The sequence below is a fragment of the Aliivibrio sifiae genome (genome assembly GCF_002954715.1).
In the GTDB taxonomy this organism is placed as follows: domain Bacteria; phylum Pseudomonadota; class Gammaproteobacteria; order Enterobacterales; family Vibrionaceae; genus Aliivibrio; species Aliivibrio sifiae.
This window is the reverse complement of sequence record NZ_MSCP01000001.1, coordinates 1,890,015-1,941,415: the sequence shown is the minus strand read 5'-3', so window position 1 is coordinate 1,941,415 and position 51,401 is coordinate 1,890,015. Positions and strand designations below refer to the sequence as shown.

Sequence of the window (51,401 nt, the reverse complement as noted above, 5' to 3'; positions counted from 1 at the left end):
AAGGATCCCAGGATGGGCTGCAGGGTTTAGTGTGTTTGCTACCACACTGAGTTCGATTACGTTTATGTCTATTCCAGCAAAAGCGTACACCAGTGACTGGACTTTCTTGATTGGTCAATATGTTGCTATTGCTATTCTTCCTATCGTTTTTTGGTTCTATATTCCTTTTTTTAGAAAGCTAAACCTTACTTCTGTATATGAATACTTAGAAAGACGATTTGACGTGAGAATGCGTTTATTTGGCAGTATTTCTTTTATGCTTTTTCATATTGGGCGTATCGCAATCGTTACTTATTTAACCGCATTAGCGCTAATGCCATTTATTGATATTAGTCCTTTGATGATTGTATTCTTAATTGGTGTTCTTTGTATTATTTATACTTTCCTTGGCGGTATTGAAGGGGTCATTTGGACCGATGTAATTCAAGGCATTATGCTATCAGTTGCTGCCATTCTTATCTTTGTTGTTATCTGTTTTAATGTTGACGGCGGTATCGTTGAAGTGTTCAGCATGTCGAATCAAGCGAATAAATATTTCCCTGCTGAGCAGTTTAGTTGGAGTTGGACCGACAGTACTATCCCTGTATTAATGATTGGTTTCTTCTTTGCCTCTCTACAACAATTCACAGCAAGCCAAGATGTGGTTCAACGTTATATCGTTACCGATAATATTGATGAGACTAAAAAAGCACTGATCACGAATGCTAAATTAGTCGCTTGTGTTCCTGTGTTCTTCTTTGCGGTTGGCTCTGCACTATTTGCTTACTACACTCAAAATCCTGCGCTGCTTCCTGCTGATTTCAATACTGGCGGTATCTTGCCTTTCTATGTGATATCTCAAATGCCAGTGGGTGTTGCTGGACTGATCATTGCTGCAATTTTTGCTGCATCACAATCAAGTATTTCAAGTAGCCTGAACAGTATTGCTGCATGTTTTACTTCTGATATCTATGAAAAACTTAGCAATAATCCAACATCTGAGCAAAAACTAAGAGTAGGCCGAACTCTAACGGTTGTCGCGGGTATCTTAGGTGTTATTACCTCTACGTATCTGATTATGTCGAATGAGAGTGAGATCTGGGATGCTTTTAATAGCTTACTTGGCTTGATGGGTGGGCCAATGACAGGACTATTTATGCTTGGCATCTTCTTCCGTCGAGCGAATGCGAACAGTGCTTTGCTAGGTGTAGTTGCGAGTATTGCTACCGTATTGTGGGTTCGTTCTGCTACAGACTTAAATTTCTTCTTCTACGGTGTTATCGGTACTTTGGTGGTGGTTATTGTAGGTTATCTAACTGCGCCTATGTTTAAAAATAATTTAAATTCGAGTGAAATTGATGAGTTAAGTGCAATTAAAGATAAGCACTCAAAAACAGAAGCAAAAGTATAATTTACTATTTATAAAGCCTTTATATTAAAACTAAAGGCTTCTTTAAGGACAATTTATGATTTACGGTCATATTGAACATCAAAAAACAAACCAGTATTTACCAAGTGTGATTCAACAATGTTTAGCCTATTTAAATGAGACAGATTTAGAAGCTCTGCCAACAGGAAAGCACATCATTGATGGTGAGCGTATTTTTGCTAATGTGATGGAATTTGAAACGGGTGAAGCAAGCAGTAAGCAAGCTGAAGTGCATAAAGAATACATTGATGTGCAATGCTTAATTCGTGGCGAAGAGCGTATTCAATATTCATTGGAAGATGAGATAAACCCAATTTCCCAATCTTATGATGAAGAAAATGATTTTTACTTAGTTGAAAGTATGAATCAGTGTAATGAAGTGATTATGCATCCTAAAATGTTTGCTGTATTCTTACCTGAAGAGCCACATAAACCGGGGTGTCTAATATCTCAATCTGGATTGATTAAAAAGATAGTGATTAAAGTTCATCGAAGTTTATTAGCATAATTGATTGAAAATAAAAGCCCTGATAGGTACTTAGTTATGGCATAAGTATTATCAGGGCTTTGTCTTATCTAGAAAGGATTTTATTGATGCTTGTTTATCGTAATTTGCTTAGCGTAATTATTTTACGTCTAGCATGCCGCGATCAACGATGAATTCGATAATTTTTTCTAGGCCAACGCCTTTTTTCAGATTGGCAAATACGTATGGGCGAGTAGGGCGCATACGAGCGGTATCTGATTCCATTACTTCAAGAGAAGCACCAACGTATGGCGCTAAGTCGATTTTGTTGATGATCAATAGATCAGACTTAGTAATACCTGGGCCACCTTTACGTGGGATCTTTTCGCCTTCGGCAACGTCAATCACATAGATAGTTAAGTCAGCTAACTCTGGGCTGAAGGTCGCACTTAGGTTATCGCCGCCGCTTTCAATAAATACCACATCTAGATTTTTATGACGTTGTGCTAGCTCTTCAACCGCAGCCAAGTTCATTGATGCATCTTCACGAATCGCAGTGTGAGGACAGCCACCCGTTTCAACACCAATGATACGATCAGCAGCAAGAGCTTCTGCTTGAGTTAAGATCTTTGCGTCTTCTTGAGTGTAAATGTCATTTGTTACTACGGCGATTTGGTAGGTATCGCGCAGTGTTTTACACAGAACTTCTAATAGTGCTGTTTTACCTGAACCAACAGGGCCGCCAACACCAATACGTAAAGGTTGTTTGTAATCTTGCATTTGCTTCTTCTTATGATCTAAATAGTCGAGTGTATTGGCTCTCGTGTCGAGAACTTGCCAATACTTGCGCTGGGGTGAAACTACCGATGAGGTGTTCAGGCCAGTGCTGTGATTTATCTACCGCTTCTAGAATAACGTCTGCCATTTCTAATAGCAGTTGTTGCCCTGCGCTTTGCCCGAGAGGTACAAGCTTTATGCCAACAATGGTGGCATTTTCAAGCCAACCCCAGGCATACGCTACGGCTAACTTTCTTTTTGATAGTTGCCAATGGTTAGCAGCAAGTGCGAAAGCTGCAATTTGAGTCTGCTTTACCATTGGTAGGGTGGTTTGATTGAGTTCAATCCCTAATTTTGGTAATAACATAGAGAAGGCTAATCCTCTCTGTCTCTCTTCAAGACGTAGTTCTTTAGTCTCTCGATTGGCGATAACAAAATCGCTCCATTCTTGAGCTTCTTGCCATTGTTCATTTTTTATTAATTGCGTCATTTTAGCCAAAATAGGCAGCTCTAATGTGGCAATGCTGTCCATTAATTGGTTGCTTAGCCAATGTTTTAACTCTGTAACATTGCTAACCCAGCCTTTTTCTATTGCCCATTCTAACCCTTGAGAATAGGTAAATGAGCCAACAGGTAGTGATGGGCTAATTAGTTGGTAGAGCCTTAAATCCTCTAACACAATGGCCTCGCTTAATGGTGGTGACCATCGTGTGAGCCAGCACTTGAGCTGCCATAAGCGCCCGGTTCTGGTTGGTATTTAGCTTGTTCTACTCTTACGTTTAATCCTAAACGTTGCACCATGTCATCCAATACATGATCGTGTAGATAACGGCACCAACCTGCTTCAACTTGTAGAGGAACGTGACGGTTACCTAGGTGATAGCATGCTTTTGCTAGTAATAGTAAATCATCGCTGTAAACCGTTGATACCGTCTCTTCGGCTGCGGTGATTATCGCTTGAATACCATCATCGCTTTCTACAATGTCGTGTTCTTTTAATACGGTACCGCGAGGTAAAAATAGACCTGCATCAGAGCCATCACTTAAAGTGACTTTTAAACGACTTTTTGTACGCTCTAGCATCGTTAGGCAAAGCGTAAGTTCTGTTGTGTCATGTGAATGCACTTCACCGTGATGATTATCGTCATGGTGGTGATGTGCAAGGTGAGTAAATTTAATCATGATTATTCACTGTAAAAGGTGCTCCACCAGAACTAGGAAAACTGGCAGAGCAAGGTTGCTTGGTTAGTTATTTAAAATAAGAAATAACGCTGCGCCATTGGTAACTCAGTTGCAGGTTCGCAAATAAGAGGGATGCCATCGGCTTTAACAATATAGGTCTGACTATCTAATTCGATGTTTGGCGTGTAACTGTTATGTATCATCGATTTTTTTGAGATATTACGGCACCCTTTCACTTCACCAATTTGGCTTTGTAAATTTAATTGTTCAGGAACGCCAGCTGCAATACCTGCTTGTGACATAAAGATCATCGATGTTTTATGCATAGCTTTGCCATAACATGCGAACATTGGACGATAATGCACGGGTTGAGGCGTTGGAATCGCGGCATTGATATCGCCCATTGGTGCATAAGCAACTAAGCCACTTTTAATAACAAGGGCAGGTTTTACACCAAAGAAAGCAGGGCTCCATACCACTAAATCGGCTAATTTCCCGACTTCAACTGAACCTACCTCATGTGAAATACCATGGGCAATAGCTGGGTTTATAGTGTATTTAGCGACGTAACGTTTAATACGCTCATTGTCGCTATGTTCGTTATCACCTTCTAAAATGCCACGTTGAAGTTTCATTTTATTCGCACACTGCCAAGTACGAATGATCACTTCACCAACACGGCCCATCGCTTGTGAGTCTGATGACATCACAGAGATTGCGCCCATGTCATGAAGAATATCTTCAGCGGCAATGGTTTCACGACGAATACGAGATTCAGCAAAGGCAACGTCTTCAGGGATCGATGGATCTAAGTGGTGGCATACCATCAACATATCCAAGTGCTCATCAATGGTATTAATCGTATAAGGCATAGTTGGGTTTGTTGATGCAGGTAAAATGTTAGGTTCACCGACAGATTTAATTACATCAGGTGCGTGACCGCCGCCTGCGCCTTCGGTGTGAAATACGTGAATAACGCGATCACCAATGGCTTTAACGGTCTCTTCGTAAAAACCACCTTCATTTAAGGTGTCTGAGTGGATAGCGATTTGAATATCCATCTCATCTGCCACATTAAGGCAGTTATGAATTGCGGCAGGGGTAGCGCCCCAATCTTCGTGGATTTTTAAGCCAATAGCGCCCGCTTCAATTTGTTCACGTAGTGCTTCTGGTTTACTTACGCAGCCTTTACCAAATAGGCCAACGTTGATCGGTAAATCGTCCACCGCTTCTAGCATACGGTGCATATTCCAAATGCCCGGAGTTACGGTTGTTGCATTTGTACCTGCAACTGGGCCTGTACCACCACCGATAAAGGTTGTTACGCCAGAGGTTAAGCCTTCTTCTGCTTGTTGAGGACAAATGAAGTGAATATGAGTATCAACACCGCCAGCGGTAATAATTTTACCTTCACCAGCAATGACTTCAGTGCCAGGGCCAATAACGACATCAACATTAGGCTGTACATCTGGATTACCGGCTTTACCTATACCAAAGATACGACCATCTTTAATACCAATATCAGCTTTTACAATGCCCCAGTGATCGACAATTAATGCGTTGGTAATCACAGCATCAACACATTCACTGTTAACGACTTGGCTTTGACCCATACCATCACGGATCACTTTACCGCCGCCGAATTTTACTTCTTCGCCATACGTAGTGAAGTCTTTTTCTACTTCTAAAAATAGCTCAGTATCAGCCAAACGTAGGCGATCACCAGTGGTTGGGCCAAACATGTTGGCATAAGCAGTACGAGAAATACGAGCCATTATTTCGCCTCTTTGTCGTCAGTTAATGTTGTGGTGTTTATCATGTCATCGACATTGCCCATCACCGCGCCTTGAAAACCGTAAATTTCGCGTTTACCTGAAAATTCAACCAGTGCAATAGTTCGACGTTGACCCGGCTCAAAACGGATCGCCATACCCGCGGGGATATTTAAACGAAAGCCTTTGGTTGGTTCACGATCAAACTTCAGAGCTTCATTTACTTCATAAAAATGGTAATGAGAGCCGACTTGAATAGGGCGATCACCATAATTAGCGACCGATAATTGGTGTGTTTTACGGCCTACGTTTAATTCGATTTGGCCAAGTTCGTCATTAACTCTTAATTCACCAGGGATCATCATTAGTTCCTTAAACGATAGGATCGTGAATCGACACTAATTTGGTGCCGTCAGGGAAGGTACATTCAACCTGAACATCTGGGATCATTTCAGGAATTCCTTCCATTACATCGTCCGCCGTTAAAATAGTGCGACCGTAATTCATTAAATCAGCCACTGTGCGTCCATCACGAGCACCTTCCATTATTTCAAAACAGATTAAGGCGATGGCTTCTGGATAATTGAGTTTTAATCCGCGAGCTTTACGTCTTTCCGCGATCATGCCCGCAGATGCAAGCAGCAGTTTGTCTTTTTCTCTTGGTGTTAATTCCATTGCGATTCCAACTTATTATGTAGCCCAGATGCGTGGGACTTCGGGTAATGTTCCTAACCAGTGTTGGCGAGTGTGTTGCCATAAAGTGCTGAAACACGCCATCATGGGTTCTGTTTGGTAACCTAAATAGCGGATAACCAATAAGCCATCAATTTGAGTAATTCCACAAATAGGATCGCTATTGCCAAATAACCCAGTTTGTTCATGGAAATGTTCATCTATCAGTATTCTTAACTTGTCTTCTAATCCCTCAGAAGCGGGGTAAATAAAGAGATTGCCAAGCATTGGGTAATCTCGCATTCCTGCGGCATGTTTTGTTTCATCGAGGGAATCGATATACATGGATTCTGACAGAATTAATTTGTCATCAATTTTAATATTAGTACGGCCTGTCACCATACCATTTTCAAAAATCTCATTGAGAACTGGGCGACCAAAACAGTTCATTTCCCAGCCAATAAAGTGAGCGTTTTTATGCAGGGTTATTTGTGTATTCAAGTGCGCTTGGCCATTAGGAAAAAAGATATTTTCTTGGGGAAGCCATTCTAAGAAGCCAGTATCATCGACATTTAAACGCTGTGTTTGAGTTGATGTTGCACCTGAGCTTCGATAAAACTTAGTCGCACCGGGTGTGGTAATTAATGAATGTGCTTCTGGGGCGACATGAATATTAATATTGAGTTGGTCTCCACCGACTACGCCACCAGGAGGGTGAAGTAGATAAGTATGAGCTATCCCAACTTCTGGATAAAAAGGGCGCTGCACCATTAATGGGCCAACTTGTTCACGATGAACTAGTTTGGTATTTGAGCCTCTTTTTTCATAGAAAAGGGATATATCTGCTAACCAACCAGAGGGTGATGTATTTATTTCAGACATAATTGGTCCTGCCGATATGGCATATTTTCTTAAAAAGAAATAATGAAAACAAATAGCAAAATACTCCAGTTTAAAAACTAGAGAAATAAGTATTCTAAATAAATTGTAATAGCCTAAGTCTAGGCAGTGTTGAGCTGGTTACTCATATTTACAATAACGATAATTTATTTTGCGTGTACATGAATATGTAAAAATAAATTAACATTAGATAAGATTTTTGGAATTCTTTATACGATGGATATTAATCTTATATTTTAAACTTGGCAATAAAAAAATAACGAAAAATAGGACTTTTCTGCCTGTTTTATTTGACTAAAAAATAGGCGAAATGTTGTTCTGTTTTTTGTTGACTATTAATGAATAAAATTTCTTATTCTAAAGTGGTTATTTTTTCACAAATTGAGGCTAACAGTGTTCTTTCGTGAGAAATCACTAAGAGAGCAATGTTTCTTTCTTTGCTGAATTTAAGTAATTGCATCCAAATAGATTGCTGAGTTATCGGGTCGAGTTGAGCGGTTATCTCATCACATAACAAATATTGAGTAGTTGGCAATAATGCTCGTAGCAGTGCGATGCGTTGAAGTTGACCACCAGACAGCTCTTTTGGGTAGCGAGAGAGCCATTCCTTTTCAATACAAAGACTCTTTAAATGAGAGTTAAAATCAATTTGGCGAAAGCTTTCTTTTAGTGATCTTAATAATGTCCATTTTGGATTAAATGAAAGCTCTGGATGTTGTCCTACCCATTGTACTGGGTTCGCTTTATTTTTATCGTAAGATGGGGTAGAAACCGTGCCCGAAGTAGGGAGTAGAAAACCAGAAAGCAACATTGCAACGGTTGATTTACCTGAACCACTGACTCCATTTAAACCAAGAATATCCCCTTGAGCTAAACGGATATTTGGTAAAGACAGCAATTTTGTTTGATAACGAACGGTCGCGTTAGCTAAAGAAATCATACTAATTCCAGTTTTTAGGTAATGCTTGCCACAAGGCCTGGCTGTATGAGCCACTATTTCCTTGAGTGATTTTTTTAGGTGTTGTGTATTCAATAGAAGATAAACTTTCTTGATTAACTACTCCCTGCAATATCAATATATGGTCAGCTATATCAAGTACATATTTGATGTCGTGACTGACAATAATGACGGTCTTTTTCTTTTTATGAGCCAATTGTTTGTAGTGTTGAAATAATGCTTCTGCGAATTCATCATTAACACCACAGCTTGGTTCATCAGCAATAATAATGTCAGGGTTTTGAATGAGAGCGAGAGCTGATAGGGCTCGTTTAGCCATACCTCCTGATAATTGATGAGGATATAAATTAGCAACAGAAACAGGAAGTTGAGCTAAAGTCAGAGCATTATTAACAAGGTTTTTGTCAGCGCGTTGATACCATTTTTTTCTAGGGCTGAATTGAATTAATTGAGAACCGATTTTTGCTGTTGGGTTTAACGCATTAATACTTTGTGGAACCAATGAAATACGAGTGTTCGGAGGCATTAAAATATTCCCCTTTAGCGTAAAATCAGCAGAAAGTGAGTTCATAATGGCATTAATTAATGCGCTTTTTCCGCTGCCGCTGGTCCCGATAATAGCTAACACTTCGCCTTCATTAATTGATAATGAAAGATCTGTGATGAGAGATTTAGCGTGGTTGTTTTGCTTGATATCCAATGCTGTAATATCGATCATCGTTGTCTTTTTATTTTTCATAACTTTTACTGATAGACATGAGTAGTAATAAGCTAATAATTAAAATTATGCCTGGGAACAGAGCAAGCCACCACTGACCACTGAGCAAATATTGACTGGATTCGGAGAGCATTCCGCCCATCGAAGGCGTAGATGGTTTAATCCCAAAGCCTAAAAATGTTAACCCTGCACCATGCACTAAAGCTTGAGGATATAGAACAAGGATCCCTGTTAGCATTTGAGGCAGTACATGAGGTGTTAAGTGCGCTTGATAAGCATGCAGTTTTGAATGCCCAAAAGCTAATGAGTGCAATACATAAGGCTTTTGCCGTAATTGCTCAATTTCAATTTTTAGTAAACGGGTTAACTTTGGCCAATGGCTGAAAGTAATTGCAATAACAAGCCCTTCAAATCCACCGCCAACTAATACAGATAAAACAATCATAACTAATAGGTGTGGCAAAGCACTCCAAACGTCGGTCAAAGTATCAATGACATAACTGAGCGTGGCATTAATGTTTCCTATTAGCGCTAAACAGAGCGACAGTAATGCACAACTTAAAGATGCAAGTCCTCCCATCGCAAGACTAAATAACAATGCTTTAAGGGTTCGACTGAAAACATCTCTGCCTAACCAATCTGTACCAAACCAATAATTAAAATTTGGCGCGAGATTCTTATTAAATAAATCAATCGCTTCTCCGTTATTTTGCCAAGTAATCGAAGTCATTAATAAAAGGCAAAACAAAGTTAAAGAAAGATGCTTATTAAGCATTATATATGGCCTTTAAAATTAAAATGACGAAGATAAAGAGAGTCGCTTACTCAGTAGTGAAGCGGAAGCATTACCAATAAATACAAAAATAGCACAGCAGAAAGTGATCCCTAAAAGTAGAGGCGTATCGCCACTTAACCCAGACTTTACTAAGGTTTGCCCAATACCAGGGAAGTTAAATACCGTCTCAATAATGACTGAACCGCTGAGTAACTCAGAGAAGCCAGCCAATTGAATAACAAGTGCAGGAACCATTGTGTTTCTTAGTAAATGATATCGAACGATTGAGAGTGTTGACTGACCATGCAGGCGAGCATAGTGAACATGCTGACTACTATTTACTTCCATCACTTTTTCTTTTGTATGTAAAATGATTGGAGCGATTAAACTGAAACATAGAGTGATTAAAGGCAATACGAAATAAGGTGCTTTTTCATTAAAGGATAAGGTTTCAGGGGCTACTCCAAGAGGAGAAATACCTCCGATTGGAAACCACATTAACTTAATCGCAAAAATGGCAATCAGTATTAACCCAATCCAAAAGCTAGGGAGCGCGTTCATTATTAATGCCAGTTGAGTAATGAATGTGCTCACTTTTCTGGTTGGAAATAGGCCAAGCAGCAACCCAATCCCATAACCCAGAACAAGTGATGTTACGCTCGCTCCACACATTAGGATTAAGGAATATTCACTGCGTTGCCAAATGATGTTACTGACGGGTTCCTGATAATGGTTGGAATAACCTAAATCACCAGATAATAGAGCTTGGACAAAGAGGATTATGCGCTCTATCGCACTTTGGTTTAATCCTAACTGCTCCGTCAGTAGATCTTTTCTATCCCCAAAAACCGCTAATGCATTACCATCAAAATAGGCACTGATCGGATCAATCGGTGATAACGTCAATAACAGCGTTATTAAGATTAAAGCCAAACAGAGTTGCACGATAAGACGTGCAAGAGTAATGCATAATTTATTTGAGTAACTTGCGGTTACTGACATTGCCAGCGCCACTCTTCAATGTTTGCGGTTAATGGCCAACCATGATCATGAGGCTCTGTAATTGGCGTGCCAAGGTTTAAGCAGGCATTTGCCATATAAAGATGTTTAATATTCACTAACCATGTCCATGGACGATCGTGCTGTATTTGTTGTTGAGCTTCTTGCCAAAAAGGGATGGATGCTTGCCAAGAAGAGGCTTTGAGTGCGTTATCTATCGCAGTGTCTACTTTTGTATTTTTATAGCCACCAGAGTTATAAAAATCAGTGTGTGCGTAGCGTGAATGATAGACATAGGTGACCTCACTCGCTGAGTGGCTACCAAAGCCCATTAATACAGGCGTGGTGGTCATTTGCAGTGCGATTGCATTCCACTCAAGACCTTTAATATCAACATTGATCCCAACTTGTGCAGCCATTGAGCGAATAGCAAGGGCAAGTTGTTCTCTTACACTATCTCCCGATTTATAGAGCAACGTAAAAGAAGCTTCATGGCCTTGTTTATCAATAACACCATTTCTATTACTGTCTACCCATCCGGCTTTTTTTAGCAATGCGTTCGCATGTGTAAGGCTGGTTTTTTTCACGGTGATATTTTGAGTATCTAACCCCCAAGGCATATTGTCTGCAATTGAATATGCCGGTGTCGCATAACCATCAAGTAACTTATCGACGATCAATTGTTTGTCTATTAGGTAATCAAATACTTCTCGTATTACAGGATCTGCACTTACATATGTGGCGTTTTTATCTTGCTGGTAAGTCATCGGCCAGACAATACCACGGTTATCTAAGGTCGGAACTGACCATAACTTATAGCCTGCAATAGACTGATTAGCATAGCGTTGTGGTATGACACTTAAATTGAGTTGGTGCATTTTTAATTGAATAAAACGAGACTCTTCACTACCAAAGACGGCGATTAATTTTGGGAATGCGGGTTTCTTACCATAATAAAATGGATTTAAACTCATGCTGACGTATTGGTTTTTAACCCATTGATTTAATACATAAGGGCCAGAGCCAATAGGTTTTTCACCATAAGCGTGTTTATTCTTACTCGTTTTCTGATACAAATGTTTAGGTACAATACCGATGGACGATAAACGATCTAAGAAAGTGATATCGCAATCAATAAGATGGAAGGCAACAGAGTTAGGCGTTAATGGTTCTGCCATCTTTAGTATGCTTAAATCGTGTGAACTGCCTTGCTGTAAAATTTGATTGTAGGTAAATGCGACATCTTCCGCTGTCAATGGTGTGCCATCACTAAATTTTACATCGCCTCTTAAGTTGATAATCCAAGTCAGTTTATTATTAGTTAAGCGCCATTTTGTAGCTAGATCACCAACAAAATTTAATTCTTTATCTCTTTTTAATAAGGTTGATTGGAAAAGAGGATTGCCATATTTACCCCAACCTTTGATCGGATCAAATCCGGTGGTTGGTTCACTTCCAAGAGCGACTTTTAGTATGTTTGGTTTTTCATTTAGATGTGCAGATGCTTGTGAAATGAAAGAGCTCACAATGAATAGAGACAATGTAAATAAGAAACGAAAAGATATTAATGGTAATTTGTTTCTATTTAAGATTTTAAATAATGTATTCACAACTTGTTTCCAATATAGAGGAAGTGAGCACTGGTAAATAAGAAGACGATAGTATTTTATTTTACGCAGCATTAAACACCTCAATGATGAGGCAAAAAATACGAAACAAAATGTATAGACTTAACGGGTAAGCTAAATTAAATCGGATCTGATGAACTTAAAAATAGATAGATAAAGCACATCGAGGTAGAACTACAAGATATATAAAATCACAAAGCCGTAGAATAACGGTAATAAAAGGGAGCGATTTTATTAAGGCGGATTCTATCAGTAGTCGAAAAGTTAGCAAGCAATAAATAAGTGAAAATTATATTTTTATAGATATAAAAAAAGCCAAGTCAGTGACTTGGCTTATTATTTATTGATGGTGACTGAAATTAGCTAAGTTGTGCTTTAATGTGCTCAACGATGTTTGCAATTTCTACCACTTCTTTTGTGTTTGCACGACGGTTCTTATATTCAAAGTTACCTTCGTCCATGCTACGGTCGCCAATAACAACGGTATGTGGAATACCGATAAGCTCGATGTCTTTGAACATAACACCTGGGCGCTCTTTACGATCATCAAATAGAACGTCGATGCCCATCGCTGTTAATTCTGCATACAGTTTCTCTGCAGCTTCTTTAACGCGATCTGATTTGTACATGTTCATAGGAACGATAGCAACCGTAAATGGTGCAAGCGCTTCTGGCCATACAATGCCGTATTCGTCATTGTTTTGTTCGATAGCTGATGCAACAACACGTGAAACACCGATACCGTAACAACCCATCTCAAGGATAGAGTTTTTACCGTTAGCATCAAGCACGCCACAGTTCATTGCTTCTGAGTAGGCTGTGCCTAATTGGAAGATGTGACCAACTTCGATACCGCGTTTCAGTTGTAGAGTACCTTGACCACATGGGCTTAGGTCGCCTTCTACAACGTTACGTAGATCTTCAACTTGACCAAGCTGAACATCACGATCCCAGTTCACACCAAAGAAGTGTTTACCATCGATGTTTGCGCCTGTACCAAAGTCACTCATTACTGCAACAGAGCGGTCAACGATGAATGGCAGTTCTAGGCCAACAGGGCCAAGAGAACCAGCACCAGCACCGATTAGATCACGAAGTTGTGCTTCGTCAGCCATCTCTAATGGAGAAGCAACTTCTTTTAGGTTTTCAGCTTTAACTTCGTTAAGTTCGTGATCACCACGGATGATAAGTGCGATGATCTCAGCGTCAACTTCATCAGATGCTTTAACAAATAATGTTTTCACTGTTTTTTCAATTGCGATGCCGTGTTGCTCAACCAATTCTGCAATTGTTTTTGCGTTTGGTGTATCAACCGTTGTCATCTCTTGAGTAGGAGCAGCACGTTCAGTTGTTGGTGCTAGAGCTTCTGCTTTTTCGATGTTAGCTGCGTAATCAGATTCTGTTGAGAATGCGATTAAATCTTCGCCGCTTTCTGCAAGTACGTGGAACTCTTGAGAACCGCTGCCGCCGATAGCGCCTGAGTCAGCCAATACTGGACGGTACTCAAGACCCATACGGTCGAATGCTTTACAGTAAGCATCGTGCATTGCATCGTAAGACTTTTGTAGGCCTTCTTTATCGATATCAAAGCTGTACGCATCCATCATGCAGAATTCACGTGCACGCATTACGCCAAAGCGTGGACGACGTTCATCACGGAATTTAGTTTGGATTTGGTACAAGTTTAGTGGAAGCTGCTTGTAAGAGTTAACTTCGTTACGAACAAGGCTCGTGATAACTTCTTCAGCAGTTGGACTAAGTACAAACGGACGAACATGACGGTCAGTAAAGCGAAGAAGTTCAGGACCCATCTTTTCAGAACGGCCAGTCTCTTCCCAAAGCTCAAACGGTTGAACTACGGGCATCAAAGTTTCGATTGCACCTGCATTGTCGATCTCTTGACGAACGATGTTTTCGACTTTACGCAATACACGTAGACCAGTCGGTAGCCAAGTATATAAACCTGAAGCTAGACGACGGATCATACCTGCACGTAGCATTAGCTGGTGGCTAATTACTTCTGCGTCGTTTGGAGTCTCCTTCAGTGTTGAAAGAAGGTATTTGCTAGTGCGCATGTTTTCATCCATTTGTTAGTTATGAATATTGGAATAACTCGATTTAAACAGTTAAATCGAGAGTTTAATCTTAGCTTGAGAATGCTCTTTGAAGAAATAGCTCAAATCTAAAATTAAGCCCTCTATGATATCAGCCTAAAAGCGATCTCAAAAGCGATCAATTGCAGTTACCGTGACGGAATTGCTATCAACGATGAATTTTACGTTCAAATCAAACAAATTGACCGCATATTCTTTAGCATCTGCTTTCCCTTTTTTGTAAGCCGGGCGTGGATCTTGCCCAAGCACCTCTTTTATGACCGCTTCTATCTGTGTTTTCTGTGGATGTGAAGCAAGGGATTTTTGTGCCTCTATTGATAAATACACATTAAGAACATCAGGTTCTTTCTCTGCAAAACCACCGAGTGCATCAGGAATAGAATCGGAATAGGGGATATAAGGTTTGATGTCTATGATTGGCGTGTTATCCACCAAATCAACGCTGCCCAATTCTAAATAGGTTTGATTACCTTCTTGAACCACGCCTTTTAATTCGACGGCTGACATGCCAATACCATTGGGACGAAAGGTCGCTCGTGAAGCAAAAACACCAATACGCTCGTTACCCCCCAAACGTGGTGGACGAACCGTGGGTCTCCATCCTGCCTCTAAGTTTTGGTCAAATAGGAATAACAACCATAGATGAGAGAATTGCTCAATTCCACGTACCGCTTCTGGTGAATTCGCTTCTCCTACTAATTTTAGGCGAGATGTGGCGCTAGGGGCTAAGCGAGGTTGACGGGGAACCGCAAATTTTTCTTTATAAGGCGATTGGATAAAACCAATAGGGTCGATGTGATGAGTCATTAAAGAATTCTTTATGCATAATAATCTTTAGACATTAAAAAAGGTTGACGCTCTCACGTCAACCTTTTGTAGGGTTACTTGTTAAAAGAAGAGATTACCAACCTTTAACTACGCCACCTTTAAATGTTTTAAGTGCTGCTTGGTAAACTTCTTCTGATTGGTACGCTTTAACAAATGTTTTTACGTTTTCAGTGTTTACGTTGTCAGTACGACCAACAATTAGGTTTACATACGGAGAGTCTTTATCTTCAACAAAGATGCCATCTTTCTCAGGTGTAAGGTTTAGGCTACTTGCGTAAGTTGTGTTGATTACAGACAGTGCTACATCATCAAGAGAGCGAGGAAGCTGTGCAGCATCCAACTCAACAATAGTGATGTTTTTAGGGTTAGCCGTAATATCACGAACCGTTGCAGCAAGACCAGAACCATCACGTAATGTGATTAGCCCTTGTTCTTGAAGAAGAAGTAAAGAACGACCAAGATTCGTTGGATCGTTTGGTACCGCAATACGCGCACCATCTTCAATTTGGTCAACCGAAGTTACTTGTTTAGAGTAACCTGCAATTGGGTAAACAAATGAATTACCAGCGATTTCAATTTTGTAACCGCGATCAGTCACTTGTTGATCTAGGTATGGTTTGTGTTGGAATGCATTTAGGTCAATTGAACCATCATCCAATGCGGCGTTTGGTGTTACGTAATCGGTAAATGTCACTAGCTCAACATCAAGTCCGTATTGTTCTTTTGCAACTTTAGCTGCAACTTCAGCAACTTGTGCTTCAGCTCCCGCCATTACACCCACTTTAATTAAGTTTGTGTTTGCTTCTTCTTGGCCACACCCCGTAAGGATAAGTGTTGACGCTAGACCAGCAACTGCTGCCAGTTTTTTTAGATTCAATTTCATTATTTACTCCTTAAAAATGAATTCCATATTAAATAAAATTAACGGTGATCGACTTTTTTAACTAAAGAATCACCAACAGATTGAATGATTTGAACCAAAACAATCAGCATAACAACGGTCACAGCCATGATGGTTAAATCATAACGGTGGAAACCATATCGAATAGCAACATCACCTAAGCCACCGCCGCCAACGGTACCTGCCATTGCAGAGTAGCTAACTAGCGTTACTAGTGTGATAGTTACTGAGTTTAAAATAGTTGGCAGTGCTTCAGGAAGCAGTACTTTCGTAATAATTTGCAGTGGAGTTGCGCCCATTGACTGTGCTGCTTCAACTAGCCCACTTGGTACTTCAATTAATGCGCCTTCAATTAAGCGAGCAACAAATGGAATAGCCCCAATGGTTAATGGGACAATCGCAGCAGTGGTACCAATAAAGCTACCAACAATTAATTTTGTTACTGGAATAATGGCAACCATTAGAACCAAGAAAGGAACTGAACGGCCTACGTTAACAATAGCACCAAGCACACTGTTAAATGCAGTGTTTTCCATTAAGCCGCCTTTTTTGGTGATATGTAAAACAACACCAAGAGGGATCCCAATAGCAAAACCTACAATACCAGCAACTGCGACCATATAAAGCGTTTCGCCTGTTGCGTTTAATAACAGCTTGCTGTTTAAATCAAGCCATGCAGAAATCACATCAAATGACATAACCTAATACCTCTACTTTTACGTGATGATTGCGTAAGAATGTAATTGCTTGCGCTGTTGATTCTTGGTTGCCAAAAAACTCGGCTAGCATAAGGCCAAATTTAACGCCGCCAGCATAATCGATATCTGCATTTAAGATACTGATATCAATGTCAAATTCACGAGAGATCTGGCTAATAACAGGGGCGTCAACACTGGCACCAGTAAATTCCAAACGAATAAGAGGATAGCTGCCTTCTACATAGGTTTCTTGTAGACGAGATTTGAAATCATCAGGAATCGATAAATCTAATGTTGCACGAATAAACTCTTGTGCAAGTTTGGTTTTAGGATGAGCAAAAATATCGCTCACAATGCCTTTTTCAACCAACTCACCGCCACCGATAATCGCCACTTCATGACAGATATTTTTTACTACTTCCATTTCATGGGTAATGATTAGGATAGTAATGTTTAATTTTCGATTTAGATCTTTGATTAGTTCAAGAATTGATTTTGTCGTTGCAGGATCAAGCGCACTGGTTGCTTCATCACAAAGCAGTACTTTTGGATCGGTTGAAAGCGCACGAGCGATAGCAACACGTTGCTTTTGACCGCCACTAAGGTTTGCAGGATAAGTGTGGTGCTTATCTTCTAAGCCAACCAAATCTAATAGCTCAGTGACTTTTTTCTTAATCTCTTGTTTTGATTTTCCCGCTAACTCTAGAGGTAGAGCTACGTTTTCAAATACAGTTCGTGAAGCAAGAAGGTTAAAGTGTTGGAAAATCATTCCGATATTGCGGCGTGCTTTGCTTAACTCGCTTGAAGACAGTTTTGTTAAATCAACACCATCAACAATCACTTCACCATTTGTTGGCTTCTCTAACATGTTTACACAGCGTATCAGCGTACTTTTCCCTGCACCTGATGAGCCAATTACACCAAAGATGGTGCCTTGGGCAATATGTAGGTTAATATCTTTAAGGGCATTAATTTCCTTTGCACCTTGATAAAACACCTTATTAACGCGGTTTATTTCAATCATGATTCGCCTTGAACTGCATTTTTAAATAGGGAGCTAATGTAAATAGAAAGCCAGTGTAAATAGAAAGATACCCAAGGTTAAAAAATCTGAGCGATCTCTCATTTTTTATATCCTACTGATGCTATTTCGGATATTGATTTAAGTCAATAGGTATTTTTACGTCTAGACGGCTAAACGTATAAATTATGATGCTAAGAAAGCAAAAGCGTGCGATAATTTTTTATTAACCGATTTGACTATTTAGAGGGTTTCACCTTGTCCAAACCAGCGGTATTTATTGATAGAGATGGCGTCATTAACGTTGATCGTGGCTATGTTCATAAGCGTGATGACTTTGAATATATTGATGGTGTATTTGATGCCGTTAAAAAATGCAAAGACATGGGTTACCTACTTGTATTAGTAACAAACCAATCGGGAATTGCTCGTGGTATGTTTACTGAAGAGCAATTTGAAATCCTAACGGAATGGATGGATTGGAACTTTGCTGATCACGGTATTGATTTTGATGGTATTTATTATTGCCCTCACCACCCAGAAGCAACAGTAGAAAGATATAAAGAAGAGTGCGATTGCCGCAAACCAAATCCAGGTATGTTTAACTCAGCACAAAGCTTTTTAGACATCGATATGGAAAACTCGATCATGATCGGTGATAAGAAAGAAGACATGATGGCAGCACAAGCGGCGGGTGTTGGCACTCGTATTCTTGTTCGTACTGGTAAGCCAGTAACTGAAGAAGGTGAAGCGTTAGCGACGACCGTTCTTGATAGTATTGCAGATGTACCTAAATTTTTGTTTGCTTAATTAAATACAACTGACGAACATTATATTAGAAAGCTCACAGACCTAGGTTTGTGGGCTTTTTTATTACTTATTCTTTTTGATAATTTAAGTACTGAACGCACAATTCATAAAATTGCTGTGCCTGAGGTGAAATAGTTCGGCCTGTTAATTGAAATATTCCGATTTGGCGCTCTAATGGAGGATCGATCAGAGGGATCCATATTAACCGTGTTTCATTGGTTGGGAAGGCCAATTTAGGTAATGTAGTAATTCCTATACCAAGCTCTAATATAGAAAATAATGAGGTTATATTCTCTACAGAATAAAGGGCTTGCTCACTAAGAATACGAGCCGGTGTTGAGTTGAGTAAAGTACATGTTCCGTTTCTTATAAAAGGTTGTTCGAGTAAAGTTTGCCATTCGATCCCTTCTGGATTATTTGCTATAGGGTTATCTTTTAAGCAAACAACACCAATAGGATCACTAATAAGAGGAGTAAAGTGAATTGCTTCTTCTAATTGTGAATAATTACCTAATGCGAGATCAACTTCACCAGATAATAATCTCGCTTCAACTCCTGCGGCGTTATCATCTATCAAACTCACTTCTACATTTGGATACTTCTCACTGAATGCACCAAGCACACTTGGAATTAATTTTGCAGCTACAGAGGGAACACTCGCAATCCGAACGCGTCCTTGTTGTCCTGCGGCATCTGCCCGCAAATCATTATTTAGTCGGTCATAAACATCTAAGAACTGTGAGATTTTAGGAAAGCAGATTTCACCAAAAGGGGTGAGTTTTGATTTATTTCCGGTTTCAAATAATGGTTGTTCTAAAATGCGTTCAAGCTCTTTAATCGACGTTGATAATGCAGCTTGAGAACGATTTGCACGATTTGATGCTGCACGAAAGCCTCCTTCCTCTACGACTAAAGTAAAGTGTTTCAATTGTTGTAGCTTGATGCTCATACCTTAAACCTCACTCTCATCCCTTTATTTATCGAACTCTCACTAAGGTGATAAGTTTTTCTTATCGAATGTAAAAAATTTACCGTTAGATTTATCATCTGTCAATGTGCAATATTTAACCGTATTGAAACATTGTTATTACATGACGAATGAGAGCGTGAAGACTAAAATGAAAAAGCATTCAATAAAAACTGACTTATTTGCCTCTAAAGCCCCACTTGAGTGGGCAATTGTAAATAACGGGACTCTATATACCGCTCAGATCCCAATTGACCAATCAGGAGCTGTTGTTGATGGAGGCATTGAAGCCCAAGCGCGTCAAACATTAGATAACTTAGTCCATACCCTAGAATGCGCAGGAGAGTCTCTAGATTCTGTTTTGCAGGTATTAATTTATGTCACTGATAGAGAGTACCTCGCCACTGTAAATAAGGTGTACGCAGAGTATTTTAATGCGCCTTATCCAAACCGTGCTGCAATGATTGTTGCAGGGTTAGCTCGTGAAGAAATGCTCGTAGAGTTTATTGTTTATGCCGCGGTCAGAGCAGAATAAACCTAACGCTTTATCTTATTAAATATCAAAGAATTCGTTTTTTATTGCTTATTTTTAAAAGTAATAATCTTAGAACAAGGAAGATAACATGACAGTTCAAGCACAAAATATCCAAGCAGAGAAATCATTATACATCGGTGGTGAATGGCAATCTGGTATCAGTACCATTGCCAACATTAATCCATCTGACATCACACAACATTTAGGTCATTTTGCTCAAGCAAGTGAAAGCCAAGTTCAAGATGCGATTTCAGCAGCAAAAAAAGCGCAACCTGAGTGGGAGAAAACACCATTAGAGCGCAAACAAGCGGTACTGCAAGCGATTGGTGATGAGCTAATTTCACGTTGTGATGAACTAGGCCGTTTGCTTTCAAGTGAAGAAGGTAAGCCTTTCATGGAAGGTCGAGGTGAAATCTATCGCGCAGGTCAATTCTTCCAATACTTTGCAGCAGAAGTGCTACGCCAAATTGGGGATAGTGTTGATTCAGTAAGACCGGGTGTTTCTGTTGAAGTAACACGTGAAGCTGTCGGTGTGATTGCGGTGATTTCGCCTTGGAATTTCCCAACCGCAACCGCAGCTTGGAAGATCGCTCCCGCTCTCGCATTTGGTAATAGTGTTATTTGGAAACCTGCCAATCTAACCCCTGCAAGCGCTGTGGCACTTACCGAGATTATTCATCGTCAAGGCCTACCAGAAGGAACATTTAACTTAGTACTAGGTAATGGTTCTCAAGTGGGTAATGCATTAATCAATTCAACAGAAATTAATGGTGTGAGTTTTACTGGTTCTGTAGATACAGGACGTAAAGTGGCAGCGGCTACGGCACCAAATTTTGTGCGTTGCCAGTTAGAAATGGGCAGTAAGAATGCGCTGGTTATTGCGGATGATGCGGATCTTCAAATCGCGGTTGAAGCAACAATTGCAGGTTCGTTCTCTGGTGCAGGCCAAAAATGTACAGCGTCATCTCGTTTAGTTGTAATGGATGGGATTCATGATGCGTATGTTGAAGCGCTAATTAAACGTATGAGTGAATTAAAAGTGGGTCATGCACTAGAAGATGGCATTTTTATGGGACCAGTGGTTGATGGTAATCAATTGGATGCAAATTTTGGCTGGATGGAAAATGCACGCCAAAGTGGTGCTGAATTGGCATTTGGTGGTGAACGTTTAAATCTTGAACATGATGGTTACTACATGTCTCCAACGCTATTTATTAACACGGATAATAAGTGGGAAGTAAACCAAGAAGAAGTATTTGCTCCTATGGCAAGTGTGATCCGAGTGTCAGATCTAGATGAAGCGATTGCAACGACTAACGATACTCGCTTTGGTTTAACGGGGGGCATTATTACTCAAAGTTTACGTACGAGTTCATTGTTTAAACAACAAGCTCAAACGGGGTGTGTAATGGTGAATTTACCAACTGCGGGTACGGACTATCATGTGCCATTTGGTGGTCGTAAAGAATCAAGCTTTGGTCCTCGAGAGCAAGGTCAGTATGCAAAAGAGTTTTATACAGTGGTGAAAACTGCTTACCAACGTCCTTATTAAACATGGATTGAAAATCTACTCAACTAGATGAAACCAATATGAAATAAGGAGAGTGTTATGTATCAGCAACGGATTGTGATTGATGGATTGCAGTATTGCAATTGGGATCGCGAATATTTTCAAACCTTAAAAGCCAGTGGTATTACGGCGGTTCATGCCACCATGGTGTACCACGAAAATGCACGTGAAACCTTGAGTCGTTTTGCTGAGTGGAACTTACGCTTTGAGCAAAATGCTGATCTAATTATGCCCGTTTATTCGATGGCGGATATTGAGACAGCAAAAGCGGAAGGCAAAGTCGGAATTTTCTTTGGCGCACAAAATTGCTCTCCTATTGAAGATGAGATCGGTTTAATTGAGGTCATGCGTCAGCAAGGGTTACTGATCATGCAATTGACGTATAACAACCAAAGCTTATTAGCGACAGGGTGTTATGAGAAAAATGACACTGGTATTACTCGTTTTGGTCAACAAGTGATTGAAGAGATGAATAGAGTGGGAATGATCGTCGATATGTCTCACAGTGCAGAGCGTTCCACGCTTGAAGCGATTGATTTATCGTCACGCCCTATTTGTATTAGCCATGCCAATCCTTCTTTTGCTCATGATGCATTACGTAATAAATCAAACACGGTAATTAAAGCATTAGCAGAACGTGGTGGGTTACTTGGTTTTAGTTTATATCCATTTCATCTGCCAAATGGCAGTCAATGTTCATTAAATGACTTTTGCCAAATGATAGCAAAAACAGCTGATATGGTTGGAATTGATCATTTAGGTATTGGCAGTGATTTGTGTCTGAATCAACCGCAAGAAGTGTTGGAATGGATGCGTAATGGTCGTTGGTCAAAAGCGATGAATTATGGTGAAGGTTCAGCGAGTAATTCAGGTTGGCCTGACGCATTACCATGGTTCTGTGGTAGTGCTGGGATGGAAAATATTTACAACGGATTAATGAGTCACGGGTTCAGTGAATCTGAGGCGGGGAAAATATTGGGTGACAACTGGTTTAATTTTTTACAACAAGGACTAAAGCCTATTTCGTAAAGCGAGACCCATACATGGAGCAGCCTACTCAATACAAAAATAACAGGGTAGGTGGTAAATACACCTTTGCAGCTGCAAAGCAACTTCTGGAGTCAGAGTATGTCTGATTTAGCCAATAGCGTGAAAGAGTCAAATAAAAATACGATAAAAAAGGAAACTAAAACCTCAACATTACAAAGCAAAGAATCAACATCTGAAAAATTAGGACTTGATAACCCTGCCTTATGGTATAGCGGTGGTTTTCTCGCTTTATTTGTTTTACTTGCATTGGTTGATGGAGAGTTATTATCAACCGTTGTAAATGCTGGTTTTTCATGGTCAGTGAAGATATTTGGACCTTACTGGCAGTTACTTTTATTACTGACATTTCTTATTGGTCTTGGACTAGCTGCAGGACGTACAGGACGAGTGATATTGGGTGGAATCGATAAACCTGAAATGGATGGTTTTCGTTGGATGGCAATTATCTTTTGTACCTTACTCGCAGGGGGAGGGGTATTTTGGGCCGCTGCTGAACCAATAGCCCACTTTGTGAATGCACCACCATTATATGGTCCTCAAGAGAGTGCTCAACAAGGTGCTGTAAATGCACTGTCACAATCATTTATGCATTGGGGTTTTTTAGCGTGGGCGATAGTAGGGGGATTGACCTCAATTGTGGTTATGCACCTCCATTACGACAAAGGCTTGCCTCTTAAACCGAGAATTCTACTTTACCCTCTTTTTGGTGAGCGAGTACTCAAAGGACATACGGGAGCATTGATTGATGCATGTTGTATTGTTGCAGTTGCTGCGGGAACGATCGGTCCGATTGGTTTCTTAGGATTACAAGTGAGCTATGCGTTAAACGCGTTGTTTGACATTCCTGATGGGTTTACCACACAGTTCATCATTATATTGTTTGCGATTGCTCTATATACCTTATCTGCATTGAGTGGTTTGAATCGTGGCATGCAAATGCTGAGTCGATACAACGTTATCTTAGCCGCTGCGCTTATGCTTTATATCCTTATTTTTGGTCCAACTAACTTCATCGTGAATAGCTATATTCAAGGGGTTGGTAGCATGATTGATAACTTCATACCTATGGCTACATATCGTGGGGATGAAGGATGGTTAAGCTGGTGGACAGTCTTTTTCTGGGGATGGTTCTTAGGCTACGGTCCGATGATGGCAATCTTTATTGCGCGTATCTCTCGTGGGCGAAGCATTCGTCAATTGGTAACAACCATTAGTATTGTGGCACCACTTGTTACGTGTTTTTGGTTCACCATTGTTGGGGGCTCTGGATTGGCATTTGAAATAGCTAACCCTGGTAGTGTTAGCTCTGCCTTTGAAGGATTTAACTTACCGGGCGCTTTACTTGCAGTGACATCTCAGCTGCCAATGCCGATGCTGATATCCATCTTATTTCTTATCTTAACTACTATTTTCATTGTAACTACGGGTGACTCAATGACGTACACCATTAGCGTAGTGATCAGTGGTGAAACAGAACCTAATGCCATTATCAGAACATTTTGGGGGGTGATGATGGGGGTAACCGCATTGATTTTAATCTCCTTAGGATCTGGTGGTATTTCAGCGTTGCAATCCTTCATTGTTATCACAGCAGTTCCTGTCTCTTTGATTCTCTTGCCTTCATTGTGGAATGCACCACAGATAGCAATGAAAATGGCAAAAGAACAAGGTCTATAAACGATACCAATAACGTGAATAGAGTGGTGGGAACATTACTCTATCTGGCTCTGATAAAAGAGCTACCTATCAATATAATTAGAACGAGAAATGGTGGTGAGCAAACATGGATGCACATCGTTCAACGTACGCTGAAACTCATCTGCGTAAACCTGACATTGTAATGGCACCAGAAAGACTAGGTGCAATGCATCAAAATAGGATCAGTTTTGTTCGTAGCCTAATACGAAAAATGGCACAGCAACACTGGCAAGTGACTAAGCATGAATGGCTGTTATCACCGCAAGGTTTTGGGCATGTTATTTATAAATTAGTGACTCCACATGATGTTTATCACTTAGTAGTATTTTGTGATGAAATAGCAGATGAAGAGCGGAATGACCGCGTTATTGCCGAAAAGTGGGATGTTACTTTTGCCTTAGTTCTTGGGGACGTTGATGTTGATTTATTAACTCGACTAAAAGCCAATGTGCCGTTGCAAGAAGCAGGAAGAAACCCTAACAATGTATTGGTATTAGCAAGAGCGAATAAAAGTGTTCGAGTGTTTGAACATCTTGTTTCGCATTTATCGCGAGGCGAACAACCTAATCAGAAAGAGCTGGCTGAGGTAGGGTATATTCTACGTACAACCGCTGTTTATGGTAATGGCAAATTTGGTATTGCTGATTTTAAATTATTAGAGAATAACGTAGATTTTAATCAATCGTTTAGCGCGCAAATGTGTGCGGTTTATTTATTACGTCAATTCAGCTTAGATTGGGTTCATTATTTAGCGACAGAAACTGGTGGCGAGAAGGCAATTAGTTTACACCCTGAATTACAACGTTATCTTGGTGTTGGTAATGCAACGGGTTTAGGGATGGCACCGTATTTAATTAATCATCCTTGTATTGTTGATCAGTGGATGTTTGCTCGTGAAATGGCTTTGGCTGAGGTTCTTCATCACAGAGTGTCACTGAATAAGAAATTACCTCTGGATTATTTGTTGAAAAAAGCGGTGCTGCACTTAGAGCAGGTTATTACTATTAATGAAGTTCAGGATAACCTTAATCATATTGCTGTGTCTGAATTAAAAGGGTTCGCGAACAATTTAGATAATGTACTTGCCCTTAGTTCAACTTGGGAAGATGTAGTCACTCAAGCGCATAATATGAGCCTAGAAGCACAAGAGATTCTTCTGTCTTGCTTAATGGAAATTCATCCAGAACTAGTCGATAGATTTGAAGAGCAGATGAACTGTAGCGAAACACTTTCTCTTCCAAGTGGAAAGAAAGTGCAAGATTTACGGATAATCATAGAAGGTTGCTATCAATGGGCAATTGGTACGGATTTTACTAAACCAGAGAATAATTACTGGTTTTGGTATCGTTCACAAGATAAAGAAGAGCCTCGATTAGGGATTAGAGGAGAAGAAAAGGGAGAAGACAGAGAGCTGCCATTAGACATTGGTCGACAGGTTTACCGCCTTTACCATTCGTTATTGAAATGTGATAAGACACTATCATTGGCTGAATTTTTAGTTGAGCACCCAAAGTACCGTGCTATCGCACGAAGAGTGTGGACATTAGGGCATAAGGCCATGGGGGATATTCAAATGAATGTACTACATAAGTCGTCTTTACCTATGCATTTATTACGCTGTAAATTAGCGGTGTTTGGTGCAACAAAATTTGATCCTCGCTCAGATCGCTGGGTTAGAGTGACGTTTTTTCAAGGAGCGCCATTGCTCGATGAGATTAATGATGGTGAATGGCTATTCCCATTATTGCCAGCCGAAGGAGAAAGCGAATGATCGTTTCACATAATGAGTTAGTTGCAGTAACCAATAAGGCATTTCTAGGGATGAGACGTACCTGTGGAGAGGCTGATATTATTGCTAACATGGTGGCAGACCTGCAAATGGTTGGTCTTAATGGAGTTAGGCATTTTAATAATGCAACTAAGTTTTTAACTGCTGAAGAAGATTGTCCTGTCGATATTACAATGTCCAATTCAGGGAACTTGGTGGTGGACTTACACGGTTGCAGTGTAGCTTGTCATTTGCCTGTAATCGTTGATTATGCAATTGAAAAAATGGTAGAGAAAAAAGCCTTAACGATCACGCTTAAAAAATGCCATAACCGTTGGTTAGCTTACAGTGAATTAGTAAAGCTGGCAGCGAAAGGTATTGCTTGTAAAGCTCATTGGGAAAATGGCACGAGCCCTAAGCGAACTTTATATATTTTAAATAGAGGGTGCGTAGCCCCAGAATTATTTCTATCGGATAAAATAGATCTACATAGCGGTTACCTTAATGATATGACAATTGAATTATCAGTAAGAGATTTCGATGTGATGGCACTATCTGAGGGATACGGTATTCATATTGATTCAACAGAATTAAGCTCAACGCAAGAGAATGCATGGCGTAATGGTATTGATGTTGATGATGTCGATTGGGAGAGCTTGAAAAAAACGGCGACCGCTATTTTAGTCGAAAACAGTGAACAGTCTCTAAAAGGGGCCGGTGAACTGGTCTAAGTTGAATAAAAAAGTAATGCATACTTGTGGCACTCATGGTAAAAACAATGAGTGCCTTTTTTATATTTGTCTCAAAGTTAAGGCTACTTATTAGTATATTTATAAGACAATCGGCATAAGGTTACTTACACTTATTTGAGTAAGCTCTAAGGAAGAGGTGGTTTATATGAATACGTTAGATACAAGTAATAGTATGGTATCGGATCTAGACACGACAAAAAAATTGCCAATTCAAAATGATCAGTTAGATGATACGGTAAACACGTGGGACCAATTAACTGAAAAACAACAACAAGATATACTCGCTCATTTGACAGCAATTCCTTTTGAGTAATTTTTTGCGTTAAAACATTCTTTATTTCCTTGTTTGGATAATCTAATCCAATGAGGTTTACTTTGTGACACTTTTATAACAATTGTATCAAAAAACAGCCTTTCCCTTCCTTATCCCCTCACTATTCTGCAAACTGTTAACTCTATTACATTATCAAGCCTTAGCTTTGTAGTTACTTAATCATTGAGCTAAGTTAATAAAATTATTATAAAAATAATAGGCAACGGAGTTTGTCGAAGGATATGGAGCAATAGTCACGGATGATATCTTATCTACTCAGACGACTTTTATTGGTTGTCCCTACCTTTATCGGTATTACCTTACTTATCTTTGCCCTAACTCGATTTGTACCGGGTGGCCCAGTTGAACGCATGTTACTCAGCTTACAAATGCAAGGCGCTTCAGAAACTGGTGGTACTAGCAGTGTTACTGATGGTAATAATGCCTTATCTGAAGAGCAAATCGCTGAGCTAAATGCTTTCTACGGCTTAGATAAACCCGTATTTGAAGCCTATTATGATTGGTTAACTAAATTAGTCGTTCTTGATTTAGGTGAATCGACCCGTTATTACGAACCAGTATGGGACATGATAGCCGAGCGCTTACCTGTTTCTCTTTTTTATGGAGGAATGACCTTTTTACTTAGTTATATGATTTCGATTCCTCTTGGCTACCTCAAAGCCTTAAAGCATGGTTCTATTCTTGATTCTACTTCTTCCGTTGCGATTTTCGTTGGTTTTGCCTTACCTGGATATGTGATTGGCGTTTTCTTAATTAGTCTGTTCAGTTACCAGTTAGAGTGGTTTCCAATGGGCGGTTTTGTTGGTGATGATTTTGATGACTTCGGTGCTTTTGAGCAAATTAAAGACATTATGTGGCATGCAATACTTCCTTTGTTTTGTTATCTCATTGGTGATTTTGCTTTACTGACTATGACCATGAAAAACAATCTAATGGAAAATCTAGCATCAGATTATGTACGTACTGCCATTGCAAAAGGGTTGCCGTTTAAAAAAGCAGTACGTAAACATGCATTACGAAATAGCTTAATTCCTGTAGCAAGTCATTTTGGTAATTCATTAATGTTCTTTATGACAGGGTCATTCTTGATTGAGGTAATCTTTAATATTGATGGTATTGGGTTGCTAGGTTACGAAGCAATAATGGAGCGTGATTATCCAGTAGTTATGGGGTTATTTGCCATTAATGCCACCATGTTAATGTTAGGTAATATTTTATCTGATATTTGTGTTGCTGCGGTTGATCCGCGCGTTAAATTTGGAGCTTAATTATGTTGTCTATTTTAAATTTAAGTCCATTAACGCAAAAGAAAGTTCAACGATTTAAAGGTATAAAACGCGGTTATTGGTCTTTTCTTATTTTATCTTTGCTATTGGTACTATCGATTTTTGCTGAAGTTTTTGTTAACAGCCGAGCTTTACTTGTTAGCTACCAAGGTCAGTGGCATTTCCCGACGTATGGTGATGTGAAATCAGGAGATACCTTTGGCTTAGGGTATGCTCATGAAACCAATTACAGAGAATTGCAGCTTAAGTTTGAACAAGAGAGCGAAGGCAATTTTGTCATTATGCCAATAGTGCCTTGGAACCCTTATGAGCAAGATTTCTCTGGCGATTTTCCACCGACAGAGCCAAGTATCGAAGGAAAACATTACCTAGGCACAGATACCATTGGACGAGATATTTTATCGCGCCTGACTTATGGTTTTAGGATTGCGATGGGCTTTGCGCTGATTACGTTAGTGATCTCGTATGCGATAGGGGTCTCTGTTGGCTGTGCGATGGGTTTCTTTGGTGGAAAGTTCGATCTATTTTTCCAACGCTTTATTGAAATTTGGTCTATGGTGCCATTTTTATACGTCATCATGATTTTAGTCTCGATAATGAAACCAAGCTTTATGCTCTTTACCTTAATTAACGTTATGTTTGGTTGGATGGGAATGACATGGTATATGCGAACCATGACCTATAAAGAAAAATCCAGAGAATATGTGATGGCAGCGAAAGCGCTAGGTGCGTCTAATTCTCGTATTTTATTTCATCATATTTTGCCTAATACCATGGTCATGATCGTGACATTAGCACCATTCACTATTGTTGCTAATATCACAGCACTAACAGCATTAGATTATTTAGGGTTAGGACTTATGCCTCCGACGCCAAGTTGGGGAGAACTATTGCAACAAGGTAAATCTAATTTAGATTCACCTTGGATCGCTACTTCGGTTGTGACTGCTATTGTTACTGTATTAATTATGGTGACTTTTATTGGGGAGGGGATACGTGAAGCTTTTGACCCTAAGAAACATACTCGATATGAGTAGTCCTACTTAATCGTTTAATGGAATGAATAATAAAAATAGGAAGGGATTTATGACGATAAAAAAGAGACTGGTATTGCTGTCAGCATCAACTGCCGCTTTATTCAGTATAAATGTATTTTCGGCCGATCTTCCAGCCAATCTTGAATGGAAAACAAATGATAGCGCGCCAATTTTTGCGTCTTCCCAAGCGACATTTGGTGGTACTTTTCGAACCTATACATTAAGTTTTCCGCAGACTTTTCGAACCGTGGGACCTGATTCTAATGGTTCATTCAGAGCATGGATCCTAGAAGCAAGTTTACCACCACTGATTAAACACCCTAATACAAACGAATGGTTACCTGGTCTGGCTCAATCATGGGCGTTTGGTGACGATAATAAAACCGTTTACTTTAGGTTAAATCCCAAAGCGACATGGAGCGACAGTAAGCCTGTTACTGCTGATGATTATCAGTTTATGCTTAAATTAATGCGTTCAACTGACATTGTTGCACCGTGGTACAACGATTTCTTTACTAATGACATTGCAGATATAATTACGTTTGATAAACACACTATTGCAATCGTATCAGCAAAAGCTCGAAATCGTGATGAGCTTATCGCCTATACCAACTTAATGCCTCGTCCTAAGCACTTCTATGGTGAGCCCCAAATCGATGCAAATAATGATGGCATTGATGATAAATTCGTCCGTAAATATAACTTTAAACCAGAGCCTGTAACTGGTCCTTACTACATCGATAAAATCAAAAAAGGGAAGAACATCACCTTTAAACATGTAGGTAAAGATTGGTGGGGCTATGAGAATAAATACAATCAAAATCGCTATAACGTAGAAAAAATTAATATCAAAGTTATTCGTGATGCTGACATTGCGTTAAAGCATTTTGAAAAAGGTAATTTAGATACGTTTGATTTAGTGCGTCCTGATTTATGGCATGACAAATCCGAAGGGAAAAATTATCAAAAAGGCTATATTCAAAAGGCGTGGGTATATAACCAAGCTGCAGTTGGTGCTGGTGGTTTATGGTTAAATACGTCAAAACCAATGTTAAATGATATTAATGTTCGTCAAGGCATTATGTATGCGACGGATTTTGACATGATGATAGAGAAGGTATTACGAGGAGATTATTCTCGTAAACCAAATGGCATGGGATTTGGTCATCCTGGTTATGATAATGCAGCGTTACAAGCACCTAAGTTTAATGCAAAGAGAGCGATTGAATACTTTGAAAAAGCGGGTTTTACAACAGTAGGTCCTGACGGTATTCGTGTTAATGATAAAGGTGAACGATTAAGTTTTGCTGTGACATACTCTCAACAATCCTTTACCCCACGAGTTGCCGTGTTAAAAGAACAAGCGAAGCAGGCAGGGTTAGATTTTGAACTTAATCTGATTGATGGTTCGAGTATGTTTAAGTACGTGCTTGAGAAAAAACATGATATCTCCTTCCATAATATGGGAACCGGTGAGATCCCTGCTTATTGGGAATATTTCCATTCCGACAACGCCAATAAACCACAAACCAATCACTTTACTAATTTCTCTTCACCTGAGTTAGATGCGTTAATCATTTCATTTAAAAATGAATTTGATATTGAAAAGAAGCAGGCGTTATCTCGTGAAATCCAGCAAGTTATTGCTGATGCAAACGTGATCGTTCCTGGTTATATGGTGCCTTATGCTCGTGCGGGTTATTGGCGTTGGATTAAATTACCAGAGCAAATAGCGACGAAGCAGACGGGATATTTATTTCATGGTTGGGGATTCTCTCAAACCTTCAGTACTTTTTGGATTGATGAAAAAACCAAGAAAGAAACTAAAGCGGCAATGAAGTCAGATAAAACGTTTGAACCAGTCATTATTATTGATGAAGCCTATAAGCTGTAGCTTATTTTAATAAATTTAAAACTAGGAGAGGGATCTCCTAGTTAAAAATAATAATAAAAATAGTGAAGAAGCATATGGAAAGAAAAATTGTATTATCCGTTGAAGATCTAGTGACCGAGTTTCAAACGGACGAAGGAACTGTTCGAGTGCTTGATGGTGTGAGTTTTCAAGTACCTAAAGGTAAAACCATTGGTATTGTTGGTGAATCCGGCTGCGGGAAAAGCGTCACTTCCATGTCTATTATGGGCTTATTGCCCAAACCTTACGGTAATGTGGTTGGTGGTCGTATCTTATATGGCGATATTGATCTGGTTCAGTTAAGTACCGATAAATTATATGAAATGCGAGGTAACCGTATTTCAATGATTTTCCAAGATCCGATGACAGCATTAAATCCAGTGCATACTATTGGAAAGCAGATTAATGAAGTATTAGAGCTTCACCGTCCTGATTTAGATAAAAAACAGCGTTTAGCATACTCAATCGAAATGCTTGAAAAAGTAGGAATGCCCTCTCCAGAAACGAGGTTGCATGAATACCCACATAATTTATCTGGTGGCATGCGTCAACGAGTTATGATTGCCATTGCTCTCGCTTGTGAGCCTGATATTTTGATTTGTGATGAGCCGACTACGGCATTAGATGTGACTATCCAAGCTCAGATTTTAGAGTTAATGAAAAACCTGCAAGATGAAACAGGTATGTCTATTATTTTTATTACTCATGACTTAGGTGTTGTCGCGGAAATATGTGATGAAGTGGTTGTTATGTATGCAGGAAGGGTGGCTGAACAAGCGGGAATTTTTGAGTTATTTGATAACCCAGTTCACCCATATACAAAAGGATTAATGTCCTCTATGCCAAGCTTGAGTCTTCAGCCAAAAACAAAGCTTGAAACGATTCAGGGTACGGTTCCTTCTTTAAGTGAAATGCCAAACGGTTGTCGTTTTTCGACTCGTTGTAAATATAAGCAAGATAAGTGTGGATCTGAAGTTCCAATGATGAGTGAGGTTGGATCATTGCATCAAGTGAGTTGTCATTTTAGTAACGCATTAGTAATTAATAATGAGGCGATAAAATGAGTGAGTTATTGAGAGTTGATGATCTCAAACAGTATTTTTACTCAGGTCAAGGGATCTTTAATAAGGGTTATGCCGTTCATGCGGTTGATGGCGTTTCTTTAAGCGTAAATAAAGGCGAAACTTTGGGTTTAGTTGGTGAATCTGGTTGTGGTAAAAGTACTCTTGGTCGCAGTTTATTAAAGTTATTTGAACCAACTGCAGGACGTATTTTTTTTGAAGGGAAAGATATTACTCATCTTAAAAATAAAGAGATGAGGTCACTTCGTCAAGAGATGCAGATTATTTTTCAAGACCCAACTGAATCATTAAATCCTCGCCATACGATAGAAATGATTCTAGAAGAACCTTTTGTTATTCATAATGTTGGGACAAAAGAAGAGCGTAAACAATGGGGAGAAGAGTTATTGATAAAAGTGGGGTTACCAATAAGTGCTGCAACCCGTTATCCTCATGAGTTTTCTGGTGGACAGAAACAACGTATTGGGATTGCTAGAGCGATAGCATTAAAACCAAAGTTAATTGTGTGTGATGAGTCAGTATCTGCATTAGATGTGTCTGTTCAAGCTCAAATTGTGAATCTATTATTAGATTTACAACGCGAGATGAACCTAGCGCTGATTTTTATTGCACATGATCTTTCTGTGGTTAAACATATTTCAGATAAAGTGGCCGTAATGTATTTAGGTAAAATTGTGGAGTATGGGCAATCAGAGACGCTTTATCATTTTCCTAAACACCCTTATACAGAAGCTTTATTATCCGCAATCCCTGTTTCTCATCCTAGATTTAGAGGGAGAGAGCGAATTATTTTGACTGGCGATGTACCATCACCAATTAATCCTCCAAAAGGGTGTCGATTTTCAACGAGGTGTCCAAAAGCAGAAAAGCAATGCTTCAAAGAGGAACCACAAAGAAAGATTTTAAATGATTCCGGTCATGAAGTTGCTTGTCATTTATATAAATAAATATCTTTTTTGAAACATCTGTTTTTACCTGTTTTATCCTATAGTTAATAAAAAGAACTGAGGCTATTATGAAAAAATTACTCGTATTGACTGCTTTTGGGGTACTCGCGGGGTGTTCATCCCAGATGCCTGACATGGGAACTGCAAAACCTGTTCATTATCAGTGTGAAGAAGGGCGAAATTTTCAAATTACATTTAATGAAGATAAAGCACTATTACAATTACCAAAAGAAGATTATGCGTTAAAACGAGCAGTGTCTGCGTCAGGGATGAAGTACATTTCTGATGACGGGATGCCAGATATGAGTACAGCGATTACCTTTCAAGGAAAAGGTGAGGAAGCCAGGTTAGATCTTGGGCGAGTTGTATTGAAAAACTGTACTGTCATTAAATAATTATTGTAGATAATGACTAAAAATGGCCACGCATTAATAATTCGTGGTCATTTTTTATGATTGTGCTTTATTCCTATTAACTGATTCACATAAGTAACTACTTATGTGAATCAGTTTTATTAAAGTTATGAACCGTAAGTCACAATATAGCGATTTGGTTTATGATTCATAGCAAGAACAATATTTAATATAACGGCCCCAAGAACAGAAATTGCCAATAGCCAAGGTGTAATAAAAAAGAAAGAGGCTCCTAAAATACAGAAGTCGATAGCCATCTGAACTTTACCGACTGAAATGCCAAATTTTTCTTGGATAAATAGGCATAAAACATTAAATCCACCCAAGCTAGAGCGATGTCTAAATAAGATCAACATACCTAATCCCATCAATAATCCACCAGCAATAGCGCAATAAATATCATTGATATGGTCAACTGAAATCATCATATTTAAGTGATCTGTCATGATAGAAACAAGAGCGCCGGAAATTAAACTGGTTACTGCAAAACGTTTTCCAAATCGCTGCCAAGCTAAGGCGTAAAATGGTAAGTTGCATAAAAAGTATAAGATACCAAAGCTGATGCCACTCATCTGGCTAATTAATAAAGCTAAGCCCGTAGTGCCACCTGTAAGTAATTGTGCAGCCTGTAAAAAGAAAATTCCTTGAGAAACTAGAAAGGTGCCAGTCAAAATAGCAATGACATCTTCCTTATGCGTGTGTTTTATTTTTTCCATAACAATTAAATCTATTTACTAATACCAACAAAATAATGCCCGCAAGAATAGTGTGATTTTCAATTAATGCAATTGTTGATGTATAAATACGCCCCTGATTTTGTAGTAAACCCTTTACATAGTGTAAAGCCAAATATTGACACTTCTTGAGTCTCATTCATGTTGATAATGAGTAATCCTCAACAGAAATAACAAAGAAAAGTACTATTTAGGGTATCTGATCCAGATCAAATTATGTAGAATACGTTGCAGTTAAGACTAGTGACGTAATCGTTTGCGTCGCTGGGCTATTTTTGGGTTTTATATTTATCTGAGTCAGGAGATACAGATGCTTAAGCGTGATATGAACATTGCAGATTACGATGCAGACTTGTTTGCAGCAATCCAGGAAGAGACAGTACGTCAAGAAGAGCATATCGAGCTGATTGCTTCTGAAAACTACACTAGCCCACGAGTGATGGAAGCTCAAGGTTCACAACTAACAAACAAATATGCAGAAGGTTACCCTGGTAAGCGTTACTACGGCGGCTGTGAGTTCGTTGATAAAGTAGAAACACTGGCTATTAACCGTGCATGTGAACTGTTTGGTGCTGAATACGCAAACGTACAGCCACATTCTGGTTCTCAAGCGAACAACGCAGTTTACATGGCATTACTAAACGCTGGCGATACCGTGTTAGGTATGAGCCTTGCTCACGGTGGCCACTTAACTCACGGTTCTCCAGTAAACTTCTCTGGTAAGCTTTATAACATCATTCCTTACGGTATTGATGAAACTGGTCAAATTGACTATGAAGAAATGGAAGCACTAGCAGTAGAACATAAACCTAAGATGATTATCGGTGGTTTCTCTGCTTACTCTCAAGTATGTGACTGGGCTCGTATGCGTCAAATCGCAGATAAAGTTGGCGCTTACTTCTTCGTTGATATGGCTCACGTAGCGGGTCTTATTGCTGCTGGTGTTTACCCTAACCCAGTACCACACGCTCACGTAGTAACAACAACAACTCATAAGACACTTGCTGGTCCTCGTGGTGGTCTTATCCTTTCTAACGAAGGCGAAGATCTTTACAAGAAACTAAATTCAGCTGTATTCCCTGGTGGTCAAGGTGGCCCTCTAATGCACGTTATCGCTGGTAAAGCGGTTGCATTTAAAGAAGCACTAGAGCCAGAATTTAAAGAATACCAAGAGCGCGTTGTTGCTAATGCAAAAGCGATGGTTGCAGAGTTTCTTGCTCGTGGTTACAACATCGTTTCTGGTTCTACTGAGAACCACCTGTTCCTAGTTGATTTAATCGACAAAGACATCACAGGTAAAGAAGCAGATGCAGCATTAGGTTCTGCTAACATTACGGTTAACAAGAACTCGGTACCAAACGATCCACGTAGCCCGTTTGTTACTTCTGGTATCCGTGTTGGCTCTCCTTCAATTACTCGTCGTGGTTTCTCTGAGGAAGATGCGAAGAACCTTGCTGGTTGGATGTGTGACATTCTAGACAACATGGGTGATGAATCTGTTATCGAAGCAACAAAAGCAAAAGTACTAGAAATTTGTAAGCGTCTACCTGTATACGCTTAATCTCTAAATCTGCTTTAAGTATTAAGAAGGTCAGCCTCGTAAGGCTGGCTTTTTTTTGCCTGAAATTGAGTAAGTTATTAATAATGCATTGGTTATTCTGAGTAATTTATACACACAGTGGAAGTTAACTTCATATTATTCATGAATTAAATGTAAACTTAATTCGCTTTCATGATTCTTATTCTATTTCTGTATTATTTTTGAGAATTAACGAAAATAAATATGGTATGTTTCGATCTTAGTGAACTGAACGTTTAGTTTCAGCACTTCTAAAAGGTTGAATTATGAGTAAGAAATTATTATTAGCATCGTTGATATCAATGTTGCTTGCTGGTTGTAACCAAGAAAATATAGAGGTTAGTGGGGGAACGTCGACTAAACCTGAAACTATTCCGCCGACAGATATTATTCCACCGGAACCAGAGCCAATCCCTCCTACGGATATTATTCCGCCAGTTACTTATACTGGAACGTTAGTCGCATCTGGAAAAGCAATTACAGGTGATGTTGAATGTAACGGTAATGGGTTAGATATAGACACTGGAACATTCAGCGTTAAACAAGGGCAAGCATTTAGCTGCTTTTTCGGCGGCGTTGAATTAGGTAGTTTCAATGCTCCATTCCCTAGTGATAAAGCAATCAATGTAAGTAATGCGACACTTCTAGCTTCTTTTGACCTAGAAGATAGTAAAGGTATAAATGCCACGGTTGTTTTACAATCTATCTCGACATGCGGGCAAGATGAAATTTGTTTAAACAAAATAGATTCGCTTGATATTCAAGACATTTATACGGATGAAAACTTAGCAGACCAAATTGCGGTTGATGCTTTTATTGCATCAAAAGAAGAAGAAGCGACTGATGAAGTAGGTAAAGCACCTAGTTCACACGTTGATGCTGAAATTGTTCCTGAAGTAACACCTGGTACAAGTAATGATTTAAATAGTGATTTTGTTTCTGCTAGTGCAGAAGATAGCTATGCCTATAAACCAAGTGCTGAAGCGAAAGTATTAACTAAGAGCCAGTTAACGGATAGTACAGGTACACCATTAGCTGGAGTTAATTTCTTCTCTGCTAATGCGGTAGGTATTACGGACGAAAATGGTGAATTCGAATACTTGTGGGGCGACAAACTTACCTTTGGTATTGATACCTTTGAATTTGGCAGCGTAGCTGGTAACCAAGTTAGTTATAAGATCACAGATGTTAGCGACAATGCGGTAGTAAAAACGAATATTCAATCGTTAATTACACGATACGCAGAGAATAACAATTATGGGCTGCTTATCTCTGATAAAGTTCAAGAGACGTTTTCTCTTTACCCAAATGTAATCAACGAACTGATTAATTTAAGTTTACCCAATGGTGGGAAAATTGAAGGAACAGAGTTTTTATTACCTAATGAATTTGATTCACAATTCCAAAATGGGTTAACTGCTGCTATTGATGCCGAGTTACAACAACCAGTCTCATTTTATTCTTTAGATACCCCACATGTATTTTCACTAGATAATGGCACTTATGTAACCGATTCTCTAACTAAAATATTTAATGGGGTAACTAGCTTCCATGTCTTCAATGATAACGGCAGCTTTTATGGTGCAACTGGCTATACACGAGGAATGAGAGCATTAAATTTATCTAACCGAGCATTTCCTATTATGATGCCTCGTGCGGACATCAACAAAGATATTCCGTTTGGAGAGCTGCAAGCATGGACTCGTGAAGGTCGTCCTTATATTGCTAATCACTCAACTATTGAGATGCCTCCGATCCCACTAGTTTCAAAAGACAACGCTACTTTTGGTTTTCCTTTTGTCACCGCTGGCGAAATTGGTTCTGGTAAAGTGGTATTTATGGGTAATAGCATGTACCCAAGCATTATTTCATGCCCAGATAATTACTGGGCTAGTGATCTTTTACGAATTGATAGTAATTCAAAAAAATGTACATCATCATTTTATTTATTAAATGATGCGCGTAATGATCAAGGAAGTATGGGGATTTTTTTCTCTAATCTATTTACTTGGTTAAATGGGGGTAATTCGATAAAGGGTATTAATGTTGCTACAAATATTAGTAAAGCAACACTACTTAAAGCTGGAACATCACACGGTACAGAATATGACTTCTTTGTAAATCCATCTTTTGGTTTTTCATCTGTTGAAATGTTAACTAAGGACGGATTTCCTGGACGTTTATCAGCAAGTGAAACGCCATTATTAATTCTTCAGGCATATCCACCTAAGCCTCAAGGTGACGGCATGAGCCATCGCTTTATCGCTGACTTAGACAACCCAAATTTAAGCCAAGATGATATTACTGCTTTAATTACTTACATTAATGAAGGTGGTAGTGTTTTATTTATGGATGCAATTGATAAGGTGACTAACCCTGAACCAATCGGACGTTTAGCTGATTCAGCTGGTGTTTCATTGGGAGGAAGTAACGTTACCCCAACATCACAAGCATTTTGTGGTTCGTCATATTACTGCCAAGCGCCATCTCCAAACCTTCATGTGAAGAGCCAATATGAGATGGTGGTTCTTGAGCGTTTCCAAGATGTGGATGGACAACAACCTTATACAGTAAATCAAGATGGTTCGGTAGAATGGACTAAAGATGAAACTAAGATCAAGTTTGAAATTCCAACGTATGAAATTATCAAACGTGATGATAAAGGTGATCCTTTATTAGACAAAGATGGCAATCCTGTAATGGAGACTAAGTTTGCTCGTATTTTCGTTAAGAATAATGAAGAGAGAGCTGCAGCTATATCTGAATTACAAGAAGCATTTGAAGGAACGCCTTTATGTACTCATTCTTATGAGTATGAGTTTAACTGTATAGAAACTCGTCAGGGTGATGGTATACAAGTTCGTGGCGCATATTGGCGTGCGGATTTCGATCGTTATCAAATGAACCAAGATGTTGTAGAAAGCATGGTTAAAGCTGCAAACCTTGGCGATAACTTCAATGCCCTAATGGAGCATGAAATGTATTACCGCACTAAAGGTAAGCAGGGTGCTCGTTTATCTACCGTTGAGCTAAATCAGACGTACGATAATCTTTCAATTTGGATGTGGAATGATAACCCATACGCTTATGATCCTAATGTTCAAGATGAATTAGGGTTTAAAACTGCGGTTAACTTCTTAAATTGTTATACAGATAATCAACATCAGACTGATGTTCCAGAAGCTGCGTGTCCAGTTGATCTAAAAGCGACATTAATTGCAAATGGTATGATTCATGGTGAAGGTGAATTAGCAGGACAAATGAATCCTAGCTATCCATTAAACTACATGGAAAAACCGTTAACTCGCATTATGTTAGGTCGATCTTTCTGGGATCATGAAATAACGGTTGATACGACTAAGTACCCAGGCCGAACTGTTGGCGCTACAGCATCTGAAGTTGCTAATATCGAAACAGCAGGCAAGGCGGTAAGTTATTCAGCAGGAAATAACCAATCAACGGGTTTATGGGCTCCTCAATTAAGTGAGGTGACGGTTCGTGATGGTGTGGCTGCAATGATTACCGTTATGATGGCGGATGATTTAACGGGTAAGCCACAACATGAGACAAGTTTAAATCGTCCTCCTAGAATGCAGATGAGTTTTGTTCATAATGGTGCTAAAACAACATTCAAAGTGCCTTACGGCGGTTTAATTTATATTAAACCTACAGAGGCATTAAGTGGCGCTTCAACAGTCGCTGAATTTAATTTAGATGGCGTTGAAAAAGCGGCATGGTGGAAAAAAGATCCTGCTAATAACCTTGGTGAATGGGTAAATACACCTGATTCTTCAACAGCTCCAATTGCAGAAATTGATACAGGATCATTTATTTACACTACCGCTCTTAATAATGTTAAGACAGCTGATCTAAATGAATTTAGTAAAAATATGAATCGCTTTGCTGATGCCGCAAGTGATTTTTACGGTCGTGATGAAGAGAATGCAGATGGTAAACATCGTCGCTTTACTTATCCAGAGCTAAAAGAGTTCCGCCATCGTTTTGTGAATGATGTACAGATTTCGATTGGCGCTGCTCATTCTGGTTATCCTGTGATGAGTAGTTCATTTAACGTGAAGGCAACGACACCGCCAACAAATGCAATTGATGATTGGTTGGTCTGGCATGAAGTCGGTCATAATCTTGCTTCTGCACCATTCTCAGTTCCGGGGAGTACTGAGGTAACCAATAATATTTTAGCGTTATATATGCAAGAGCTAGAAGGTCGTAATGACAAACCAGAAATGGACCGTATTAGGAGTGATATTCAAAAAGCACCTTATTGGTTGAATGCTTCAGATAACTTTTCCGAAGGAAAATACCATGCTTGGAGTCATGGCGATGCAGGTCTTCGTTTGGTTATGTTTGGTCAATTGAAAATCTGGGCTGAAAGTCATTTCAATATTGATGATTGGTATGCTGACGGTGACACTAAACCTACTATTTATAATCAAGATCAAGGTTGGAATATGATTAAGTTGATGCACCGTAAGGCTCGTGGTGATCAACAAGGTGATGAGGGCATCAATTACTGTAGTTCTGGTGACACAGGGCTAAGTGCTAGCGACTTAATGATGGTATGTGGCTCTTATGTATCTGGTTATGATTTAGGTGAGTTTTTCCAAACATGGAATGTGGGAGAAACTTCAGTGACTAATGCCGATGGTACTAAAGTGTATTCTGGTGGTATTAGCTCTGCTGGTTTAAGTAAGCTTGTTGAATTAAATCTGAGAAAGCCTACGAAGAATCCATTAACTATCAATTCACTGCCTAATTAATATGTAGTACTAAAAAAGCCCCGAACCATCGAGGTTCGGGGCTTTTTATTGTCAGCTATTTAATAAAATAGAAACTGATTAAATTGGGTATTACTTGTTAATATTAATTAACGCGCCAGATTTACATTGGAAAGTGTAGTAACGGCTTGTTTCATTAAATTTGCCTAGACCTTCACCAGTACAGTAATCCACATTAATATCGCGCATGATGTCTAATGTCTTTTCATTGTTCAGTTGGAACTTAGAGCCATCGCTACATACGATACGAACACGGCCATCATCACTTACTGAATACACTTTTACTTCTGTATTACATAGCTCAAAAGACGCATCTTGATAGTTATCTTGCTGCTTTGGAGCGCTGCTACAACCGGCTAAAACAAGTGCAAAAACACACGCTAGACTGATCTTTTTCATTTTGATTATTCCTTTAAGCTAAATTATCTTTTAAATATATCTTGTAACTCTCTGGATTGCGAGTTTATGCCAGATAAATCAGTTTAGACCTTAATAGTATTGATTTGAATTGTTAACTCGGACATTGTTTGTTCGATATTCATCATTTCATTTTCAAGATGATGAATAAGCTCATTGGTGCCATTTGCTAATGAGGCCAAATCATCAATGTCAGCATTTACAGAGTTTGCGGTTTCAGATTGCTCTAATGTAGCCGCTGAAATACTGGTATTGAAACTGTCGATTTCAGTAACCGCAGAGTGCAATGAATCAATGAACGTTGATGAATAATTAACGTTGTCTTGAGTTTTATTACTGAGATCTTTGCTTTTTTCCATTAGTTCAAAAGCTTGTTTTGCACTCGTACCAATAGAATCTAATAGGTGGCGAATATCACTTGTGGCCTCTTGGCTACGTTGAGCAAGCTTTCTTACCTCATCAGCAACAACAGCAAAACCTCGACCTTGCTCTCCTGCGCGAGCTGCTTCAATAGCTGCGTTTAACGCTAATAAATTAGTCTGTTCAGAAACTGAAGTAATGGTATCTAAAATCTCAGAAACATTTAATGTTTGTTTTTCAAGAGTCTCTACATGCTCATGGGTATTGATAATGCTGTGATGTAAATCATTTACAATCGTTGTCGTTGTTTGTGTGTGATTTCTACATTCACTTGCATTGCTTGTTGCTTGAGTCGTTGTTTCATGAGCACTATTAGTCACTCCTGCAATCTCAGAACTGGTCTGTGCCATTTCAGTCATTGCAGTTGCAATACTGTCACAATGAGTCAGAGTTGTTTGGCTTGATTGAGTTGCTTGTTTTAAGTGGTGACTTAATGAATTAAGTTCGTTCTGAGTTTTTGAAGCAACAGTATGAGCAGCACGTAAAGGTAATGAAATACTTTCAATTAAAGAGTTAATGTCTTTTGCAATGTCATCGAATTCATTCTCTCCATTATCATCTAAGATGAGCGTTAAATCTTTGGTTGCAGAGATCTCATTGATACGAAGGCTGAATGTTGTCATTCGCTTACTAATTGAGCGTGTTGTTATAAGGCTCATAATTGTAATAGGTAAAATAAGTAGCAGTGCGATAGCAATATAAATATTACGAATGAATTTTGCATCATTCATCGTGCTATTAGCCGCGGTATTTAATTTTTTAGATATGTTATCAGTAATTGTTTTGATTAAACCGATGCGTTGAGTAGCTAGTGAGAACCAATCACTAGCTGCTGGGCCGTTTAATGCGCTTAAATTGTTTTTTTGAGATAAGTAATCATTTTGAATATTAGATACTTTCTGCCAAATTTCTGAACGAGAGGTTGAGTTTAATTGTTCGATAAAGAATGGAGATAGTGCTGAGTTTGCTTGGCGGATAGCGAGAGATTCGGTTGTGAGATAATTATTAATATCGGCGTATTTATCTAAGCTTGATTTTTTTCCAGCAAACGCTCCATTTAGCGCACCTCTTACTTTTCCGGCTTCTTCTTTTACTTGTAATAAAGCAGAGAGACCGAGCATTTCGCTACGTAAATCTTGAGAGTTGATGTTACCAATAATGACAGAAATAGAGTCAAGTGAAAGTTGGTTAAGCGTTGAATAATAAACAAAAGGAGAAGTGGTGATTTGCAAATTGTCCACTTGAGTTCTAATTGATGGTTTATTATTTAGTTGTGAGGAGATATCTGATAACAAGGTGCTAACCATATTTTTATCTAAATACACCGCATTAAAATTGCGTAGGTTTCTCTCTGCAAGATCTGATTTTTTACGTTGTTGTATTAATTTATCTTTGCCTGATTGTCCTTTTGAAGCAACAAATCCAGCAGTTAGTCCGCGCTCGACTGCGAAATTGTGTGCCACGTTATCTAAAGCGTTAAAAAGAGAAACTGCTTCAAGAGAATAATTTGCGTTATAAACGTTTTTATTTTCTTGTATTAAAAGTTGAATAAGGAAGACTGAGATAATCAATGTTGGCAGTAGTGATATGATTAACAAGCGGAGCTTAATACTTTTAAAAACAGATAACGTCATAGATAACCTTTAAATTTATAGGGATATGCATATTTATCGGCGGAATTAATTGATACTTTAATTAATAACTGTAAATTGCTCTTATGTGCAGCCTTGCTCTTCTTTCGCTTGAAAGTAGGCACGGTTCCGCTTTTCTTGTACACTAAATAAAAAATAATAGGAGGCAAGAATGCATTGTCCATTTTGTAGTGCAACCGACACAAAAGTTATCGATTCTCGATTGGTTTCTGATGGTCATCAAGTTCGTCGTCGTCGACAATGTTTGGCGTGTAATGAGCGATTTACTACATTTGAATCAGCCGAATTAGTAATGCCAAAAGTAATTAAGTCGAATGGTAATCGTGAACCATTTAATGAAGATAAGCTTTCTGGTGGTTTGTACCGTTCATTAGAAAAACGCCCTGTTAGTGCAGATTTAGTCGAATTGGCGTTGAATACGATTAAATCACAACTGCGAGCTACAGGTGAGCGAGAAGTACCTTCTGATATGATTGGAAACCTAGTTATGGACCAATTAAAAGAATTAGACAAAGTTGCTTATATTCGTTTTGCTTCGGTATATCGTAGCTTTGAAGACATTAAAGAATTCGGTGAAGAAATCGCAAAATTAGAGAAATAACATGAAATTTAGCTCCCAAGATCACCAAATGATGCAAAAAGCCATATTATTGGCAAAGCAAGGCATTTTCACTACAGCACCTAATCCAAATGTAGGTTGTGTATTGGTTAAAAATGGGCAGATTATTGGAGAGGGAGCGCATTTAAAAGCTGGCGAACCACATGCGGAAGTTCATGCATTGCGTCAAGCTGGTGAAAATGCAAGAGGTGCAACTGCCTATGTAACCTTAGAACCATGCTCCCATTATGGTAGAACTCCACCTTGTGCTGAAGGCTTAATAAAAGCAGGTGTCGCTAAGGTTATTTGTGCCATGGTTGATCCTAATCCTCAAGTTGCAGGTCGAGGTTTAGCTATGTTAAATGCTGCTGGTATTGAAACAGCATCAGGTTTACTTGAAGCTGACGCCCGTGCTTTGAATACTTCATTTTTACAACGAATGGAAACCGGAAAACCGTTTGTTCAATTAAAGATGGCAGCCAGTCTTGATGGTAAAACCGCATTAAAAAATGGTGAAAGCCAATGGATTACTTCTAAAGAAGCGAGACAAGATGTTCAGCGTTATCGTGCTTTATCTGGTGCTGTTTTATCAACAGCAAAAACGGTAATAGAAGATAACGCTTCTCTCAATATTCGTTGGGATGATCTACCATTATCAATTCAAAAAAACTACCCAGAAAAAAAACTAAGACAGCCATTACGCATTATTTTAGATCGCCAACATCAACTTACTTCTGGGCTTAAATTATTTAAGGTAGGCAGTGACGTCGTAACCATTTCTTCTCACTTTACCCATTCAATTGAGTCTCAAAAAGATCATTTACATTGTAACGTTTGTGATGAGGGTAAGCTGATTTTATCAGAAGCTATTGATAAGGTAGCTCAAGAATACAATGTTAATCATATTTGGGTGGAGGCTGGTGCGACTTTAGCTGCGAGTATGATAGAAGCCAATTTAGTCGATGAATTAATCATTTATTTAGCGCCTAAATTAATGGGCGCTGATGGACGTAGTTTATTAAACATTGTCGGATTAACCGCAATGTCTGAGGCTATTGAACTAGACATTACAGATGTTCGAATGGTCGGTAAGGACATTCGAATTACAGCAAAAATAGCAAGGTAACGTATGTTTACAGGAATTATTGAATCAATCGGTACACTTCAAGCGATCACGCCAAAAGGTGAGGATATTAGTGTAACGGTTAATGTTGGTAAATTAGACATGGGTGATGTAAAGCTTGGTGATAGCATTGCAACCAACGGCGTATGCTTAACGGTTGTTGCTATGACTTCACAGACTTACACTGCCGATTTATCACTAGAAACACTTAAACGTACTGGTTTTGTTGATTACAAAGCGGGTGATAAAGTGAACCTTGAAAAAGCGATGTTGCCAACGACACGTTTTGGTGGACATATAGTATCTGGTCATGTTGATGCTGTTGGTGAAATTATCGAGCGCCATCAAACGGGGAGAGCGGTTGAATTTTGGATTCAATTACCCCCAAATTTAGCAAAATATGTAGTAGAAAAAGGATCAATAACCGTTGATGGCATTAGCTTAACCGTCAATGATTTACGTAAAAATGCATTTAAGCTGACGATTGTACCTCATACGGCAGCTGAAACAACAATGGATCATTTCTCTGTAGGTCAAAAAGTGAACCTAGAGGTGGATGTCATTGCCCGATATTTAGAAAGACTTGTGATCGGACAGAAAGAAGAGCAACCTGAGTCTTCTGTTACGATGGATCTTTTGGCAAAATCTGGTTTCTTAAATTAACCACTTAACCTAACTAATATATTAAAGGTATTTCACATGGCAATTAGCTCAGCAAAAGACATTATTGAAGATATTCGCTTAGGTAAGATGGTTATCCTGATGGATGATGAAGATCGTGAGAACGAAGGCGATTTAATCATTGCAGCAGAAAAAATCACACCAGAAGCGATTAACTTTATGGCAACGCACGGTCGTGGTTTGATTTGTCTAACGATGACAAAAGAACGTTGTGAAAAATTAGGCTTGCCACCAATGGTACAAGATAATAATGCACAGTTTACAACGAATTTTACCGTTTCAATTGAAGCGGCTGAAGGCGTAACTACGGGCATTTCAGCGGCGGATCGTTCTCGTACAGTGGAAGCTGCAGTTGCAAAAAATGCAGTAGCAGCTGATTTAGTTCAACCAGGTCATATATTCCCTCTTGCAGCACAAGAAGGCGGTGTATTAACGCGTGCTGGACATACAGAAGCAGGTTGTGACCTAGCTCGTTTAGCGGGCTTTGAACCAGCAGGTGTGATTGTTGAGATATTAAATGATGACGGCACAATGGCTCGTCGCCCTGATTTAGAACTCTTTGCAGAAAAACACGATGTGAAATTGGGGACTATTGCTGACTTAATTGAATATCGTAATAACAACGAAACGACGATTGAACGTGTTGCTGAGTGTAAATTACCGACAGAATTTGGTGATTTTGATTTAGTGACTTACCGTGACACGATTGATAATCAACTTCATTATGCAATGAAGAAAGAAAATACATCAGGTACTGCGCCATTAGTTCGTGTGCATCTTCAAGATACATTTACTGATATTCTTCATTCGGATCGTTGTGCTGAGCGTAGCTGGACTTTGCCAACGGCAATGCAGCGTATTGCGGCAGAAGGCGGTGTACTTGTAATTTTAGGCAATGAAGAATCAACAGATAGCATTGTTCATAAAATCAAAGTATTAGAGCGTCAAGATAACGGTGAAGCACCAACAATGGCTAAAAAGCAAGGTACGTCTCGCCGTGTTGGAGTGGGTTCTCAAATCTTAGCTGATATGGGGATCTCTGATATGCGCTTACTGTCATCTTCTTCAAAGCGATACCATTCATTATCAGGCTTTGGCCTTAATGTTGTTGAATACGTTTCAAAATAAGCGTCTTCATGGGCTCTATTGTGTAAATAGAGCCCAAATAATTAGATATTTGTCACAAAGCTGTGATAGAATTCGCCGATTCTCACTATGATATGTAGTTGAAAATAGTTACCCAGTTTAATTGGAATAATATAGATACAGGAAGGCTTATGAACGTAATTGAAGGCGGCGTTGCTGCTCCTAATGCGAAAATTGCAATTGTCATTTCTCGCTTTAATAGCTTTATTAATGAAAGTCTACTTTCAGGCGCTATCGATACTCTAAAGCGTTTTGGTCAAGTATCTGAAGAAAACATCACTGTTGTTCGCTGCCCTGGCGCCGTAGAATTACCATTAGTTGCTCAACGAGTAGCTAAAACAGCAAAATATGATGCGATTGTTTCATTGGGTTCTGTTATCCGTGGTGGTACACCACACTTTGAATACGTATGTAGTGAATGCAATAAGGGTCTAGCACAAGTATCTCTGGAGTATAGTATTCCAGTGGCATTTGGTGTTTTGACTGTTGATACTATCGATCAAGCAATCGAGCGCGCCGGTACCAAGGCTGGTAATAAAGGGGCAGAGGCTGCACTAAGCGCACTCGAAATGATTAATGTTCTGTCTCAAATCGAATCCTAATGGGGGTTAGTGTGAAACCAGCCGCACGTCGTAATGCACGTCAATTTGCGCTTCAAGCAATTTATTCATGGCAATTAAGCAAAGAAAACGTTGCTGATATTGAAGAGCAGTTTTTAACTGCAGAGAAGTATGATGAAGAAGAGCATCATGCAAAAGAGCCTAAGCTACAAGCTCCAGAGACAGATGTAGCGTATTTCCGCGATCTTTTCTCAGGCGTTGCTCTTAACCACATTAAGTTAGACGGTAAAATGCGTCCATACTTATCTCGTCCACTTCAAGATCTTGATCAGATGGAACTTGCGTTACTGCGTATGTCTATCTATGAAATGATGAATCGTGACGATGTACCTTACAAAGTAGTTATCAATGAAGCGATTGAACTTGCAAAAGTGTTCGCAGCAGAAGATAGCCACAAATTTGTAAATGGTGTATTAGATAAAGCGGCTCCGACATTACGTAAAAAATAAGTCGGATTTAGCATACTAATTAATAGTAAAGGTCAGCCTAGTTGCTGGCCTTTTTTATAACTAAAAAACGGTATTATTATACGATGAGTAGTGAATTTAATTTAATTGACCGATTTTTTGTTCAAGGAAATCTATCTCGAGATGATGTTGATTTAGGGATAGGTGATGATTGTGCATTAGTCAGTGTTCCTGCTAATCATCAAATAGCAGTAACAACAGATAGTTTAGTTGCTGGGACTCATTTTTTGGCAGATGCGGATCCTGTTCGAGTTGGTTATAAAGCATTGGCTTCTAACTTAAGTGATTTAGCTGCTATGGGAGCAAAACCAACATGGGTATCGTTAGCTCTCACATTACCTCAATCTGATGAAGTCTGGCTTAAAGATTTTTGTGATGGTTTTTTCGGTTTAGCGAAGCAACATAATGTGCAGCTTATTGGTGGAGACACAACTAAAGGGCCATTAAGTATTACCATTACAGTGCAGGGTATTGTGCCTAAAGGTGAAGCAATGACCCGAAAAGGGGCTTGTTGTGGCGATGATATTTATGTCACTGGTAATTTAGGAGATAGCGCAGCAGGCCTAGAAGTGGTGTTAAACGCATCGACTATTGATAAAAGTGAATTAGAGAAAGAGCTAGAAAAACGACACTATTATTCATCACCAAGAGTAGAGTTAGCTCAACAAATTCGTCACTTATGTCACTCAGCCTTGGATATATCTGATGGACTTATTTCTGACTTAGGTCATATACTAAAACAATCTGGAGTCACTGCTAAAATTGATGTTGAAAAATTACCAGTGTCTGAAGAACTCGTTCAGTATTGCCAAAATAACGGTGATAAGTACCAGAAGATGGCACTGACAAGTGGTGAAGAATATGAACTTTGTTTCACTGCTCCTAAAATAAATAGAGAAGCGATTAAACAAATAACTACTTTTTTAAATCAAAACGTTAGTATAATTGGTGAAATATCAAATGAATCATTTACTAACCTACAGTCTAAAGTACAATTATATAAAAATGAGACCTCACTAGATTGGCAGTTATCTGGTTACGATCATTTCAGGAGTGAAGCATGACAAACCCTTTAGCATTAATTAGCTTAAAAAATCCGTGGCATCTACTAGCAACAGGATTTGGGAGCGGTTTGGCGCCAATTATTCCAGGGACAATGGGAACTCTTGCTGCAATTCCATTTTACCTACTGATAGCCCAATTGCCTTTTAACTTATTTGTAATTGTTGTTGTAGTCTCTGCTCTTATTGGCATTAAAATTTGTGATATCACTTCATCTGATATGAAAGTACATGATCACGGCTCTATTGTTTGGGATGAGTTTGTTGGTTTATGGATAACAATGAGCATTGTTCCATTCTTAGATTTACCAGTAACCGACTGGAAATGGTTACTTACAGGGTTTGTTCTATTTCGATTTTTCGATATGGTAAAGCCTTGGCCAATTGGATGGCTAGATAAAAAAGTTCATGGCGGCTTTGGCATCATGCTTGATGATATTGTCGCTGGATTTATGGCTCTAATTAGTCTTTGGTTAATTGGACAATATTCTGGTTGGTTATAAAAAATGATTAAAGTCAGAGCTAATGCGTGCTCTTTACTTCTTGTTATTATTACTTTTTTCAGTTATTCAAAAATAGCCAGTGCTAGTTCTGTATTAGTTGGCTATTGGGGATATGACGAGTATTTAGCTAAGTACCCTGAAGAGAGCGTATTAACATCTGAATTAAAAAATACAGTTAAAATGGAACCGATCCCGCTTTCCATTAAACAAGATAAACCAATTAAAATTTCATTTATCTACCCTGGTGAGCAAGCTTCTGATTACTGGGTTCGTAATTTAATCGCATTAGAGTCTCGTCTAAAAGCGTTGAATATTAAATATGAGTTAACTACGGTATCAACTCGATTAAATATTGATTTTAAAGAACAAAGTCGTTCTTTATACAATGCTATCGATAAAAAATCAGACTATCTTATATTCACTCTTAATACGACTCGTCATCGTAAGTTTATTGAACACGTCATTCAAAGTCCTGATACTCAAATTATCTTGCAAAATATAACTACGCCTGTAAAAGCATGGCATGATTGTCAGCCATTAATGTATGTTGGTTTTGACCATGTGATAGGAACTAAGTTGTTAGCTAATTATTATCAACAACAGTTTCCAAATGGCGCTAAATACGGAATGTTGTATTACTCTTATGGTTATTTAAGTACGGCTCGAGGTGATGTATTTGTTCAATCTATGGACAATAATAAGTACACATTAACGTCGTCTTTTTATACTGAAGCAACAAGAGAAAGTGCTTATAATGCGACTCAAAGTATTCTACAAGATAGATCTGATGTCGATTTTATCTATGCCTCTTCAACGGATATTGCACTAGGCGCGGTTGATGCTCTTAATCTTTTTGACGATGTTCAGCCTTTAGTTAATGGTTGGGGTGGTGGATCTTTAGAGTTAGAGGCGATTAAAAACGGTACGTTAGATGTGACAGTTATGAGAATGAATGACGACACAGGGGTTGCAATGGCGGAAGCAATAAAATTAGATCTTGAAGGTAAAAAAGTTCCCACTGTATTTTCTGGAGACTTTGAAGTCATAACGTCAGAGACTAACCCTGAAAAAATAGAAGCATTAAAAGAAAGGGCTTTTCGTTACTCAGACGTGAGTTTAAAGCATGAGTAAAGGAAATGTATTAAAAAAAGCATCGTTAGCTGATCTCATCTTTCGTGCTATTTTTGTTATATTTTCCATCTTAACTGTGGGTATTACTATTCATACCTATCAACTTAGTATCAATACTATAAATCAAGAGGTAAAGAGAAATTTACAGCAAACCTCTTCATTGATAACGAATTATTTAAACCATCGCTTAGCTATATTACAAATTAGACAAGATACTGATGCTGGAAGTTTAGGTTTAACTGATGTTCATAGTAAAGATCGTATTTTTAGTCTAGAGCGTTACTTTGCTGATATGGAATCTAAATCCCCCTATAACTCACCGGATTTTAGATTTATTGAAGTGGATAATAAACTGTATTGGAATGATGGTAACAACCTATTTTTAGGGATGACGGAAGAAAGCCTTCAATCTGTTATTGATAAAAATATCTATATAAACACTTGGTATTATATGTTGGTTGATAATTCGACCCCCAAGGCTCATATCTTTATTCG

The 51,401-nt window shown here is 39.0% G+C and carries 49 protein-coding genes (1 of these 49 only partly in view); 28 read left to right on the top strand and 21 right to left on the bottom strand.

Annotated features, from left to right (window positions below; translation table 11 throughout):
* Both BTO23_RS08670 and nanQ read left to right on the top strand, forming a co-directional pair.
* Positions 1 to 1,390 (top strand): sodium:solute symporter family protein (locus tag BTO23_RS08670; RefSeq protein ID WP_105063538.1); only part of this gene is annotated, 1,390 nt, incomplete at its 5' end.
* Positions 1,391 to 1,445: 55 nt separating this feature from the next.
* Positions 1,446 to 1,916, top strand: a complete 471-nt coding sequence (gene nanQ / locus BTO23_RS08665; RefSeq protein ID WP_105063367.1) for an N-acetylneuraminate anomerase — start codon at positions 1,446 to 1,448, stop codon at positions 1,914 to 1,916.
* A 117-nt stretch (positions 1,917 to 2,033) separates the two neighbouring features.
* Here the strand turns inward: nanQ and ureG are convergent, their stop codons facing one another.
* The 17 genes from ureG to metN all read right to left on the bottom strand — a co-directional run bounded on the left by ureG (position 2,034) and on the right by metN (position 17,820).
* On the bottom strand, positions 2,034 to 2,654 hold the full coding sequence (gene ureG, locus BTO23_RS08660; RefSeq protein ID WP_060993609.1) for an urease accessory protein UreG: 621 nt from the start codon (positions 2,652 to 2,654) through the stop codon (positions 2,034 to 2,036).
* Positions 2,655 to 2,664: 10 nt separating this feature from the next.
* Positions 2,665 to 3,330 (bottom strand): urease accessory protein UreF, encoded by a 666-nt coding sequence (locus BTO23_RS08655; RefSeq protein ID WP_105063366.1) that lies wholly within the window; start codon positions 3,328 to 3,330, stop codon positions 2,665 to 2,667.
* An 11-nt stretch (positions 3,331 to 3,341) separates the two neighbouring features.
* Positions 3,342 to 3,833, bottom strand: a complete 492-nt coding sequence (gene ureE / locus BTO23_RS08650; protein WP_105063365.1) for an urease accessory protein UreE — start codon at positions 3,831 to 3,833, stop codon at positions 3,342 to 3,344.
* Positions 3,834 to 3,904: 71 nt separating this feature from the next.
* Positions 3,905 to 5,608 (bottom strand): urease subunit alpha, encoded by a 1,704-nt coding sequence (gene ureC / locus BTO23_RS08645; RefSeq protein WP_105063364.1) that lies wholly within the window; start codon positions 5,606 to 5,608, stop codon positions 3,905 to 3,907.
* Positions 5,608 to 5,967, bottom strand: a complete 360-nt coding sequence (locus BTO23_RS08640; protein WP_105063363.1) for an urease subunit beta — start codon at positions 5,965 to 5,967, stop codon at positions 5,608 to 5,610. The genes ureC and BTO23_RS08640 overlap by 1 nt, the downstream gene beginning before the upstream one ends.
* A 10-nt stretch (positions 5,968 to 5,977) precedes the next feature.
* Entirely contained in the window at positions 5,978 to 6,280 is a 303-nt protein-coding gene (locus BTO23_RS08635; protein ID WP_060993604.1) for an urease subunit gamma, read from the bottom strand.
* A gap of 15 nt (positions 6,281 to 6,295) precedes the next feature.
* Positions 6,296 to 7,159: an urease accessory protein UreD gene (locus tag BTO23_RS08630; RefSeq protein WP_105063362.1), complete on the bottom strand. Its 864-nt coding sequence runs from the start codon at positions 7,157 to 7,159 to the stop codon at positions 6,296 to 6,298.
* 370 nt (positions 7,160 to 7,529) lie between these two features.
* Positions 7,530 to 8,117 (bottom strand): ATP-binding cassette domain-containing protein, encoded by a 588-nt coding sequence (locus tag BTO23_RS08625; protein WP_061030497.1) that lies wholly within the window; start codon positions 8,115 to 8,117, stop codon positions 7,530 to 7,532.
* Between the two features lies 1 nt (position 8,118).
* Entirely contained in the window at positions 8,119 to 8,874 is a 756-nt protein-coding gene (locus BTO23_RS08620; RefSeq protein WP_105063361.1) for an ATP-binding cassette domain-containing protein, read from the bottom strand.
* Positions 8,864 to 9,628 (bottom strand): ABC transporter permease, encoded by a 765-nt coding sequence (locus tag BTO23_RS08615; RefSeq protein WP_105063360.1) that lies wholly within the window; start codon positions 9,626 to 9,628, stop codon positions 8,864 to 8,866. The genes BTO23_RS08620 and BTO23_RS08615 overlap by 11 nt, the downstream gene beginning before the upstream one ends.
* 18 nt (positions 9,629 to 9,646) lie before the next feature.
* Positions 9,647 to 10,630 (bottom strand): ABC transporter permease, encoded by a 984-nt coding sequence (locus BTO23_RS08610; RefSeq protein WP_170066710.1) that lies wholly within the window; start codon positions 10,628 to 10,630, stop codon positions 9,647 to 9,649.
* On the bottom strand, positions 10,621 to 12,309 hold the full coding sequence (locus BTO23_RS08605; RefSeq protein WP_105063358.1) for an ABC transporter substrate-binding protein: 1,689 nt from the start codon (positions 12,307 to 12,309) through the stop codon (positions 10,621 to 10,623). The genes BTO23_RS08610 and BTO23_RS08605 overlap by 10 nt, the downstream gene beginning before the upstream one ends.
* A gap of 305 nt (positions 12,310 to 12,614) precedes the next feature.
* Positions 12,615 to 14,330, bottom strand: coding sequence for a proline--tRNA ligase (locus BTO23_RS08600; protein ID WP_105063357.1), 1,716 nt, complete (start codon positions 14,328 to 14,330; stop codon positions 12,615 to 12,617).
* Positions 14,331 to 14,477: 147 nt separating this feature from the next.
* Positions 14,478 to 15,176, bottom strand: a complete 699-nt coding sequence (gene tsaA / locus BTO23_RS08595) for a tRNA (N6-threonylcarbamoyladenosine(37)-N6)-methyltransferase TrmO (protein WP_170066709.1) — start codon at positions 15,174 to 15,176, stop codon at positions 14,478 to 14,480.
* A gap of 94 nt (positions 15,177 to 15,270) precedes the next feature.
* On the bottom strand, positions 15,271 to 16,080 hold the full coding sequence (locus BTO23_RS08590; protein ID WP_105063355.1) for a MetQ/NlpA family lipoprotein: 810 nt from the start codon (positions 16,078 to 16,080) through the stop codon (positions 15,271 to 15,273).
* 38 nt (positions 16,081 to 16,118) lie between these two features.
* Entirely contained in the window at positions 16,119 to 16,796 is a 678-nt protein-coding gene (locus BTO23_RS08585) for a methionine ABC transporter permease (protein WP_105063354.1), read from the bottom strand.
* Entirely contained in the window at positions 16,786 to 17,820 is a 1,035-nt protein-coding gene (metN, locus tag BTO23_RS08580) for a methionine ABC transporter ATP-binding protein MetN (protein ID WP_105063353.1), read from the bottom strand. The genes BTO23_RS08585 and metN overlap by 11 nt, the downstream gene beginning before the upstream one ends.
* 255 nt (positions 17,821 to 18,075) lie before the next feature.
* Between metN and gmhB the strand changes: the two genes are divergently transcribed.
* The gene (gmhB, locus tag BTO23_RS08575) at positions 18,076 to 18,627 is read left to right on the top strand and encodes a D-glycero-beta-D-manno-heptose 1,7-bisphosphate 7-phosphatase (protein ID WP_105063352.1); all 552 of its coding nucleotides are present in this window, start codon (positions 18,076 to 18,078) and stop codon (positions 18,625 to 18,627) included.
* Positions 18,628 to 18,694: 67 nt separating this feature from the next.
* On the opposite strand, the gene BTO23_RS08570 is transcribed toward gmhB, so the two are convergent.
* Positions 18,695 to 19,576, bottom strand: a complete 882-nt coding sequence (locus BTO23_RS08570) for a LysR family transcriptional regulator (RefSeq protein WP_105063351.1) — start codon at positions 19,574 to 19,576, stop codon at positions 18,695 to 18,697.
* A 169-nt stretch (positions 19,577 to 19,745) separates the two neighbouring features.
* On the opposite strand from BTO23_RS08570, the gene BTO23_RS08565 reads away from it, so the two are divergent.
* From BTO23_RS08565 to BTO23_RS08510, 13 genes are all read left to right on the top strand, one after another.
* The gene (locus BTO23_RS08565; protein WP_060993590.1) at positions 19,746 to 20,129 is read left to right on the top strand and encodes a RidA family protein; all 384 of its coding nucleotides are present in this window, start codon (positions 19,746 to 19,748) and stop codon (positions 20,127 to 20,129) included.
* A gap of 88 nt (positions 20,130 to 20,217) precedes the next feature.
* Positions 20,218 to 21,681 (top strand): aldehyde dehydrogenase family protein, encoded by a 1,464-nt coding sequence (locus BTO23_RS08560; protein WP_105063350.1) that lies wholly within the window; start codon positions 20,218 to 20,220, stop codon positions 21,679 to 21,681.
* A 57-nt stretch (positions 21,682 to 21,738) separates the two neighbouring features.
* Complete coding sequence (locus BTO23_RS08555; RefSeq protein WP_105063349.1) at positions 21,739 to 22,728, top strand: membrane dipeptidase; 990 nt, start codon at positions 21,739 to 21,741, stop codon at positions 22,726 to 22,728.
* A 99-nt stretch (positions 22,729 to 22,827) separates the two neighbouring features.
* Entirely contained in the window at positions 22,828 to 24,426 is a 1,599-nt protein-coding gene (locus tag BTO23_RS08550) for a BCCT family transporter (protein WP_060993587.1), read from the top strand.
* A gap of 106 nt (positions 24,427 to 24,532) precedes the next feature.
* Positions 24,533 to 26,218: a hypothetical protein gene (locus tag BTO23_RS08545; protein ID WP_061005161.1), complete on the top strand. Its 1,686-nt coding sequence runs from the start codon at positions 24,533 to 24,535 to the stop codon at positions 26,216 to 26,218.
* A complete protein-coding gene (locus BTO23_RS08540) occupies positions 26,215 to 26,946 on the top strand; it encodes a DUF3726 domain-containing protein (protein WP_060993585.1) in 732 nt (243 codons plus the stop codon). The genes BTO23_RS08545 and BTO23_RS08540 overlap by 4 nt, the downstream gene beginning before the upstream one ends.
* A 166-nt stretch (positions 26,947 to 27,112) precedes the next feature.
* Positions 27,113 to 27,280, top strand: coding sequence for a hypothetical protein (locus BTO23_RS21310; protein WP_170066708.1), 168 nt, complete (start codon positions 27,113 to 27,115; stop codon positions 27,278 to 27,280).
* Between the two features lie 260 nt (positions 27,281 to 27,540).
* Complete coding sequence (locus BTO23_RS08535) at positions 27,541 to 28,569, top strand: ABC transporter permease subunit (protein WP_060993584.1); 1,029 nt, start codon at positions 27,541 to 27,543, stop codon at positions 28,567 to 28,569.
* A gap of 11 nt (positions 28,570 to 28,580) precedes the next feature.
* Positions 28,581 to 29,624, top strand: a complete 1,044-nt coding sequence (locus BTO23_RS08530) for an ABC transporter permease (protein ID WP_172794778.1) — start codon at positions 28,581 to 28,583, stop codon at positions 29,622 to 29,624.
* 49 nt (positions 29,625 to 29,673) lie between these two features.
* Entirely contained in the window at positions 29,674 to 31,518 is a 1,845-nt protein-coding gene (locus BTO23_RS08525; protein WP_105063348.1) for an extracellular solute-binding protein, read from the top strand.
* A gap of 74 nt (positions 31,519 to 31,592) precedes the next feature.
* Positions 31,593 to 32,600 (top strand): ABC transporter ATP-binding protein, encoded by a 1,008-nt coding sequence (locus BTO23_RS08520; protein ID WP_105063347.1) that lies wholly within the window; start codon positions 31,593 to 31,595, stop codon positions 32,598 to 32,600.
* Positions 32,597 to 33,565 carry an ABC transporter ATP-binding protein gene (locus tag BTO23_RS08515; protein WP_105063346.1) on the top strand — a complete coding sequence of 323 codons (969 nt, stop codon included), beginning with the start codon at positions 32,597 to 32,599 and terminating at the stop codon, positions 33,563 to 33,565. Before BTO23_RS08520 ends, BTO23_RS08515 begins: the two co-directional genes overlap by 4 nt.
* Positions 33,566 to 33,633: 68 nt before the next feature.
* Complete coding sequence (locus tag BTO23_RS08510; RefSeq protein ID WP_060993580.1) at positions 33,634 to 33,960, top strand: MliC family protein; 327 nt, start codon at positions 33,634 to 33,636, stop codon at positions 33,958 to 33,960.
* A gap of 125 nt (positions 33,961 to 34,085) precedes the next feature.
* On the opposite strand, the gene BTO23_RS08505 is transcribed toward BTO23_RS08510, so the two are convergent.
* Positions 34,086 to 34,694 (bottom strand): YitT family protein, encoded by a 609-nt coding sequence (locus tag BTO23_RS08505; RefSeq protein ID WP_061005155.1) that lies wholly within the window; start codon positions 34,692 to 34,694, stop codon positions 34,086 to 34,088.
* Positions 34,695 to 35,022: 328 nt separating this feature from the next.
* On the opposite strand from BTO23_RS08505, the gene glyA reads away from it, so the two are divergent.
* Entirely contained in the window at positions 35,023 to 36,273 is a 1,251-nt protein-coding gene (gene glyA / locus BTO23_RS08500) for a serine hydroxymethyltransferase (RefSeq protein WP_105063345.1), read from the top strand.
* A gap of 284 nt (positions 36,274 to 36,557) precedes the next feature.
* On the top strand, positions 36,558 to 41,069 hold the full coding sequence (locus tag BTO23_RS08495; RefSeq protein ID WP_105063344.1) for an SslE/AcfD family lipoprotein zinc metalloprotease: 4,512 nt from the start codon (positions 36,558 to 36,560) through the stop codon (positions 41,067 to 41,069).
* A gap of 90 nt (positions 41,070 to 41,159) precedes the next feature.
* On the opposite strand, the gene BTO23_RS08490 is transcribed toward BTO23_RS08495, so the two are convergent.
* Both BTO23_RS08490 and BTO23_RS08485 read right to left on the bottom strand, forming a co-directional pair.
* Entirely contained in the window at positions 41,160 to 41,486 is a 327-nt protein-coding gene (locus tag BTO23_RS08490; protein WP_060993576.1) for a hypothetical protein, read from the bottom strand.
* A gap of 83 nt (positions 41,487 to 41,569) precedes the next feature.
* Positions 41,570 to 43,558, bottom strand: coding sequence for a methyl-accepting chemotaxis protein (locus tag BTO23_RS08485; RefSeq protein WP_061030484.1), 1,989 nt, complete (start codon positions 43,556 to 43,558; stop codon positions 41,570 to 41,572).
* A gap of 169 nt (positions 43,559 to 43,727) precedes the next feature.
* Here BTO23_RS08485 and nrdR point away from each other — a divergent pair, with 169 nt between their 5' ends.
* From nrdR to BTO23_RS08435, 10 genes are all read left to right on the top strand, one after another.
* Positions 43,728 to 44,177, top strand: coding sequence for a transcriptional regulator NrdR (gene nrdR, locus BTO23_RS08480; protein ID WP_060993574.1), 450 nt, complete (start codon positions 43,728 to 43,730; stop codon positions 44,175 to 44,177).
* 1 nt (position 44,178) lies between these two features.
* Entirely contained in the window at positions 44,179 to 45,300 is a 1,122-nt protein-coding gene (ribD, locus tag BTO23_RS08475; protein ID WP_060993573.1) for a bifunctional diaminohydroxyphosphoribosylaminopyrimidine deaminase/5-amino-6-(5-phosphoribosylamino)uracil reductase RibD, read from the top strand.
* 3 nt (positions 45,301 to 45,303) lie between these two features.
* Positions 45,304 to 45,960: a riboflavin synthase gene (locus BTO23_RS08470; protein WP_060993572.1), complete on the top strand. Its 657-nt coding sequence runs from the start codon at positions 45,304 to 45,306 to the stop codon at positions 45,958 to 45,960.
* Between the two features lie 36 nt (positions 45,961 to 45,996).
* Positions 45,997 to 47,106 (top strand): bifunctional 3,4-dihydroxy-2-butanone-4-phosphate synthase/GTP cyclohydrolase II, encoded by a 1,110-nt coding sequence (gene ribBA, locus BTO23_RS08465; protein ID WP_060993571.1) that lies wholly within the window; start codon positions 45,997 to 45,999, stop codon positions 47,104 to 47,106.
* Between the two features lie 149 nt (positions 47,107 to 47,255).
* On the top strand, positions 47,256 to 47,726 hold the full coding sequence (gene ribH / locus BTO23_RS08460) for a 6,7-dimethyl-8-ribityllumazine synthase (protein ID WP_012549697.1): 471 nt from the start codon (positions 47,256 to 47,258) through the stop codon (positions 47,724 to 47,726).
* Positions 47,726 to 48,193, top strand: a complete 468-nt coding sequence (gene nusB, locus BTO23_RS08455) for a transcription antitermination factor NusB (protein ID WP_060993570.1) — start codon at positions 47,726 to 47,728, stop codon at positions 48,191 to 48,193. Before ribH ends, nusB begins: the two co-directional genes overlap by 1 nt.
* Positions 48,194 to 48,276: 83 nt before the next feature.
* Positions 48,277 to 49,275: a thiamine-phosphate kinase gene (thiL, locus tag BTO23_RS08450; protein ID WP_060993569.1), complete on the top strand. Its 999-nt coding sequence runs from the start codon at positions 48,277 to 48,279 to the stop codon at positions 49,273 to 49,275.
* Positions 49,272 to 49,775, top strand: coding sequence for a phosphatidylglycerophosphatase A (pgpA, locus tag BTO23_RS08445; protein WP_061013642.1), 504 nt, complete (start codon positions 49,272 to 49,274; stop codon positions 49,773 to 49,775). The genes thiL and pgpA overlap by 4 nt, the downstream gene beginning before the upstream one ends.
* Positions 49,776 to 49,778: 3 nt before the next feature.
* Entirely contained in the window at positions 49,779 to 50,906 is a 1,128-nt protein-coding gene (locus tag BTO23_RS08440; protein ID WP_060993567.1) for a substrate-binding domain-containing protein, read from the top strand.
* On the top strand, positions 50,899 to 51,401 hold the beginning of the coding sequence (locus tag BTO23_RS08435; protein WP_105063343.1) for a LuxQ periplasmic sensor domain-containing protein. It continues 1,732 nt past the right edge of the window; only the first 503 of its 2,235 coding nucleotides appear in the window; it begins with the start codon at positions 50,899 to 50,901; its stop codon lies beyond the right edge, outside the window. The genes BTO23_RS08440 and BTO23_RS08435 overlap by 8 nt, the downstream gene beginning before the upstream one ends.

What these genes read in the sequence shown, in the direction of transcription:
- BTO23_RS08515 (WP_105063346.1), top strand. Translation starts at nt 32,597, where the DNA reads ATGAGTGAGTTATTGAGAGTTGATGATCTCAAACAGTATTTTTACTCA.
- BTO23_RS08640 (WP_105063363.1), bottom strand. Translation starts at nt 5,967, where the DNA reads ATGATCCCTGGTGAATTAAGAGTTAATGACGAACTTGGCCAAATCGAA.
- ribD (WP_060993573.1), top strand. Translation starts at nt 44,179, where the DNA reads ATGAAATTTAGCTCCCAAGATCACCAAATGATGCAAAAAGCCATATTA.
- nanQ (WP_105063367.1), top strand. Translation starts at nt 1,446, where the DNA reads ATGATTTACGGTCATATTGAACATCAAAAAACAAACCAGTATTTACCA.
- ribH (WP_012549697.1), top strand. Translation starts at nt 47,256, where the DNA reads ATGAACGTAATTGAAGGCGGCGTTGCTGCTCCTAATGCGAAAATTGCA.
- BTO23_RS08495 (WP_105063344.1), top strand. Translation starts at nt 36,558, where the DNA reads ATGAGTAAGAAATTATTATTAGCATCGTTGATATCAATGTTGCTTGCT.
- BTO23_RS08550 (WP_060993587.1), top strand. Translation starts at nt 22,828, where the DNA reads ATGTCTGATTTAGCCAATAGCGTGAAAGAGTCAAATAAAAATACGATA.
- BTO23_RS08590 (WP_105063355.1), bottom strand. Translation starts at nt 16,080, where the DNA reads ATGAAATTGAATCTAAAAAAACTGGCAGCAGTTGCTGGTCTAGCGTCA.
- thiL (WP_060993569.1), top strand. Translation starts at nt 48,277, where the DNA reads ATGAGTAGTGAATTTAATTTAATTGACCGATTTTTTGTTCAAGGAAAT.
- tsaA (WP_170066709.1), bottom strand. Translation starts at nt 15,176, where the DNA reads ATGACTCATCACATCGACCCTATTGGTTTTATCCAATCGCCTTATAAA.
- BTO23_RS08520 (WP_105063347.1), top strand. Translation starts at nt 31,593, where the DNA reads ATGGAAAGAAAAATTGTATTATCCGTTGAAGATCTAGTGACCGAGTTT.
- BTO23_RS08505 (WP_061005155.1), bottom strand. Translation starts at nt 34,694, where the DNA reads ATGGAAAAAATAAAACACACGCATAAGGAAGATGTCATTGCTATTTTG.
- BTO23_RS08605 (WP_105063358.1), bottom strand. Translation starts at nt 12,309, where the DNA reads ATGCTGCGTAAAATAAAATACTATCGTCTTCTTATTTACCAGTGCTCA.
- BTO23_RS08635 (WP_060993604.1), bottom strand. Translation starts at nt 6,280, where the DNA reads ATGGAATTAACACCAAGAGAAAAAGACAAACTGCTGCTTGCATCTGCG.
- nusB (WP_060993570.1), top strand. Translation starts at nt 47,726, where the DNA reads ATGGGGGTTAGTGTGAAACCAGCCGCACGTCGTAATGCACGTCAATTT.
- BTO23_RS08615 (WP_105063360.1), bottom strand. Translation starts at nt 9,628, where the DNA reads ATGCTTAATAAGCATCTTTCTTTAACTTTGTTTTGCCTTTTATTAATG.
- BTO23_RS08510 (WP_060993580.1), top strand. Translation starts at nt 33,634, where the DNA reads ATGAAAAAATTACTCGTATTGACTGCTTTTGGGGTACTCGCGGGGTGT.
- BTO23_RS08570 (WP_105063351.1), bottom strand. Translation starts at nt 19,576, where the DNA reads ATGAGCATCAAGCTACAACAATTGAAACACTTTACTTTAGTCGTAGAG.
- ureE (WP_105063365.1), bottom strand. Translation starts at nt 3,833, where the DNA reads ATGATTAAATTTACTCACCTTGCACATCACCACCATGACGATAATCAT.
- BTO23_RS08525 (WP_105063348.1), top strand. Translation starts at nt 29,674, where the DNA reads ATGACGATAAAAAAGAGACTGGTATTGCTGTCAGCATCAACTGCCGCT.
- BTO23_RS08440 (WP_060993567.1), top strand. Translation starts at nt 49,779, where the DNA reads ATGATTAAAGTCAGAGCTAATGCGTGCTCTTTACTTCTTGTTATTATT.
- BTO23_RS08620 (WP_105063361.1), bottom strand. Translation starts at nt 8,874, where the DNA reads ATGAAAAATAAAAAGACAACGATGATCGATATTACAGCATTGGATATC.
- BTO23_RS08625 (WP_061030497.1), bottom strand. Translation starts at nt 8,117, where the DNA reads ATGATTTCTTTAGCTAACGCGACCGTTCGTTATCAAACAAAATTGCTG.
- ureG (WP_060993609.1), bottom strand. Translation starts at nt 2,654, where the DNA reads ATGCAAGATTACAAACAACCTTTACGTATTGGTGTTGGCGGCCCTGTT.
- BTO23_RS08565 (WP_060993590.1), top strand. Translation starts at nt 19,746, where the DNA reads ATGAAAAAGCATTCAATAAAAACTGACTTATTTGCCTCTAAAGCCCCA.
- BTO23_RS21310 (WP_170066708.1), top strand. Translation starts at nt 27,113, where the DNA reads ATGAATACGTTAGATACAAGTAATAGTATGGTATCGGATCTAGACACG.
- BTO23_RS08555 (WP_105063349.1), top strand. Translation starts at nt 21,739, where the DNA reads ATGTATCAGCAACGGATTGTGATTGATGGATTGCAGTATTGCAATTGG.
- metN (WP_105063353.1), bottom strand. Translation starts at nt 17,820, where the DNA reads ATGATTGAAATAAACCGCGTTAATAAGGTGTTTTATCAAGGTGCAAAG.
- BTO23_RS08535 (WP_060993584.1), top strand. Translation starts at nt 27,541, where the DNA reads ATGATATCTTATCTACTCAGACGACTTTTATTGGTTGTCCCTACCTTT.
- pgpA (WP_061013642.1), top strand. Translation starts at nt 49,272, where the DNA reads ATGACAAACCCTTTAGCATTAATTAGCTTAAAAAATCCGTGGCATCTA.
- glyA (WP_105063345.1), top strand. Translation starts at nt 35,023, where the DNA reads ATGCTTAAGCGTGATATGAACATTGCAGATTACGATGCAGACTTGTTT.
- BTO23_RS08540 (WP_060993585.1), top strand. Translation starts at nt 26,215, where the DNA reads ATGATCGTTTCACATAATGAGTTAGTTGCAGTAACCAATAAGGCATTT.
- ribBA (WP_060993571.1), top strand. Translation starts at nt 45,997, where the DNA reads ATGGCAATTAGCTCAGCAAAAGACATTATTGAAGATATTCGCTTAGGT.
- BTO23_RS08470 (WP_060993572.1), top strand. Translation starts at nt 45,304, where the DNA reads ATGTTTACAGGAATTATTGAATCAATCGGTACACTTCAAGCGATCACG.
- BTO23_RS08560 (WP_105063350.1), top strand. Translation starts at nt 20,218, where the DNA reads ATGACAGTTCAAGCACAAAATATCCAAGCAGAGAAATCATTATACATC.
- BTO23_RS08485 (WP_061030484.1), bottom strand. Translation starts at nt 43,558, where the DNA reads ATGACGTTATCTGTTTTTAAAAGTATTAAGCTCCGCTTGTTAATCATA.
- BTO23_RS08545 (WP_061005161.1), top strand. Translation starts at nt 24,533, where the DNA reads ATGGATGCACATCGTTCAACGTACGCTGAAACTCATCTGCGTAAACCT.
- BTO23_RS08600 (WP_105063357.1), bottom strand. Translation starts at nt 14,330, where the DNA reads ATGCGCACTAGCAAATACCTTCTTTCAACACTGAAGGAGACTCCAAAC.
- BTO23_RS08490 (WP_060993576.1), bottom strand. Translation starts at nt 41,486, where the DNA reads ATGAAAAAGATCAGTCTAGCGTGTGTTTTTGCACTTGTTTTAGCCGGT.
- nrdR (WP_060993574.1), top strand. Translation starts at nt 43,728, where the DNA reads ATGCATTGTCCATTTTGTAGTGCAACCGACACAAAAGTTATCGATTCT.
- BTO23_RS08585 (WP_105063354.1), bottom strand. Translation starts at nt 16,796, where the DNA reads ATGTCATTTGATGTGATTTCTGCATGGCTTGATTTAAACAGCAAGCTG.
- BTO23_RS08610 (WP_170066710.1), bottom strand. Translation starts at nt 10,630, where the DNA reads ATGTCAGTAACCGCAAGTTACTCAAATAAATTATGCATTACTCTTGCA.
- ureC (WP_105063364.1), bottom strand. Translation starts at nt 5,608, where the DNA reads ATGGCTCGTATTTCTCGTACTGCTTATGCCAACATGTTTGGCCCAACC.
- BTO23_RS08630 (WP_105063362.1), bottom strand. Translation starts at nt 7,159, where the DNA reads ATGTCTGAAATAAATACATCACCCTCTGGTTGGTTAGCAGATATATCC.